The 57671-nt window shown below is 44.5% G+C and carries 54 protein-coding genes (1 of these 54 running past the window's edge); 16 read left to right on the top strand and 38 right to left on the bottom strand.

Annotated features, from left to right (window positions below; all coding sequences use genetic code 11):
* The 3 genes in view from WIG73_RS05695 to WIG73_RS05685 are tightly spaced (at most 23 nt apart) and all read right to left on the bottom strand, a layout consistent with a single transcriptional unit that may run on beyond the window.
* Window positions 1–657, bottom strand: partial view of a heavy metal translocating P-type ATPase gene (locus tag WIG73_RS05695; RefSeq protein ID WP_337399644.1) — the start only. It extends 1182 nt beyond the left edge of the window; 657 of the gene's 1839 nt are visible here — the first part of the coding sequence; the start codon lies at window positions 655–657; its stop codon lies beyond the left edge, outside the window.
* Between the two features lie 23 nt (window positions 658–680).
* A complete protein-coding gene (locus tag WIG73_RS05690; protein WP_177679781.1) occupies window positions 681–902 on the bottom strand; it encodes a cation transporter in 222 nt (73 codons plus the stop codon).
* A 22-nt stretch (window positions 903–924) separates the two neighbouring features.
* Window positions 925–1287, bottom strand: coding sequence for a metalloregulator ArsR/SmtB family transcription factor (locus WIG73_RS05685; RefSeq protein WP_177679780.1), 363 nt, complete (start codon window positions 1285–1287; stop codon window positions 925–927).
* Window positions 1288–1423: 136 nt separating this feature from the next.
* Between WIG73_RS05685 and WIG73_RS05680 the strand changes: the two genes are divergently transcribed.
* Both WIG73_RS05680 and WIG73_RS05675 read left to right on the top strand, forming a co-directional pair.
* Entirely contained in the window at window positions 1424–3100 is a 1677-nt protein-coding gene (locus tag WIG73_RS05680; RefSeq protein ID WP_337399642.1) for a heparinase II/III family protein, read from the top strand.
* 233 nt (window positions 3101–3333) lie between these two features.
* The gene (locus tag WIG73_RS05675) at window positions 3334–4863 is read left to right on the top strand and encodes an ATP-binding cassette domain-containing protein (RefSeq protein ID WP_337399641.1); all 1530 of its coding nucleotides are present in this window, start codon (window positions 3334–3336) and stop codon (window positions 4861–4863) included.
* 43 nt (window positions 4864–4906) lie between these two features.
* Here WIG73_RS05675 and WIG73_RS05670 read toward each other — a convergent pair whose 3' ends face one another.
* Window positions 4907–7285 (bottom strand): SGNH/GDSL hydrolase family protein, encoded by a 2379-nt coding sequence (locus WIG73_RS05670; RefSeq protein ID WP_337399640.1) that lies wholly within the window; start codon window positions 7283–7285, stop codon window positions 4907–4909.
* Between the two features lie 192 nt (window positions 7286–7477).
* Here WIG73_RS05670 and WIG73_RS05665 point away from each other — a divergent pair, with 192 nt between their 5' ends.
* Window positions 7478–7909 carry a copper amine oxidase N-terminal domain-containing protein gene (locus WIG73_RS05665; RefSeq protein WP_337399639.1) on the top strand — a complete coding sequence of 144 codons (432 nt, stop codon included), beginning with the start codon at window positions 7478–7480 and terminating at the stop codon, window positions 7907–7909.
* Between the two features lie 21 nt (window positions 7910–7930).
* The gene (locus tag WIG73_RS05660; protein ID WP_337399638.1) at window positions 7931–9514 is read left to right on the top strand and encodes a hypothetical protein; all 1584 of its coding nucleotides are present in this window, start codon (window positions 7931–7933) and stop codon (window positions 9512–9514) included.
* Window positions 9515–9550: 36 nt separating this feature from the next.
* Here WIG73_RS05660 and WIG73_RS05655 read toward each other — a convergent pair whose 3' ends face one another.
* Window positions 9551–10735: a sn-glycerol-1-phosphate dehydrogenase gene (locus WIG73_RS05655; protein ID WP_337399637.1), complete on the bottom strand. Its 1185-nt coding sequence runs from the start codon at window positions 10733–10735 to the stop codon at window positions 9551–9553.
* Window positions 10736–10864: 129 nt separating this feature from the next.
* Between WIG73_RS05655 and WIG73_RS05650 the strand changes: the two genes are divergently transcribed.
* Window positions 10865–11671 (top strand): AraC family transcriptional regulator, encoded by an 807-nt coding sequence (locus tag WIG73_RS05650; RefSeq protein ID WP_249313749.1) that lies wholly within the window; start codon window positions 10865–10867, stop codon window positions 11669–11671.
* 28 nt (window positions 11672–11699) lie between these two features.
* Here WIG73_RS05650 and WIG73_RS05645 read toward each other — a convergent pair whose 3' ends face one another.
* Window positions 11700–12497: an AraC family transcriptional regulator gene (locus WIG73_RS05645; protein ID WP_249313750.1), complete on the bottom strand. Its 798-nt coding sequence runs from the start codon at window positions 12495–12497 to the stop codon at window positions 11700–11702.
* Window positions 12498–12664: 167 nt separating this feature from the next.
* On the opposite strand from WIG73_RS05645, the gene WIG73_RS05640 reads away from it, so the two are divergent.
* Together WIG73_RS05640 and WIG73_RS05635 are read left to right on the top strand one after the other, a co-directional pair.
* Window positions 12665–14728 (top strand): pyruvate formate lyase family protein, encoded by a 2064-nt coding sequence (locus WIG73_RS05640; RefSeq protein ID WP_337399636.1) that lies wholly within the window; start codon window positions 12665–12667, stop codon window positions 14726–14728.
* On the top strand, window positions 14725–15564 hold the full coding sequence (locus tag WIG73_RS05635; protein WP_337399635.1) for a glycyl-radical enzyme activating protein: 840 nt from the start codon (window positions 14725–14727) through the stop codon (window positions 15562–15564). The genes WIG73_RS05640 and WIG73_RS05635 overlap by 4 nt, the downstream gene beginning before the upstream one ends.
* A gap of 185 nt (window positions 15565–15749) precedes the next feature.
* Here WIG73_RS05635 and WIG73_RS05630 read toward each other — a convergent pair whose 3' ends face one another.
* From WIG73_RS05630 to WIG73_RS05605, 6 genes are all read right to left on the bottom strand, one after another.
* Window positions 15750–16748 (bottom strand): GGGtGRT protein, encoded by a 999-nt coding sequence (locus WIG73_RS05630; RefSeq protein WP_177677612.1) that lies wholly within the window; start codon window positions 16746–16748, stop codon window positions 15750–15752.
* An 18-nt stretch (window positions 16749–16766) separates the two neighbouring features.
* Window positions 16767–17459, bottom strand: coding sequence for an iron-sulfur cluster assembly scaffold protein (locus tag WIG73_RS05625; RefSeq protein WP_249313754.1), 693 nt, complete (start codon window positions 17457–17459; stop codon window positions 16767–16769).
* A gap of 154 nt (window positions 17460–17613) precedes the next feature.
* Window positions 17614–20082, bottom strand: a complete 2469-nt coding sequence (locus WIG73_RS05620) for an S-layer homology domain-containing protein (protein ID WP_337399634.1) — start codon at window positions 20080–20082, stop codon at window positions 17614–17616.
* Window positions 20079–21518 carry an efflux RND transporter periplasmic adaptor subunit gene (locus WIG73_RS05615; RefSeq protein ID WP_337399633.1) on the bottom strand — a complete coding sequence of 480 codons (1440 nt, stop codon included), beginning with the start codon at window positions 21516–21518 and terminating at the stop codon, window positions 20079–20081. The genes WIG73_RS05620 and WIG73_RS05615 overlap by 4 nt, the downstream gene beginning before the upstream one ends.
* A gap of 19 nt (window positions 21519–21537) precedes the next feature.
* A complete protein-coding gene (locus WIG73_RS05610) occupies window positions 21538–23850 on the bottom strand; it encodes an ABC transporter permease (RefSeq protein WP_337399632.1) in 2313 nt (770 codons plus the stop codon).
* Window position 23851: 1 nt separating this feature from the next.
* Window positions 23852–24556 carry an ABC transporter ATP-binding protein gene (locus tag WIG73_RS05605; protein ID WP_177679664.1) on the bottom strand — a complete coding sequence of 235 codons (705 nt, stop codon included), beginning with the start codon at window positions 24554–24556 and terminating at the stop codon, window positions 23852–23854.
* A 218-nt stretch (window positions 24557–24774) separates the two neighbouring features.
* On the opposite strand from WIG73_RS05605, the gene WIG73_RS05600 reads away from it, so the two are divergent.
* The 5 genes from WIG73_RS05600 (at window position 24775) to WIG73_RS05580 (ending at window position 27824) form a co-directional block, all read left to right on the top strand.
* A complete protein-coding gene (locus WIG73_RS05600; RefSeq protein ID WP_249313758.1) occupies window positions 24775–25374 on the top strand; it encodes a TetR/AcrR family transcriptional regulator in 600 nt (199 codons plus the stop codon).
* 102 nt (window positions 25375–25476) lie between these two features.
* Window positions 25477–25845 carry a YlxM family DNA-binding protein gene (gene ylxM / locus WIG73_RS05595; RefSeq protein ID WP_337399631.1) on the top strand — a complete coding sequence of 123 codons (369 nt, stop codon included), beginning with the start codon at window positions 25477–25479 and terminating at the stop codon, window positions 25843–25845.
* Between the two features lie 21 nt (window positions 25846–25866).
* Window positions 25867–27207, top strand: a complete 1341-nt coding sequence (ffh, locus tag WIG73_RS05590; protein ID WP_337399630.1) for a signal recognition particle protein — start codon at window positions 25867–25869, stop codon at window positions 27205–27207.
* 103 nt (window positions 27208–27310) lie between these two features.
* Window positions 27311–27556: a 30S ribosomal protein S16 gene (gene rpsP / locus WIG73_RS05585; RefSeq protein WP_177679656.1), complete on the top strand. Its 246-nt coding sequence runs from the start codon at window positions 27311–27313 to the stop codon at window positions 27554–27556.
* A gap of 37 nt (window positions 27557–27593) precedes the next feature.
* The gene (locus WIG73_RS05580; RefSeq protein ID WP_177679654.1) at window positions 27594–27824 is read left to right on the top strand and encodes a KH domain-containing protein; all 231 of its coding nucleotides are present in this window, start codon (window positions 27594–27596) and stop codon (window positions 27822–27824) included.
* Window positions 27825–27868: 44 nt separating this feature from the next.
* On the opposite strand, the gene WIG73_RS05575 is transcribed toward WIG73_RS05580, so the two are convergent.
* The 17 genes from WIG73_RS05575 to WIG73_RS05495 form a co-directional block, all read right to left on the bottom strand.
* Window positions 27869–28702 (bottom strand): histidinol-phosphatase, encoded by an 834-nt coding sequence (locus WIG73_RS05575; RefSeq protein WP_337399629.1) that lies wholly within the window; start codon window positions 28700–28702, stop codon window positions 27869–27871.
* Complete coding sequence (gene hisIE / locus WIG73_RS05570; RefSeq protein WP_337399694.1) at window positions 28699–29346, bottom strand: bifunctional phosphoribosyl-AMP cyclohydrolase/phosphoribosyl-ATP diphosphatase HisIE; 648 nt, start codon at window positions 29344–29346, stop codon at window positions 28699–28701. Before hisIE ends, WIG73_RS05575 begins: the two co-directional genes overlap by 4 nt.
* A gap of 23 nt (window positions 29347–29369) precedes the next feature.
* Window positions 29370–30128: an imidazole glycerol phosphate synthase subunit HisF gene (gene hisF, locus WIG73_RS05565; RefSeq protein ID WP_337399628.1), complete on the bottom strand. Its 759-nt coding sequence runs from the start codon at window positions 30126–30128 to the stop codon at window positions 29370–29372.
* Window positions 30125–30880, bottom strand: coding sequence for a 1-(5-phosphoribosyl)-5-[(5-phosphoribosylamino)methylideneamino]imidazole-4-carboxamide isomerase (hisA, locus tag WIG73_RS05560; RefSeq protein ID WP_337399627.1), 756 nt, complete (start codon window positions 30878–30880; stop codon window positions 30125–30127). The genes hisF and hisA overlap by 4 nt, the downstream gene beginning before the upstream one ends.
* Window positions 30877–31521, bottom strand: coding sequence for an imidazole glycerol phosphate synthase subunit HisH (gene hisH, locus WIG73_RS05555; protein WP_337399625.1), 645 nt, complete (start codon window positions 31519–31521; stop codon window positions 30877–30879). The genes hisA and hisH overlap by 4 nt, the downstream gene beginning before the upstream one ends.
* Window positions 31522–32112: an imidazoleglycerol-phosphate dehydratase HisB gene (gene hisB / locus WIG73_RS05550; protein WP_337399624.1), complete on the bottom strand. Its 591-nt coding sequence runs from the start codon at window positions 32110–32112 to the stop codon at window positions 31522–31524. It lies immediately after the preceding gene.
* A complete protein-coding gene (hisC, locus tag WIG73_RS05545; RefSeq protein ID WP_337399623.1) occupies window positions 32109–33185 on the bottom strand; it encodes a histidinol-phosphate transaminase in 1077 nt (358 codons plus the stop codon). The genes hisB and hisC overlap by 4 nt, the downstream gene beginning before the upstream one ends.
* Window positions 33186–33197: 12 nt before the next feature.
* Entirely contained in the window at window positions 33198–34487 is a 1290-nt protein-coding gene (gene hisD / locus WIG73_RS05540) for a histidinol dehydrogenase (RefSeq protein WP_337399622.1), read from the bottom strand.
* Between the two features lie 6 nt (window positions 34488–34493).
* On the bottom strand, window positions 34494–35129 hold the full coding sequence (gene hisG / locus WIG73_RS05535) for an ATP phosphoribosyltransferase (protein WP_177679544.1): 636 nt from the start codon (window positions 35127–35129) through the stop codon (window positions 34494–34496).
* Window positions 35116–36237, bottom strand: a complete 1122-nt coding sequence (locus WIG73_RS05530) for an ATP phosphoribosyltransferase regulatory subunit (protein WP_337399621.1) — start codon at window positions 36235–36237, stop codon at window positions 35116–35118. The genes hisG and WIG73_RS05530 overlap by 14 nt, the downstream gene beginning before the upstream one ends.
* A complete protein-coding gene (locus tag WIG73_RS05525; RefSeq protein ID WP_177679540.1) occupies window positions 36218–36517 on the bottom strand; it encodes a YerC/YecD family TrpR-related protein in 300 nt (99 codons plus the stop codon). The genes WIG73_RS05530 and WIG73_RS05525 overlap by 20 nt, the downstream gene beginning before the upstream one ends.
* A gap of 127 nt (window positions 36518–36644) precedes the next feature.
* Window positions 36645–37850: an MBL fold metallo-hydrolase gene (locus WIG73_RS05520; protein ID WP_337399620.1), complete on the bottom strand. Its 1206-nt coding sequence runs from the start codon at window positions 37848–37850 to the stop codon at window positions 36645–36647.
* A gap of 33 nt (window positions 37851–37883) precedes the next feature.
* The gene (locus tag WIG73_RS05515) at window positions 37884–38489 is read right to left on the bottom strand and encodes a flavin reductase (RefSeq protein WP_337399619.1); all 606 of its coding nucleotides are present in this window, start codon (window positions 38487–38489) and stop codon (window positions 37884–37886) included.
* Window positions 38490–38520: 31 nt separating this feature from the next.
* Window positions 38521–38682, bottom strand: coding sequence for a rubredoxin (gene rd, locus WIG73_RS05510; protein WP_177679534.1), 162 nt, complete (start codon window positions 38680–38682; stop codon window positions 38521–38523).
* 46 nt (window positions 38683–38728) lie between these two features.
* Window positions 38729–39931 carry a [FeFe] hydrogenase H-cluster maturation GTPase HydF gene (hydF, locus tag WIG73_RS05505; RefSeq protein WP_337399618.1) on the bottom strand — a complete coding sequence of 401 codons (1203 nt, stop codon included), beginning with the start codon at window positions 39929–39931 and terminating at the stop codon, window positions 38729–38731.
* A gap of 11 nt (window positions 39932–39942) precedes the next feature.
* Window positions 39943–41361, bottom strand: a complete 1419-nt coding sequence (hydG, locus tag WIG73_RS05500; RefSeq protein ID WP_337399617.1) for a [FeFe] hydrogenase H-cluster radical SAM maturase HydG — start codon at window positions 41359–41361, stop codon at window positions 39943–39945.
* Window positions 41362–41441: 80 nt separating this feature from the next.
* A complete protein-coding gene (locus WIG73_RS05495; protein WP_337399616.1) occupies window positions 41442–41693 on the bottom strand; it encodes a TM1266 family iron-only hydrogenase system putative regulator in 252 nt (83 codons plus the stop codon).
* A gap of 129 nt (window positions 41694–41822) precedes the next feature.
* Between WIG73_RS05495 and WIG73_RS05490 the strand changes: the two genes are divergently transcribed.
* Entirely contained in the window at window positions 41823–42506 is a 684-nt protein-coding gene (locus tag WIG73_RS05490) for a TIGR00266 family protein (protein WP_337399615.1), read from the top strand.
* Window positions 42507–42578: 72 nt separating this feature from the next.
* Here the strand turns inward: WIG73_RS05490 and WIG73_RS05485 are convergent, their stop codons facing one another.
* The 4 genes from WIG73_RS05485 to WIG73_RS05470 all read right to left on the bottom strand — a co-directional run bounded on the left by WIG73_RS05485 (window position 42579) and on the right by WIG73_RS05470 (window position 48136).
* On the bottom strand, window positions 42579–44477 hold the full coding sequence (locus tag WIG73_RS05485) for a copper amine oxidase N-terminal domain-containing protein (RefSeq protein ID WP_337399614.1): 1899 nt from the start codon (window positions 44475–44477) through the stop codon (window positions 42579–42581).
* Between the two features lie 23 nt (window positions 44478–44500).
* A complete protein-coding gene (locus WIG73_RS05480; protein WP_337399613.1) occupies window positions 44501–45616 on the bottom strand; it encodes a trypsin-like peptidase domain-containing protein in 1116 nt (371 codons plus the stop codon).
* A gap of 115 nt (window positions 45617–45731) precedes the next feature.
* Window positions 45732–46676, bottom strand: coding sequence for a mannonate dehydratase (locus WIG73_RS05475; protein WP_337399611.1), 945 nt, complete (start codon window positions 46674–46676; stop codon window positions 45732–45734).
* Between the two features lie 62 nt (window positions 46677–46738).
* Complete coding sequence (locus WIG73_RS05470; protein ID WP_337399610.1) at window positions 46739–48136, bottom strand: NCS2 family permease; 1398 nt, start codon at window positions 48134–48136, stop codon at window positions 46739–46741.
* 187 nt (window positions 48137–48323) lie between these two features.
* Between WIG73_RS05470 and WIG73_RS05465 the strand changes: the two genes are divergently transcribed.
* Window positions 48324–49361 (top strand): tyrosine-protein phosphatase, encoded by a 1038-nt coding sequence (locus tag WIG73_RS05465; RefSeq protein WP_337399609.1) that lies wholly within the window; start codon window positions 48324–48326, stop codon window positions 49359–49361.
* Window positions 49362–49397: 36 nt separating this feature from the next.
* On the opposite strand, the gene WIG73_RS05460 is transcribed toward WIG73_RS05465, so the two are convergent.
* The gene (locus WIG73_RS05460; RefSeq protein ID WP_337399608.1) at window positions 49398–51467 is read right to left on the bottom strand and encodes a hypothetical protein; all 2070 of its coding nucleotides are present in this window, start codon (window positions 51465–51467) and stop codon (window positions 49398–49400) included.
* 187 nt (window positions 51468–51654) lie between these two features.
* Between WIG73_RS05460 and WIG73_RS05455 the strand changes: the two genes are divergently transcribed.
* A complete protein-coding gene (locus tag WIG73_RS05455; RefSeq protein WP_337399607.1) occupies window positions 51655–52266 on the top strand; it encodes a sugar O-acetyltransferase in 612 nt (203 codons plus the stop codon).
* A gap of 111 nt (window positions 52267–52377) precedes the next feature.
* Here the strand turns inward: WIG73_RS05455 and WIG73_RS05450 are convergent, their stop codons facing one another.
* From WIG73_RS05450 to WIG73_RS05435, 4 genes are all read right to left on the bottom strand, one after another.
* Window positions 52378–54051, bottom strand: coding sequence for a helix-turn-helix domain-containing protein (locus WIG73_RS05450; protein WP_337399606.1), 1674 nt, complete (start codon window positions 54049–54051; stop codon window positions 52378–52380).
* A gap of 585 nt (window positions 54052–54636) precedes the next feature.
* Complete coding sequence (locus tag WIG73_RS05445; RefSeq protein ID WP_337399605.1) at window positions 54637–55533, bottom strand: protein kinase; 897 nt, start codon at window positions 55531–55533, stop codon at window positions 54637–54639.
* Window positions 55508–55675, bottom strand: coding sequence for a hypothetical protein (locus WIG73_RS05440; RefSeq protein ID WP_337399603.1), 168 nt, complete (start codon window positions 55673–55675; stop codon window positions 55508–55510). The genes WIG73_RS05445 and WIG73_RS05440 overlap by 26 nt, the downstream gene beginning before the upstream one ends.
* A 3-nt stretch (window positions 55676–55678) precedes the next feature.
* On the bottom strand, window positions 55679–56113 hold the full coding sequence (locus WIG73_RS05435) for a hypothetical protein (protein WP_337399602.1): 435 nt from the start codon (window positions 56111–56113) through the stop codon (window positions 55679–55681).
* 165 nt (window positions 56114–56278) lie between these two features.
* On the opposite strand from WIG73_RS05435, the gene WIG73_RS05430 reads away from it, so the two are divergent.
* Entirely contained in the window at window positions 56279–57457 is a 1179-nt protein-coding gene (locus WIG73_RS05430) for an IS3 family transposase (protein ID WP_337399601.1), read from the top strand.
* Window positions 57458–57671 lie beyond the last annotated feature (214 nt).

Here is a 57671-nt window from a genome sequence, read left to right as displayed (position 1 = left end):
CTTCCGTTCACTGGTTGCTTCCACCAGCTCTAAAATCTTGGAAACCGCCGAGTTTTGAAACTCACACAGGGCGCGGGCCTTTAAAACGCCGTTTAAGTTTACACTGCCGCTGATGAGTTTGTCGCCCTCCCCAGCCGGGGCCAAGGCCGTTTCGCCTGTAATGGCCCTGGTGTCGATGTCAGATTGGCCCTCAACCACACAGCAATCCACAGGGATTTTTTCGCCCGGCTTTATTAAAATCATATCTCCTGCCAAAACCTCCGACGGGTCAACACTGACAAATTCGCCCTCCCGCAGCACATTTGCATGCTCAGGACAAATGTCCATTAAATCGGAAATAGACTTGCGGCTTTTGGAAACTGCAAGGCTTTGAAAAAGCTCTCCCACCTGGTAGAACATGATAACCGCGGCGCCCTCAGAAAATTCGCCGATGCAGAACGCGCCAATGGTTGCAATGGACATTAAAAAGTTTTCGTCCAGCATATTGCCGCGGGCAATGTTCTTTGCCGCCCGCAGCACAACCTCGCCGCCGCAAACGAAAAAGGCCAGCGCAGTGAGCGCAAATTTAACCGGTACGTTTTGAACGAACAGCGAGGGAATGAACAGTGCTAATGCTATGATTATTTTTCCCAATAGACGTTTTTGTTTTTTCGTCATGCGCTGCAACCTCTCCTTTCCATTTAAACGCCCTTGATGGTGCAGTCGGGCTCAATTTTAGAAACCGCTTTCGCCGCTTTTTTCATAATGGCAGAAAACGCTTCCTCGGGCGCCTCCACCGTTATGTTAGACTTTAAAAAATTGACTGTGGCTTTTTCCACCCCGTCAATTTTAGACACAGCGTCTTCAATTTTTGCCGCGCAGTGCGCGCAGTCTAAATCCTCTAAAAGAAATGTTTTTTTCACAATTACCACCCTTTCACTTTTTTTATTCTTCAATATGCTCCATACCCATTCCAATAATGGTTCTCACGTGGTCGTCGGCCAGGGAATAAAACACCGTTTTGCCGTCCCGCCGATATTTCACCAGGCTGGAGGTTTTCAGCACCCGAAGCTGGTGCGAAATGGCCGACATGCTCATGTTTAAAAGCTGTGCAATGTCGAACACGCACATTTCCGACTCGAACAGTACATATAATATTTTAATTCTGGTGGTGTCGCCAAAAACCTTGTAAAGCTCCGCCAAATCGTAGAGCAGCTCCTCCTCCGGCATGTTGTTTTTCACCTTTTCCACCGTGTCGTTGTGCGCGTGCATAAAGTCTTGATTTTCCAGTTCCTTTTCGTTTTCCATTTTCATCACCTCAACACTTGCTCATTTGTTCAATTGTTATTATATACGATATTCTATGATTTGTCAAGTATTTTATTTACTTTTTTTAAAATTTGTGATATATTTTTTTTAAATTATTCAGGAGGAGCGGTGAGAAATGGAATTTTCAAACTTAAATAACAACGAATTTTGGAAAAAGGTGCGGGAGTGTGACGACTATCAGTTTTTGCGGGAGGAACTGACTGCGTTATATAAAAAAAACTGCACCGGTGAGCTTTCGCTTTTAACCTATTCAGACTACTGCATTTTTTTTGAAACGGGCAGCAGAAAAGAGTATGAAGAAGGATATTTCCTGCGCCGCAGACGGCTGGACATTTTGGCGGTGCTGTGCAAAATCTATCCTGACAATGAAACATATTTTAAACAGTTAGAAAACACCATTTGGGCGGTTTTGGACGAATATTCCTGGGCACTGCCTGCCCACGTTCCAGACAGAAACAGCTATGTGCCGGAGTTTATTGACCTGTTCGCGGCGGAAACGGGTTATTGCCTAAGTGAAATGAAATCCATGTTCTCCGGCCGGCTTTCTCCGCTAATGGTTAGCCGCATTACCTTTGAGCTTGACCGGCGGATTATAAAATCCTTTTATGCCGGCCGGTATTGGTGGGAGTCGTTTCCAAACAACTGGGCGGCGGTGTGCGCCGGCAGCGTAGGCATTACGTTCCTGTATGAGCGGCCGGAGCTTTTTTACGCGGTTAAGCCGCGGATTGACGGGGCCATGAAGACGTTTCTTTCCAGCTACAAGTCCGACGGGGTGTGCCGCGAAGGGCTTGGTTACTGGAACTATGGGTTTGGATATTTCTGCTACTATGCCGCCCACCTGCGGACATTTTCTGACGGAACAGATAATTTGCTTGCGCTTCCGCAGGTAAAAACCATTGCAAAATTTCAGCAGCAGATGTTTTTAAAGGGCAGTGTGACGGTAAGCTTTGCAGACGGCGCGGATAACAGCAGCTATATTCTGGGGCTGACACACTTTTTAAAAGCGGAATTCGGCAACGATTTTATCATTCCGAAAAAAGTAAACCACAGCATTTTAGACACCTGCGGCAGATGGGGAGCGTTTTCTTTTTCGTTCCTGTTTTACAACAAAAAATTTATTTCAGGCGAAAGCGCAGGTTCGTGTTTATTTGCCGACTCTGCCTGGTTCACAATGCGAAACAAAACTTATGCCTTTGCCGCAAAAGGCGGCACCAACGACGAGCCCCACAACCACAACGACCTGGGCAGCTTTATTCTTGCAGACGAAAGCGGCCAGCTTGTTTGCGACTTGGGCTGCGGGGAATATACCCGGCAATATTTTGAGCCCGATACCCGGTATTCCATTTTGTGCAACTCTTCACTGGGTCACGGCGTTCCCATTATAGGCGGCGAAGCCCAGCGGGAAGGCGCAGAATTTTTCGCCGCGCTTTGCAAAACGGAAAATGGAATTTGCATTGATTTGACACACGCCTATCAAACAGACGCAATCAAACACATAAAACGATGCTTTGGTTTTTCAGAAAACGCGGTTATGCTGAACGACGAATTTTCGTTTTACCGCCCTGTTCCCGTTACGGAACGGTTTGTTTCGAGGATCAAGCCGGAAATAAAGGAAAACACGGTTCAAATCGGGAATTTGCGAATCACTGCTGAAACCGGCACGCCAACAGTTACAACGCAGCGGCATCTTGAGCACGGAGGCGGCGGCAGTGCTACGGTTTATCTCATCGACTTCGCGCTTCCTCCGCAAACCGGCTTTATGTTTCAGGCAGAATTTGCGTTTTCATATTGACAAGCAAAGGGTTATCTTGTATAATGAAACTATCAAAAACAGAAATGGGTGAAACAATGCAGAACTAATCTAATTTTTCTATGTGACAAGGGCTTTGCAACAGGGCAAAGCTTATGTTTGTTGCCGAAAGATTGGATTATGCCTGCGCCTTGCCCAAAAGGGGCTTTTTATCTGTGCATTTATCTGCTTTCGGCAATGCCGAAAGCAGATTTTTTGTTAAAGGAGGATTGACAATGCTGCAGATAAAAAATCTTACCATTACCCATAAAAAAGACCTGCGGGAAATCATAAACGGATTTGCGTTTACCTTAAATCAGGGGGATAAAGCTGTAATTATCGGTGAGGAGGGAAACGGGAAATCAACGCTGTTAAAGCTGATTTACGACGAACGTCTGGTATCCGATTATGCAGAATTTTCGGGAGAAATTATCAAAAATAATCTGGTGCTGGGCTATCTGGCCCAGGAACTGGAGACAGAGGAAAGCAGGAAAACGGTGTATGAATATCTGTGCTCCCTGCCGGCGTTTTTCGATCAAACGCCTAAGGAATTAGCAGACATCGCCTTTTTGCTGGGCTTAAAACCTGCGTTCTTCTATTCAGACCAGAAAATTAACACCCTTTCCGGCGGTGAAACGGTAAAGCTTCAGCTGGCGAAAATTCTTATTTTAAAGCCGGACGTTTTACTGCTGGACGAACCCTCCAACGACATTGACATGGATACGCTGGCATGGCTGGAGCAGTTCATTTTAGAAAGCAAAATTCCGGTTCTGTTTGTGTCGCACGACGAAACGCTCATTGAGCGGACGGCAAACGCAGTCATTCACATTGAGCAAATCCGGAGGAAAACCGTGTCTCGCTGGACTGTTGCAAAAACGTCCTACGCACAGTATATTGAGGAGCGAACGGCAAAGTTTTCTCATCAGGAGCAGGTGGCAAAAAAAGAACAAAGCGACTATGAAAAACAGCAGGAGCGGTTTTTAAAAATCCAGTCTAAGGTGGAGCATCAGCAAAACGCAATATCCCGCGGCGACCCCCACGGCGGCAGGCTTTTAAAAAAGAAAATGAAAGCGGTAAAATCGTTGGAACACCGCTTTTCAAAGGAGTATGAAAACAGAACAAAGCTTCCTGAGTCGGAGGAGGCAATTATGGCAAGCTTCAGCGAGCATGCCTTTGTGCCGGGCGGAAAAACCGTTTTAGATTTTTCGTTAAACGAGCTGACGGCGGAAAAAGCAGTGCTTGCAAAAAATATTCGTCTGTTTGTTTCAGGAAACGAAAAGATTTGCATTACCGGAAAAAACGGCGCGGGAAAAACTACGCTGCTGAAAATAATAGCAGATGAGCTTTTAGAACGCACCGACATTCAGGCCGCCTATATGCCCCAAAACTATGACGAGTTGCTTTGCGGCTCCCTCACTCCCGTTGCATTTTTGTGCAAAACCGGGGACAAAAACGAAATCACAAAGGTGCGGACGTTTCTTGGCAGTGTGAAGTTCACGGCAGACGAAATGAGCCACGCCACATCTGAGCTTTCCGGCGGGCAAAAGGCAAAGCTTTATTTTCTGAAAATGATTTTAGACGAAAATAACGTTTTAATTTTAGACGAGCCCACACGGAACTTTTCCCCCCTGTCAAACCCCGTCATTCGGGATATTTTAAAAGCCTTCCGCGGGGCAATTATCAGCGTCTCCCACGACAGAAAGTTTATCCGCGAGGTTTGCACCAAGGTGTATGAGCTGACGAAAGATGGGTTGGTAAAAAAATAAAAAAAGTCCCGCGCCAATCAAAATGAGGCGCGGGACTTTACAATTATCGCTTGATCTCACCATAGAACAAATTAAACAGGCAAACCTTTGTGCCGCTTGCCGCGTCGTTCCCCTTTTCACCAAGGACTTTTACCGTAACGGTATGTTCTGTGTTTTCGAGAGTGAAAGAAGCGCAGCCAAACCTGCAGTGGTTATAATGAATGTTTGCATAATAGCAGTGGTCTTGATGGAACAGTTCTCCGTCCACATAGACCTCATATTTACCGCCGTCATCGTTTAAACCGCTTTCTAAGCCAAAGAAGTTCCCTGTAAAAGTGAACTCTGCCATATCCCCCGCCTGGCCGGACAGAATGCAGGGACGGTTAAAGTTGCCAGTTGCCGTGCTCCATGTGCCGGTAAGGTGCGCATCTTTTGCGGCAACAGCATTAATTTTGGTTTCACCGCTGGCCGCCACCAATTTGTTTTCCGTAACATGGGGCTTTTTATAATACATTCCGGACTCCATGCACGAAATGATTTTATTTGCATAAACCGCGTGGCCTGCATCCGACGGGTGAACGCTGTCCGGAAGATAATAGGAAACGGGATTTCCTGTTGCCGCAATTTGTTCTTTCAGTTCCTGCTGTAAGTCAATCTGGGGGATACCGTAGTAATCCCCTACCTGCACATGGTAGGGTTTTACATCGGCAAAGCTGCTCCGGGTGGTATATAAATAGACGATATAGGGTGCTTTCTCAAGGCTGCCCAGCGTCCTTACAATGCTTTCCATTTCCAGTCTGCTGTCCCTGCCGTTGTCATTCACTGCGAATTCAATGAACACCAGGTCCGGCGAATAGCTGATAACATCGCGGCTTAAGCGTATCAGCCCGTAATCGGAACCGGTTCCGCCAACGCCCTGATGCACATTGTTTACTTCAATATCCGGATAGGCTTCTTTAAAATATTTTCCTACGAGGGCACGGTAACACGTTTCCTCCCGCTCGCTGGCGCCTACGCCCTCGGTGATGGAACCGCCGAAGTAGACAATGTTGATTTTGTCCTTTCCGGCAAAGGGATTTACAACAACTTCCTGCTCTCTGCAAAGTGGCTGCATGGATGTTAGGTCTTTTCCTCTCCACAAAAACAGTTTCATAACCGCAGTATTGTCTTCCGGCACTGTCGCATGTGTTGCTGTTCCGCTCAATTCCACATTGCTGCACGCAACAGCTACCAGACGGTCTGCTGCGTCGTATGACGCTAATATGGCAGTTCCCATTCCGAACTGTCCGCTTGTGCTTTTTCCTGTGACGCTCCATTCAACGGAATCCCCCTTTTTCAAAAGCGAAGCTGCGGCGCCATATTCCACCGTTCCCAGCACAAGTGTTTCTTTTTGCGATACCGCGCCGTCTTCAGAAATTGCCATTACCTCTGCGCTCAGTTCGCTGCCAAAAGCACAGTCCGGCACAGAAAGCCGCACAGCCTCCCCAGGCAGGCCGTTTAAGGTGCAAACCGCTGCTTTTTTTCCGTCCTTTTCCTGGCAGATTCGGGTAACCACGGTTTTAACGAGGCCGCTCCCGGCCACATCAGAATGAATCGTGATGGTCTGTCCCATAAAAAGCGCGCCTTCTGCGCTGCTGGTCACGTTTTGTATGCCGAAGGGGGGTTTTTCTTCCGGCTCCTTCGGCTCTATTGTTAAATCATCAAAGGATATGTCCATGTAAAGGCTGTTATAATATTCGGGCGTGTCTGCCTCCGCATTAATTGAAGACACATAGTCCTCCGTAAAATTCCTGGGGTCGTTTACCGCATCGGATACCGCACCGAACCGGAACAGAATTTGTGCTTTATATTCTGCCATTTTGCTTTCGTCCATATAAGCGTTCCAAAGCATCTGCGACTGCGGCGTGAATGGAATGGAAACCTTGTGCCAGCCCGGCGTACACGTCCCGTCGGCAGAAACAAGACCCGCATCCTCCGGCGACATATCAATCATTGCCGCAGTTTCAAAGCGGTCTGTATAAATCTCACTCAGTGCAGCATCCTTATAGACCAACATATCCGGGTTGTCCCTTCTGGTATAAAACAGCATAAACCGCAGTTTGGGCGCTTTTATCACTTCGGCGTTGTTAAATTTGATCCATGTGCTCAAAACATATTCCCGGCCCGGCGTAAACATTAAATTTTTCAGCCCGATCGACGGCTGATAGTTTTTCCTGTCTGCCCGAAACTGCATGTTCATTGCGCCTGCAGTATCAGCGACGCCCGGGGTTTCAAAGGTATTTCCCGCTAGGTTGATTTTTGCATCTGATAAATCTGCCGCCGACTCAAAACTATTTGCAAACCAGCCTTGTTCATCATGCGCCTTAGATGACGCCGCAAAGCCGGATATGCACCAGGAAACCAGTATAAAAAACGACAAAAACATCACAGCAATTTTTTTCATTTTGCATCCCTCTCTCTCTTTAAAATTAATTTTAGTATACAATGGCGTTCTTTATACTTCAATACCAATTTCGGACATAAATTTATCTAAATCGGACATTAATCGGACATTTTTAAATAATTACAATTGACACAATGGCTCCCCGCGCTTATAATAAGTAGTATAACAAAGGATAGAAAGGTGACGTTTTTTATGAAAAAAATTATAACTCTTTTATTAACGATTACAGCAGTAGCTTCCCTGTTCGTTTTCACGGCATCTGCAGAGGAAACGCCTATTACACTGACCTTTAACGGCAGCCCGGTGGCGTGTGACGTGCCGCCTCAAATTGTAGATGACCGGACGCTGGTCCCCATGCGCGCCGCTTTGGAGGCTTTAGGCGCCTCCATTTTATGGGACGAAAGCACCAGCACCGTTCACGCTCAAGGGCCGGACGGCACGGTTGTAAGCCTTCAAATCGGCTCGGACAAGCTGTTTGTTCCCGGTGATGTTATCACCTTAGACGTGCCTGCCAGAATCATTGGCGACAGAACCATGGTGCCCATCCGCGCCATTGCGGAAAGCCTGCACTGCGAAGTGTACTGGGTGCCGGAAAATCGGGAAGTGGCAATTTATAAATATTAATCTTTTACGGAGATGGTGAAAATGAAAAAGCTTTTGTCTCTGATTTTGGTATTTCTTTTTCTGAACTCCGTTTCTGCGGTCTCAGCGGCGGAAACTGTTGTTGGTAACATTTATTCTACGGACATTTTAGCCTATGTAAACGGCAAGCAAATTGACTCGTATAACATTGGCGGTAAGACGGCTATTTTTGTTGAGGATTTGTACGACTGGGAACATAACGAGCGCAGTTACGGGTTTATCTGGAGCTATAATGACGAGAAGCGGATTCTCACCGTATCAAGCGACGGAAGAAAAGGCTTTGGCAGTTACGATGCTCCCCGCGGACAGACTGGCACTATACTAGGAAACGTTTATGCCACCGACATTCAGGTGTACTTCAATGGCCATGAGGTTCCCGGCTATAACATCGGCGGAAGAACAGCAGTGTGTATTGAAGATTTAGGAACCGTGGACGAAACAAGCCAGAATTTTCAGTTTGGTTATTCTAATTATTTATGTAATTTTAAATGGGATGAGGCAAACCGCACAGTTTCGCTTGAGACCTACCTACAAGATGACTTTGACTGGTTGAATCATTTCCCCAACTATAAGTTGAAATTTTTCTTGAAAGACGATCAGCTTTCCTGTACGTTCGACCAGCTAAATCCCTACCAGTGCACACTGGAAACGGAGTTTTCAGAAAACTTCTTGCGTGATGCTTATCGAATCAAGCCTGTTTATATGAACGGCGAATACGCCGGAAATCTTGTGTTGGATGGCGAAGGCGGATTTGTTGCTCAGTTCCAGTTCCATACTCTTTACAAGCACACAAAAGACCTGGCTGAAATGCTGACTTATGAAGAAGCCAAACAGTATGTTTCTGATAACTTTGAAGTTTTAGACACCCGTGAGGATGAAAACGCCGTCACTTATCTTGCAAAGCAGGGCGAAGTACGGTATCTGCTGCATGCTATGAAAAGGGGTGGTCTTGTGCAGGACGGAATATTTCACAGCGGCTATACCACTGTTGAACTGGGAGAGGTGACAAACCCGGAAAACTCAGACTTTGGTCAGCCCTATGTGTATCTTTACCCTTTTGGCGGACCGCACGGCGCTACAAGCTGTAAATTGATGTATGCAACCGATCAGTTTGACTTTGCCATTTCCTATAACAGCTTTCAGGATATGGCTCTTTCCCAATACAGTTCCATTTGCTCCACGATAGGCGTTGCGGATTTGGTCATTGACGGAAAGCATTGCAAAATTGATGCGATTGAAGCATATGAGTATAAAAGCAATATTTTTGTAGACGTTGACCAAATTGTTGAAATATTAGGAATTAATTATTGTTTTCAGAACGGCAACTTTGTTTTTGAAACAAATAATGAAAAACATGAAATTAGCATTTCCCTTGATACCGTCAAATATCACGAACCGGTTTACAAGGAAATTTATAACATGATTACAGGAGATATTCTGTTAAATGGGGAAAAAACAGCGTTTACTTATCTTGCCGGCGGATCGTTGCTTACGAATGGAGCCTTCTATGAAAAAGAGGTCCAGCCATATCTATACGATGGGAAAGCATACGTTCCATTTCATTTCTTTGAATTAATTTATTCTTAAAATCAAAAGCATGCCGCCAAAAGGCGGTATGCTTTTTTATTTGTTAAGGCAATACTTTTTCATAACCTCGTCATAGGACTGTTCGGCATAATCCTCAAGTTTTCCGAACCGGTGCAGATATTCTAAAAGGGTGTAACGCTCGCGAAATGCGCGCCCCCGCAGCACGCCTTCTACATACCGTTTTCTGTCTGTTACCGTAAACGGCAGCCTCAGCGTTTTTTGCAGCGTTTCCACTTCATAGAACAGCGGCAAATATTTTTTAATTAATGCTTTCACCGTTTCGTCCTGGGTTTCCCTGTAAAGCCGCTCATACATCACCATAGCAACAAAGGTGGCCTCACCCACCTCAATGCCGTGTAGGTTAGGCGTTTTGCCCTCCTCCAAATCCATAACCTCCCAGGTCTGCCCAATCATGTGCTCGGTGCCGGAGGCCGGCCGCGAACTGCCGGTATATGCAATGCCCAGGCCTGACAAAATCAGTCCGTCCACTGTGTTTTTGATGGTATAAATATCGCGTTCAAACAGCTTTTCAGAGGATTCAATACAAGTTTTTGTGGCCTGAATTACCATATCGGCCACCTTTTCGCAGTAATATTCCCCGGTCATCATACGGGAGAGTTCCCAGTCTAAAATGGCTATATACTTTCCAATCATATCGCCTACGCCGGCCATAAGCAGCTCTTTCGGCGCTGCGGCGGCAATGTTTAAATCAATGATGATGTGGCGTGCAATGGAGCAGGTATAAACAATTTTTTTGTTCCCCACAATTAAAGGTGCAACCACCGACGCAAACCCGTCCATAGACGGAGCGGTGCCCAAAATTCCATATTCAATCCCCAGCCGGTAGCTTACCATTCTGCAAATGTCGTTTACAGAGCCTGAGCCTACGGCCAAAATAAAGTCCGGGTTATTGGAAAAGTGGTTAATGTCGTAGATATCTTCGTCCCACCCTGCTTCAATCAGAACCCGTCCAACGTTCTTGTCGGTGGGGAGCGCCCCTGCCTCTAAAAGAAAGGTGTGGGATAATATCCCTTTTTCTTTTAAAAGCGCCTCTGTCCGCTTCCCCGCGGCCTGATAGGTGTTTTCATCCGCTACTAAAAATATGCTTTTATATTCTGACAGAATTTCGCCTATTTTTTCAACTGCGTGTTCTCCAACCTCTACGGTTTTCACCGGTGCGGTATGTTTTTTTTGTACGCAGCTGCATTCCATTTCGAGCATGCATAACACTCCTTTCCCTTTTATTTTAATTTTATTATTCTGAAAATAATATCTTAATATTGGTACATATTTTAAAAATATTGCTTTTCTATTTGCTTTGTGATAAAATTTTAAGAAGGAGGCGGTTTTGTGGAACATTACGAAAAATTTATTTACCGGCAGTCAGGGCCTAACCAGCTCTCCGGAAAAAAACATGTGCATCCGGACGAATTTGAATTGCTTTTCGTAACGAACGGACGCGGGCGCGTAATGATTGGCGCAAGGTTATTTCCGCTGACGCCCGGCACGTTTTACATAATCAACGGAGAGGACGTGCACAGCGTTACGCCGGACACTGGCACAGAATATGTAAGAACCATTTTAAATCTGCCCAAAGAATATCTCAACAGATTGCTTGCCTCCGCAAAAGAGCCGGAACTGCTGCCCATGCTTTTGCAAAAGGGCGCAGTGCGTCTTGATTCTCTGGCTGCCGAACGGGTTGAAAGAGACTTTGAGTCTGTTTACAACGCAAAGGAACACAAAAACCTTCTGTTTGCCGGCGCACTGCTTGCTCTTTTTTCAGCCTGCACAGCTTCTGCCTCCCAGGTTTCACCTGATTTTGGCGGAATAATTTCCTCGGTGCTGTCTTACATTGACCAGAACATTACGGCGAAAATCACGCTGGACGACATTGAAAAGCACACGTTTGTGAGCAAATATCACATTTGCCACAAGTTTAAAAGGACCGTGGGCATGACGCCGGGGGAATATATTTTAAAGCGGCGGCTGTCGTTAGCAAAAAAGCTTTTGTCCGGCAGTGATTCTGCCCTTTCTGAAATTGCCTTGTCAACCGGGTTTGGCAGTTTTTCTTACTTTAGCTCCAGCTTTAAACGCCTTGAGGGAATTACTCCCACGGAGTACCGCAGGAGGTATCGTAACAGCCCCCTGGCTAAATAAAGAAAACAGTAAGAAAAGCTGAAAAATTTTAATCATTCAGCTTTTCTTTTCTATATTTTCCGGGAGATATGCCCTCCATTTTTTTAAAAACTCGACTGAAATATTGCAGAGAAGAAAAACCGCTTTTAAGAGCACAAGTTTCTAAAGATAAAAAAGAATGTTTCATAAGTCTTTGTGCATTATTTATTCGAATTGCGTTTATATATTTCGATGGAGACATATTATATTGACTTTTGAAAAGCTTTCTAAAGTAGACATCGCTTATGTCAAGATTATCTGCTAACACGGAAATACTCAGTGACAAATCATTAAAATGAGTATCAATATATTCTTTTGCTTCTGTTATTTTTGTTTTTATAGAATTGCTCATATAATTCGTGCTTGCAGTTAGTGCAATAATACCATAGATATCGTATAAAATGGACATACACTCAAAAAAGGAAATACTTGTATGATGTGTGTATATGTATAAAAGTTTCCTAAAGGTATTCTCTGCATAAGATGCGTTACTGGGTGCATAAATATTACTTTTTTTTAAATCATGGTTTTCGAACTCAAAATCACAAAATATAAATTGATATTCGTCTGAATGAATATACATTGTATAGTTGGCGTGGTGAGCAAGATAAAATATATCACCGGCATTTACAGTGAATTCTTGATTGTCATTAAAGTTATATGTACAGCTTCCCGAGATAACATATACAAATGCGTCGCTGTGTCTGTCTTTAACGGTAAGTAATTTGCGAATATGTTCATTCTTTGCTTTTATCACATCTATAATTTGCCTAATACTAAATTTATTTTCGACTATATCAAGTTCCATTACATCGTCTTCTTTTCTTTTATTTGTATAAAATTTTATCATAAGATACTGAGAAAATCAACATAAATTTTATCTAAAGTTTCGAAAAGTATAAATTATTTGATAATTCATATTTACAATATAATTCTGTTACTATACAATTGTATCAAAAGGAGTTGATGAGATTTATGCCATTAGCAAGAAAAGAGTTATTGGATTATGCAGAGCGGCACTCAAGCAAAGAAGATGCATGCGATGTATTGGAGGCAGATTGTAAAATTATTATTTATCTGCTTGATAATTGCAAAATTACAGTTCCAGAAAATAATCGTTTTTTTGTAAATGTGAATTGCAAAGGAATTTTAAATCAGATTGCATGGAAAAGAGCGGTTATATATGATGAGGAGCTAAAAAAAAATAAGCTTTCGGACGGATGCAACGCATTGGCATTTACCGGTACATTTGATATCAGTCACACAACAGCCGAATGGGAAAGGGTTATTTCTCTGGGCGTATATGGAATTAGAACAGAATTGAAAAAGTATTATGAAAGATATGCAACAGATGATAAAAAACGCAGATTTTTCAATAATACGATCAAAGTATATGACGCTGCGCTTAAGTTTATGAAACGTTGTGCCGAAGTTGCTTTGCAGAACGGAAAAACAGAAATGGCAAATGCACTTTTATATCTCTGTAAAAATTCTCCGTCTAGTTTCTATGAGGCGCTTCAGACCACCATTGTCTATTATGTTCTTCAACATATGTTTGAGGGAACATATTTAAGAACACTTGGCAGACTTGATAAACTATATTTTCCTTATTATAAGAACGAGAATATTGATAAATCAAAAAGTTTGATTATGGACTTCATTAAGGAAATAGACAGATTAGAGGCTCCTTCTAATATACCGTTCGCCATTGGTGGAACGGATATTAACGGAAATGATTTAATCAATGAATTGTCGTATTTGTTTTTGGATGCATATAAGCTTGCTCATACAAACAACACTAAATTACATATACTGTGCTCTGATAATACGCCGTCTGATATTATTGAATCGGCTTTTAATGGGATTCGCAGTGGCAACAACAGCATTGTCTTTTTATCAGACAAAAAGGTTATTGACTCCTTAAAAAAATTAGGTATAGAACACAGCGATGCTACAAATTACCACGTTGTAGGTTGTTATGAGTGTGGCGGCTACAATGAACTTACTTGCTCATGTAATGCAAGAGTAAATATTACAAAAGCGTTGGAACTTGCTTTAAACGGCGGAAAAGATATGTTAACATCTAAAACTATAGGACTTGAAACCGATAGCAATTTTAATAATTTTAGCGACTTATATGCTGAATTTGAACGCCAACTTGTTTATTTATGTAATTGTGCAATGAAATGTACTGATTTGTTTGAGAAACATTATAACAGTATTCATTCAGCGCCAATCCTTTCAGCAACCTATACGTCTTCTTTGGAAAAAGGCGGTGATTTGTACTGTGATTATAGCGCAAAATATTGTAATTCTTCCGTTAATGCATTAGGGCTTGCTACGGCAGTCGACTCACTTGCGGCAATCAAAAAGGCGGTTTTTGAGGATAAACTCATGACAATAAAAGAACTTACAGAAATTTTAAAATCAAACTGGACAGATAAAGAACCTATGAGGCTGTTTATAAAAAATCGATATCCTAAATTTGGAAACGGCAATAAAACAATAGATCATATAGCAAAATCAATCGTAGATAAATTATCAGAAACAATAAATGGGAAGCCAAATGTCAAAGGCGGAAAATACAGATTAGGACTTTTTTCAATTGACTGGCGTTGGGATTTTGGTGAGAAAACTGCAGCATCTGCCGACGGCAGACTCTCAGGAGAACCTCTTTCACAAAATACATCTGCAAGTTTTGGTGCGGATAAAATGGGAGCCACTGCACATTTGATGTCACTAAATACAATTGATACCGTAAATACTCCTAATGGTGCAATCGTTGATATTGACCTTCCATTATCTGCAGTACAAGGGAAAAATGGTTTAAAATCGTTAGTTTCAACTCTGAAAACTTATTTCGAATTCGGCGGATTTGCAGTACACTATAATGTGCTTGATACAGAAATTTTAAAAGATGCAAAGCGGAATCCTGAAAAATATCCAAATTTACAGGTAAGGCTTTGTGGCTGGAATGTTTTATTCTCTTCGTTAAGTGATAAAGAAAAAGAAGAGTTTATAGCGAGGTCAATCAAATGAAGGGCGTAATTTCAGGTATTAAAAGAATGGAAATACACGATGGGGATGGTCTGCGTACAACTGTTTTCTTCAAAGGTTGTCCTCTAAAGTGTATTTGGTGCCATAATCCCGAGAGCATATCTTTTAACAAACAAATTGCTTTTTTTGAAAATAAATGTATGAATTGTGGATTATGCAATCACGTCAAAAGCGAAATAACGGCAAAATATTGTCCAACACAGGCAATTATGGTTTTTGGACAGGAATATGAAGTTGATGAACTCGTATATGAATTAATGAAAGAGAAAGAATTTTATAAGAACAGCGGCGGAGGAGTTACTTTATCGGGTGGTGAATGCCTTGCGCAATCGGATTTTGCAACGGCTCTATCAAGAGAGCTTTTTCAAAATGGAATTAGCGTTAATATTGATACCTGCGGATACGTCAACAATGAAGTATTAAAAAGAATCATTCCTTATACAGATAAATTTTTATATGATATAAAAGCCATTGATAATAATGTTCACAAAAAGTGTACAACTCAGGATAATTACATAATTTTAGAAAATTTGAAATTTCTATGTGAAAACAACTGCAAAATTGAAGTTCGATATCCTCTTGTAAAAGGATATAATGACAAAGAGTCCGATAAAATTGGGTCGTTTTTGAAAGATCTGAAAGGAATCATTAAAGTAAAAGTATTACAGTATCATCACTTTTCCGGCTCAAGATATAAAGCACTTAATATGGTAAACACACTTCCTGTTGCAGAAACATTATATCAAGATGTACAGCTCGCGGTGAATATCTTAAAAAGTTATGGTCTGAATGCAATCAATGGAATTGACGAATCATAAATTTGTCCTGTTCTGAAACAAGCAGGAAACTTACGTTGCGCTAATTCCAAAATCTTATATCCGACGGGTGCAACCCCATGCTATGCAAAAAAAAGGATAGAAACGAAATCAAATCGTTTCTATCCTTTTTTTAACTGTCCTTAAAACATCACATATATCAGCGGCTGTTTTGCTATTAATAAAATTTATTTCATCGCTTCTTCAATCGCAACCGCAACTGCAACGGTCATACCAACCATCGGGTTGTTGCCTGCGCCGATCAAGCCCATCATTTCAACGTGAGCCGGAACGGAGGACGAGCCTGCAAACTGTGCGTCAGAATGCATTCTGCCCATGGTGTCTGTCATGCCGTAAGAAGCGGGGCCGGCTGCCATGTTATCCGGATGCAGCGTTCTTCCCGTGCCGCCGCCGGAGGCCACAGAGAAATATTTTTTGCCCTGTTCGATGCATTCTTTTTTATAGGTGCCTGCAACAGGATGCTGGAAGCGTGTGGGGTTCGTGGAGTTGCCGGTGATGGAAACGTCCACACCCTCTAAATGCATGATGGCAACGCCTTCGCGCACGTCGTCTGCGCCGTAGCAGCGAACCTTGGCCCGCTCGCCTTTAGAGTATGCGGTTTCTTTCACAACGGTTACAGCGCCTGTATAATAATCAAACTTTGTCTGCACATAGGTAAAGCCGTTAATTCTGGAAATAATCTGCGCTGCGTCTTTGCCCAAGCCGTTTAAAATAACCTTTAAATCTTCTTTTCTTGCCTTGTTGGCACTTCTTGCCAAACCAATTGCGCCCTCAGCCGCTGCAAAAGACTCGTGTCCAGCCAAAAATGCAAAGCATTTTGTTTCGTCACGAAGGAGCATTGCGCCCAGGTTACCATGGCCAATGCCAACCTTTCTGTCGTCTGCAACAGAGCCGGGGATACAGAAAGACTGAAGCCCAAGCCCAATTTTTTCAGCCGCGTCGGCAGCCTTTGTGCAGCCTTCTTTAATGGCAATAGCCGCACCGGTTATGTAAGCCCAGCAGGCATTTTCAAAGCAGATGGGCTGAATGCTTTTCACGAGATTATAAACGTCAATTCCCTTGTCGTCGCAAATCTGTTTTGCTTCTTCCAAAGACTGAATTCCGTGTTTATTTAATTCTGCATTAATCTGGTCAATTCTTCTTTCATAACTTTCAAATAAAGCCATTTACGATTCCCTCCTTTATTATTCGTGACGCGGGTCAATGAGCTTTGCCGCATCGTCAACCCTGCCATACTGTCCGCTTGCTTTTTCCAAAGCTTCATTGGCGTCCATGCCCTTGGCAATCATTTCCATCATTTTGCCTAAGTGAACAAATTTATAGCCGATTATTTCATCGTTTTCGTCCACAGCAATTTTGGTAATATACCCTTCGGCAAGCTCTAAATATCTGGGGCCCTTTTCCAGTGTGGCATAGGTGGTGCCAACCTGGGAACGAAGACCCTTGCCCAGGTCTTCAAGGCCTGCGCCGATGGGAAGCCCGTCTTCAGAAAACGCGGTCTGTGTGCGGCCGTACACGATTTGGAGGAACAGTTCTCTCATTGCTGTATTAATTGCATCACATACCAAGTCGGTATTGAGTGCCTCTAAAATGGTTTTCCCAATTAAAATTTCCGAAGCCATTGCTGCGGAGTGGGTCATACCCGAACAGCCAACGGTTTCAACCAGGGCCTCCTGAATGATTCCCTCTTTTACGTTAAGCGTCAGCTTACAGGTTCCCTGCTGGGGTGCACACCAGCCAATTCCGTGTGTCAGGCCGGAAATGTCTTTAATTTCTTTTGCCTGGGTCCATTTTCCCTCCTGGGGAATGGGTGCCGGGCCATGATATGCGCCTTTTGCCAAAGGGCACATGCTCTCTACTTCAGCGGAATATTTCATGACAAATTTGCTCCTTTCAATAACATTTTTTACAGTTGTCATACCTTATAAATTATACCACAGTGCGAAAAATTTGTCAATTTTCTTCGGCTGTGAAATAGACGAAAAAACAGATGTGTTTTTTCTCCTTTTTGGGCAAAAAGCAAAATTGAATTTATTTACGCACGACAACAACGCGAATGCGCCCGCCGTCGGCTTCTTTTTTGTCGTAATAAGCAGTTACATTTTTCGTAAAATCGACATTCTCTTTTGAAATAACTTCAAACCTAACGCCTGTAGACAATTCTGAGTTTGCAATCTCCCGGTAAATCACCGCATTGTCCGCCAGGCGGTGCGCACCGGAGGCTGTATATACAAACGAATTGTCAATGGACTTCACCGCTTCTTCGAGACGATTCAGCGCCTTCAACGACACCACGCCGTTTTTTTCGTCGGTATCTATGCTGATGCTTTGCCCCGTGGATACGTTAAATTTTTTCTGGCTGCTGCCAAGCTCGGTTTCCGCCCCGCCGATGTTCACCTTGTAGCTTCCGGCGGCATTGGTGCCGAAAGACAAACCTTGAGCCTTTAAAACCACTCCATATTGCAGAAGGTCGCCTGTATAATCATTTAAAATAAGGCCGGTCACGGCGCCGTCTTTCACTTCTGCAAGCAAAATGTCATTTTCGCTGAAGTGCGCCCCGTCAATTCTTTGGGGATAAATTTTTTTTGCCTTCGCTTTGGAATAGTCCGTTTTCATTGCGGCGTCAATCATTTTAAGGTCGTTTGACAACACATAGTTACCCAGTTTTTTTGCCTGCCAATGAAACGTTCCCGAAACCTCGTTTTTTTTGTTTACAGCAGACAAGGCCGCCTTTCCGTTTGAAAATGATATGGTGACAGGAGATCCGTTCAGCAACGTTTCGTCCTTATCCACAGCAAACTCCTGCGTTTCGCCGGCTAGTGTAAAAATTTTTGCCCGGTATTCCGACACAGTGTTTCCCGCCGCGTCAACCCGAACAGACGGCGCGCAGGAGAGAAGCACGCCCGATAAGGTATCACTTTCATTCAGCGAAACTGCATCCGCCACGCCTCCGTCTTTGCCGAACCGCAGGGTAACGGTGTCGCCAAAGGCGATGTTCCCGTCTGACGACAGCTTGGATTTAGCGCTCCGCTCCGTAACGTCGTAGATTTTGCCGGAAACCTGCACCTGTGCAATGCTGTCCTTTGTGGGATATGCGTTTTCATATACGCCGGTAATGCTTTTAGAATATGCTAATAACACATCTGCGCCGTCTACATAATAACAAATGTCCGTTGACAGAACGTCACCTTTTTTCGCGCTCAGTCCGTCCCGGATAACCCTCGTTTCGGAATTTACGGTAAAGGCTTCCACATATCCCGGCCCTGATATGGCGTTTCGTTCCAAGGTGATATATTTTAAAACTCCGCTTTCATTTTCATGAAAAGTGAGTTTGTCGCCCAATGAGAGCGTTCCTGCCGCCTGTGCATAAGCCGAGGCAAGCGTTCCTTCATACACAACCGTGTCGTTGTCAATTTTCACATATTCGTCCCCGCTGTGTCCAAAAGCAGTAATGCCGTCGTCCAATACAGATTTAATGACAAACGTTTTCTGGCTTGCCGCTGTGCTCTCCTCTGCAAAAATATATTCTAACGTGCCATATTCATCGTAGTAAAGCCATACGTCAGCGCCCTTCGGCACAGAGGAAAAGCCTTTGCCAAAGGTCAGCGCACTGCCGCCTAAATAGATGCAGGTATCTGCATTTACATAAAACTCCTGCGTAATTTGCTCGCTGTTTACAAGCACCATTTTGTCCGGATAAATTTCTTTCAGTGCATCATGCCGGCAGGTCTGATTTGCAGGAAAAAATGCAATTACCTCGTTAGCCTTTCCCACAACAAGATCTCCCCGCAGGCGCAAATCCTCCTGGTCAACCGCTCCTGCCTTTTTAAACACGCCGGCAGTGGTTGTAACATAGCCCGACTGTGTATTTTTGTCGCTGATTAACACCACGTCCTCTAAATAGGAGCACTCCATTTTTTCAATCAGATAAACTTTTGAGTCCTTCATTTGAGTAAATAAGGCATTTTGAATGATTTTTGCCGTGTCAATTCTGGAAATGGGCTGTCCGATCACATAGGTTACGCCCTCAAGCAGGCCCAGCCGGCCTGCCGCAGCCACCTTAGACTGCGCCCAGTTTCCCCCGGCGTTGCTTTCGTCGCGCCCCAGCATTTTCAGCACCACATTGCACACCTGCTCCGGCAGCACCTCTGTTTCCGGCTGAAAAGAGCCATCCGGAAAACCGTTAAAATAACCCAATGTTACGCCCCTGTCGATAAACGGCGCCGACCAGCGGGTGTGCGGCACGTCAAAAAAGGGCGCAATGCCGCCTGCGGGAATAAAATCTTTATCCGCTATTTTCACAACGATTTTGGCAAACTGCTCCCGCGTAAGCGCCCCGCCGTCGTTAAAATTGCCGGTGTCGTCCCCCTGCATAATGCCCAATGCACCCAGCAGCGCTTTTGTGTCCGCCGCGGTGCTTTCCTGTGCCGAAACAAAGGAAACCGTTCCCGCCAAAACAGCCACAGACAGAAGACATGCGGCTATTCTTTTCCTGTTCATTTGCTACCGCCTCCAGCCAAAACTTCCATATCTTCATCAATCCCGCTTAAAACCTCAATGTATAAATCGGTTTTTATCCCTGTTTGAACCTCTTTCTCAACAAATTTGTTCCCATCTTTTACACGAACCTTGCCCCCGGCTACCGCACCGATTGGGAGGTATTGTGTATCCTTTTCTCCGGTGTTGATGCACACGTCCATGCTCATGCCGGAAATCAGTCCTGTAAAATCGTCCAGTTCTATCCGAACGGTGTAATACGTCACGCCGTTTTCCTCCGTGCCGGCGTCGTCAATCCGTTTTACGCGGCCTGTGTACTGCATTTGCCCATTGTCCGAAACCGTGACGCCGGCGCTTTGCCCCTCTTTTATTTCATGAATAAACAGTTCGTCAATTTCGGCGTCCACATAGAGCCTGCCGTTGTCGGCCAGCGTTACCAGAGCCAGACCGGGCTGGGCAATGTCGCCCTCCTTCATCTTTTTTTCAATAACAATGCCGTCAATCGGCGAGGTAAGCGTATAGTCGGCAAGCTTTTCCTGCAGCTGCCGAATGTTGGTTTGAATTTCTTTCACACTGAGCTGTGCGTTGTTCACAGCGTTTGTCACAGCGTCGTTTTTAATGGTCATAACCGCTGTGCCGGCGCTTATGCGGGCGCCCTCCCTAAGAGACAGGGTTTTCACCTCGCCCTGTTGGGTGGAATAAACCGACTGTTCCGTTAAGCTGAAAAGCGTTGCGGCGGACAAAGACGCATAACCGCCGACGGCGGCAACCACCGAGTCGCCCTTTTTCAGCGCGCCGGGGTTATTTAGCGTAATTTCAACATTCACACCCCTTGTGGTGCCGGAAAACCCCTGGCCGGACTCATACACCTTTTCCACCGTGCCGTAAACAACAGACCCGTCGCTCTGCAGCGTAAGCATGGCGCTTTCCCCCTCGGAAATGGCTCCCTCCGGCACAGAAAACGGAAGCGTAACCTTCAGCGTGTTGTTTTCCACAATGTCGGCAATTTTTGTTCCCGGCGTAACATAGTCCCCAACATGGACATATACCGCGGTAACCAAGCCCGAAGCCTTTGCTTTAACGGTTAAATCCGCTGCCGCCCGCCGGCTTTGCTTTAGGGCTTCGTTTGCCTTGTCGAGATTGACCTTCGCCTGTTCGATCGAGTTGGACAGATCCACCGAATCCACCGTATATAACACCTGGCCTTTTGTGACAGTGTCGCCCTCCTCAAAGTCAGCCGAAAGGATTTTCCCAGCTGACAGGGGCGTTATGGTGTAGCTGTCGTCAAATACAACTGTGCCCGTTTCCCTTACAGTTGTTTGGAGCGTACCCTTTGTAAGCTTCACCGTTTCTGTGTCTTTTTCCTTGCCGCAGCCCGTTGCCGCCAGCAGGAAAGACAGCCCAACCGCAATCGCCGCCATATATTTTTTCTGTTTCATAAACAACCTTCCTTTCCCATTACTCTATGCTTTTTAATGCCCCCAGCATGTCGATGCTTTTGATTTTGCTGCCCAAAACCCTGTTGACCAACACCGCAAAAACAAGTGTTAAGGCGCCCGCGGCAAAATAGGACAAAACGGCAATTGCCACGTCCAGCTTTACCATTTCAATGGAGCCCAAAATGGCACCCACAAGGGCTTTTCCTAAGGGAACGCCTAAAATTACGCCTACCGCAGTGAAAATAATGTTTTCTGTTAACAGCAGCCGTTTGGTTTCCTTGTCGTAAAAGCCCAGCACCTGCAAGGTCGCCAAAGAGCGGATTTGTTCAAAAAAGCTCATAATTCCTAAATTATAAAGCACCACAAAGGCCAAAATGCCGCCGAACAGGATCAACAGATACACAATGGAGGTGATTGCTTTCACCTGGTTGCGCAAAGATGTCATCACTGCCGCCTTGTCCTCCGTGCCCGCCACAAAATCAAAATCCTCCACCCTGTTGCGAACCGCTTCCAAATCATTCGTTTTCAGATATGCGGTGTTGGGGGTATAGGGTTTTCCCAAGGTATTCCAATAGGTCTTTGAAACATAGGCCCCGTCGGCGCCCCGAATAATTTTGCTGACGCGCATGGGATAATAGCGGTTGTCCCCGGTAAATTTAATTTGAACCTCGTCGCCGGGCATAACAGCAAGGTCTTTGGCGGTGTCGTCGCCTAGAATAACGCCGTCTACTGGCATGTCGTAGGTTTCCGGCCCGTTTAAGTCCAGCAGTTTTAAATGGAGCTGGTCGTCCGTCACTCTGAAATAAACCGTTTCTAAGTTGTTCCGCGAGTAAATTTTTGTCCCCATTGTCATTTCATACTGGGAGTCCTCCACCTGGGGCAAATACCCCAAATGCTTATACTGCGCCTCTGTCACTGTACCGTTTAATGTTACCATCAGGTCATATTTCTGAAGCTTGGTTTCCGTCCGGTCGATAAAGCTGCTGACAGAGTCGTTAATCCCCAAAGCTGTAAGCACAAGGGTCATACAGCCGGTGATACCCACAATGCAGATTGCCATTTTCGATTTATTCCGCATGATGTTGCGGAAGATGTATTTTGTGTTAAACCCCAGTCTGTTCCACACCGGGGGAATTTGTTCCAGCAAGGTTTTTCTTGTTTTTTTCGGCGGTTTTGGCCGCATACATTCCGCCGGCGTTTCCGAAAGCGCACCTTTTGCCGCAAAATAGGCGGTGCCGATGCAGACCAAAAAGGTAATTACAAAAGAGATAACCAGCGCGCTGGGGGAATATAAAATTTCGTGCGGCGGCATATCTACACTGCCAAACAGGGCGGAAAGCACCACCCCGGACAGTGCCCGGGCGGGCAGCACCCCAATGATATATCCTAAAATTACCACCAATACCGCATAAAAAAGGTAGTAACACATAATTTGAACGTCACCGTATCCCAGGGCCTTAAAGGTTCCAATGGTTTGCCGTGCATTTTCAATCAGGCGGCTCATGGTGGAAAACATAATCAGCGCCGCTACCGCAAAAAATATTAAGGGAAACACCATCACAATGGTTTTAATGCTGTTTGTCAGCTCCAAAAGCTCATAGGCGTTGATGTTGTCCTCCAATGCCAGAATGTTTACCAGCTTTGTGCCTAAACAATCGCTTAATTCAGCCTTTATATTTTCTAAATCTGCACCGTCAGTTGCAGTTACGCAAATCTGGTTATAGCTGTTTCTGCCTGTTAAATGTGCAAGCGCGTCTTCGCTGATGTAACCAAACCCGTAAGACGCCAAATCCGGCGTCAGATTGGTGCCGCTGACATGGTGCATGCACTCCGGACTTTTCACCAGAGCGCACACATAAAGCTTTAAAACATCGCCGGTGGCAGTTAGCTTCACCTCATAAAAATCGCCCACGGAAAGCCCGTTCGCCCGGGCAAACTCATCGCTTATCATAATGTCCCGGCTTCTGCTTAAGGTTTCGCCTTCCACTATGTAGGGAATATTCATATTCATCTCGTCCGGCACCGCGTAAAGTGCAAGGGTAATGTTTGCAAAATCGCGGCTTTCCGCGTCAATGGCGGTGCGCGGCTGAACGTCTTTTATCCCGTCGATTTTCGAAACGTTTCTGAAATCGGCGCGGTCAAACCCCACCCCCGTCACCCAAAGGTCCGCGACGTTTTGTTCCTTAAAATATTGCTGTGCAATCCGCTCCGCATTATAGGTGTTGCCGGACAGCGCAACAAACATTAAAACTGCAACAGCCGCAATCACAACAACGGACACAAGCCGCGAGGTTGTAAAGATGAGCTCCCGCCTGAAATTTTTCCAAAACATATTACCACTCCAGCTCCTGAACAGGGATTGGGTTGTCGTTTTTCTCAAAAGCCTCAATCTGTCCGCTTTTCATATGGATTAAAACGTCTGCCGTGGGCGCTAACGCGCCGTTGTGCGTAACGACAATAACAGTTTTTCCGCTGGTTTTGCAAATGTTATAAAGCAGGGCCAAAACAGATTTTCCTGTTTTATAATCCAGCGCGCCTGTGGGCTCGTCACAGAGGAGCACCTGGGGATTTTTCGCCAGGGCGCGGGCAATTGCCACCCGCTGCTGTTCCCCGCCGGATAGCTGGGAGGGAAAATTTGAAAGCCGCTGGGATAGCCCCACCATGGAAAGTACCTCTTTTGCGTCCAGCGGATTTTTGCAAATTTGGCTTGCCAGCTCAACATTTTCTAAAACAGACAGGTTGGGCATTAAATTATAAAACTGAAACACAAACCCAATCATGTTCCGGCGATATTGCGTCAGCTCTTTTTTTCCATAACCCGAAATTTCGCTGCCCAAAACCGAAACGCTTCCGCTGGTGGGGGAATCCATTCCGCCTAAAATGTTTAACACCGTGGACTTTCCCGCCCCTGATGTTCCCAAAATAATGGTATAGGCTCCCTTTGGGATTTCAAAGCTGATATGGTCCACCGCCGTAATTTTCGTTTCGCCCATGGTATATTCTCTGACCATGTCAGAAATTTTAATTGCCGTTTCCATGCGTCCGCCCCCTTTAGTTTTAGTTTAAAGTGGACGGGACAATTTTTCAATCAACAGTTTTTATCGTATTGTATGTTATGAAACAATTTGTTTGATTTTATATAGCTATTAACACAATATTAATGATTAAATCGTTGCGTTTGATACAAACAGTTGCATATTTTTCCGGAATATAGTATGATATACAGAAAGAAAACAATAGAAAGGGACGGAACAATATGAATGAAAAGATTGACCTGAGGGTAGTTAAAACAAAACGGAATATCAAATCCGCAATGGTTTCCCTTTTAAATGAGAAAGATTTTCACGACATTACCGTGCAAGATATTTTAGATCGCGCCCTGATCAACCGTTCTACCTTTTACCGGTATTACGATGACAAATATGATTTGGCCAAACAGCTTTGCAAATCGTGTTTAAACGGGGCTCGGAACATTTTGGAAGAACCGTTTCAAATGGATAATCACGATGAGTTAGTCCGCATTACGAAAAAGATGTATGACTACATTTTAGACGAAAAAGACACCTTTGAGGCGCTGCTTAAAGTCAAAACAGACAGCATCAGCCTATACAAAGATTTTGGCGTATTGCTGAAAAAAAGCTGTGTGGAGTTTTTAAAAGCCCTTCATCCCGAACTGCCCCATGAATTCGCCGACTATTCCGGCACGCTTTATGCCTCGGCGGTGATGGCAACCATCAATTGGCTGTCGGAAAACAATTATACAAATTATTTAACAGACAGCAGTAAGGAAGAAAAAATTACAAGAATTTTGCTGCGCCTGTCCCACGTGTTAGACGGCATTTTTGAAACAGCATAAGTTTTTTGTGTTAGCCTATTGACAAACAGATGAAATTGATGTAAAATAGAACAGGTGTTTAGGTTTAGAGCTTTACACCAAACCGTTTTGAGGTGAAGTTTTATGGAAAAAGATTTGTCTATTGCTGTTTTGCTTGACTTTTACGGCGATTTGCTGACGGAAAAGCAGGTACGGGCTATAGACCTCTATTATAACGAGGATTTGTCTTTGGCCGAAATTGCAGAGCCGCTGGGAATCAGCCGCCAGGGCGTGCGCGATTCCATCAAGCGGGGCGAAAAGCAGCTTCACGATTTTGAGGACTCTTTGGGGCTGGCAAAACGGTTTAAAGATGTAAAAGGCGACATTGTTGTTATTCAGGAAATGTTTCATGATTTGCAGACCTACATTCAAACATACATTCATTCCGATAAATTGTTAAAAGCGGTAAACCAGATTGGGGAAAAACTTTCCTCCATTACCGATAAGCTATGACCATGAAAGGAGCGGTTGATTTTGGCATTTGAAAACCTGTCGGAAAAGCTGGGTGCGGCGCTTAAAAAGCTAAAAGGCAAGGGCGTTGTAACGGAAAAAGATATTAAGGAATCGATGCGCGAAATTAAGCTGGCACTCCTTGAGGCAGACGTAAACTATAAAGTTGTGAAAGACTTTATTGGCAATGTGTCTGAGCGCGCTGTGGGGGCCGACGTGTTAGAGAGCCTCACCCCAGGACAGCAGATTATAAAAATTGTGAACGACGAGCTTGCAAAGCTGATGGGCAGCGACAGCGCCCGGATTGAGTTTGCAAAGAAACCGCCTACCATTGTTTTAATGGCGGGGCTTCAGGGTGCCGGTAAAACCACCTTCTGCGCTAAGCTTGCCGGATTTATGCGAAAAAAACACAATAAACGCCCGCTTTTGGTTGCCTGCGATATTTACCGTCCTGCGGCTGTGAAACAGCTGGAGGTTGTGGGTAAGCAGATTGACGTTCCTGTGTTTCAAATGGGCACACAGGTTTCTGCCGTTTCTATTGCTACTGCGGCATTGGAGCACGCAAAACACCATGGCAACGATTTTGTAATTATTGATACCGCCGGCCGCCTGCACATTGACGACGATTTGATGCAGGAGCTGGAAGACATTAAGGCCGCGGTGAACCCCGATGAGATTTTGCTTGTAATTGATGCCATGACTGGGCAGGACGCCGTGAACATTGCCGAAAGCTTTAACGCGCGTTTAGAAATCAGCGGCGTGGTAATGACAAAGCTTGACGGCGACACAAGAGGCGGTGCGGCGCTGTCGGTTAAGGCGGTTACGGGCAAGCCCATTAAGTTTGCCGGCGTTGGCGAAAAGCTTTCCGATATTGAGGAGTTCCACCCAGACAGAATGGCCTCCAGAATTTTAGGCAGCGGCGATGTGCTGTCTTTAATTGAAAAGGCACAGGCCGCCTTTGACGAAAAAGACGCGGCCAAACTGGAGGACAAAATCCGCCATAACAGCTTTAATTTAGACGACTTTTTGGCCCAGATGCAGCAGATGAAAAAAATGGGGCCGCTGACCCAGATTATGAAGATGATTCCCGGCGTGAACGCCAAGGCCATTGACAATGCCGATATTGATGAGCGAAAGCTGGACAGGGTGGAAGCCATTATTAAATCCATGACCATGCGCGAGCGGGAAAACCCGTCTATCATCAATGCCAGCCGCAAGCGCCGCATCGCCGCGGGCAGCGGGAACAACGTTTCAGACGTAAACCTTTTGCTGAAGCAGTTTGAACAGATGCAGCAGATGATGAAACAGTTTTCCGGCGGCGGTTTGGGAATGCGCAAATTAAAAAAGAAGAAAAAGCGCAAATAAAAAATGATTGAAGTAAAACAGGGAATTATCAAGTGGTGTTCCCCAATTGAGTATGCTTGTTATTTTTTAACATACACAACAAATTGCAGGAGGTGAAACAAACATGGCAGTTAAAATCAGACTGAGAAGAATGGGTGCGAAAAAAGCTCCTTTTTACAGAGTGGTTGTTGCTGACTCCCGGTATCCCAGAGACGGCAGATTTATCGAAGAAATCGGCACATACAATCCTTTAACAGAGCCTGCCGACATTAAAATTGATGCGGAAAAAGCACAGAAATGGCTCGGTAACGGTGCACAGCCGACAGATACTGTGAAAGTTCTTTTGAAAAAAAGCGGAATTACAAAGTAATTGTAGGTTCTGCGGGAAACACTAAAAGGAGAAAAAAATGAAAGAATTATTGGCAGTGATTGCGAAAGCATTGGTGGATGAGCCCGACGGCGTTTCCGTTAACCAGATCGACGGCGAACAGTCGGTTGTTCTGGAACTTAAGGTCGCTGACTCTGACATGGGAAAAGTCATCGGCAAACAGGGACGAATTGCTAAGTCCATCAGAACTGTGATGAAAGCCGCTGCAAACCGTGAAAACAAACACGTTGTAGTGGAAATTGTTCAATAAAAAACAGCCCGGCAGGCAAAACCGCTTGCCGGGCTGTTTGTTTTTTATAACCGTGCCAACGAAAATTCAGAAAGCGAAAGGGGCGCTTTGGGTGCACCCGCCAACGTATAGGCCGATTGAAATCCGCTTTTTTTCGCAAACTCTATGGCCGTGTCAAATGCAAAGTCCACCGCGTCCGCCTGGTGGCAATCGCTTGAAATTATAATTTTTCCGCCATATTCCTGAATTTTTTTCAAAATCGGCACTGCTGGGTAGGGCGCGCTGCGGTATCCCCGCTGCATGGCCCCGGTGTTGATTTCAAAGGGTTTGCCAGATGGAATCAGCGCGCGAAGCGCCGCATCCCACGCCTTTTCGTAACGGGGATTGCTTTCTGAAAACAGTTTTTCCCCCTCGTTAAATTTGGTGATTAAATCAAAGTGGCCGATAATGTCCGCCTTCGTTTTTTCCGCCACACGGGAAACCAGGGCGAAATAATCCTCTGCAAAAGCGTAATATTCGCCGTGATAACCGCAGTGCACGTTTTCTTGAAATGCACAACCGTCCACAGAAAGAAATGCTCCGTTTTTCTTCACATAGTGCACCGAACCAATTAAAAAGTCGAACCCGTTCGTATCGGCTTCCGAAAAATAGTCCATTTCCAAACCGCAGTAAATGTCAATCTGCCCGGCATATTTTTGTTTTAAGCGGTTGATTTCCGCCCGATACTTTGCTGTGTCCTCCAAACTCATGCAATAGCTTGCGTCAAAGGGCGTATAGGCGTGGCCAGAAAAGCCCAACGCCGTCATGCCCTTCTCAATTGCGGCCAGAACCGTTTCTTCTGCCGTGCTTTTTCCGTCGCAGTATGTTGTGTGTGTATGAAAATTAGATGTTACCATCATTTCGTCATTTTCTCCTGCTTCACCTTTTTGTCAATCACATGGCGGGAGGCCAGCTCAGTGTGAATGTCTTCTAAGCTGATTCCCATTTCAATCATTAAGACCATAACGTGGTAACAAAGGTCTGCAATTTCATAAACTGTTTCCTTTTTGTCATTTGCCTTGCCGGCAATGATAACCTCTGTGCACTCCTCTCCCACCTTTTTCAGAATTTTATCAATTCCCTTTTCAAACAGATAGGTGGTGTAGGAGCCTTCTTTTTTGTCTGTTTTGCGGCCTGCAATCAGCTGCATTAATCCTTCCAGCGAAAATGCCGGCGGAATTTCACCCTCATACACCAAATCGTTAAAACAGGAGTCTGTTCCCATATGGCAAGCCGGGCCGTCTTTCTTCACCAAAACGGTCAGCGCGTCGCGGTCGCAGTCCGCCGTGATGGAGACAATGTGCTGGTAATTTCCTGAGGTTTCCCCTTTCAGCCACAATTCTTTCCGCGAACGGCTCCAAAAACAGGCGAGCCCCTTTTCCATTGAAATTTTTAAGCTCTCCTTGTTCATATATGCCAGGGTTAAAACCTTGTTTGTTTCCGCGTCCACCACGACTGCCGGAATTAACCCCTTTTCGTCAAACTTTAATTCGTCAATCTGAATCAACACAAAATCCTCCTTTTATTTTACAGCCTTACGGCAATTCCGTTATCCCGCAGGGTTTCCTTCAGCTTTGGAATTGTAACCTCCCCGAAGTGGAAAATAGAAGCCGCAAGCCCCGCGTCGATTTCGGGAAGCTTTTGAAAAAGCTGCACAAAATCGCCAATTCCGCCGGCACCGCCGGAAGCGATTACCGGAACGTTTACAATGTCTAACACGGCTTTTAGCATGGGGATGTCAAATCCCTTTTTCACGCCGTCGGTATCAATGGAATTGACCACGATTTCCCCTGCGCCCATGTCCACGCCATGCCGAATCCAGTCAAGGGCGTCTAAACCGGTGTTTTTCCGCCCGCCGTTTTGAAACACGCGAAACACGCCGTCTACACGCTTTATGTCCACGCTTAAAACCACGCACTGGTCGCCGTACCGCTTGGCCGCCTCCTCAATGAGCGACGGGTTTTTAATTGCACCCGAGTTAACGCTGACCTTGTCGGCCCCGCATTTTAGCACGCGGTCGAAATCCGCCAGGGTATTGATTCCGCCCCCTACGGTGAGAGGAATGAAAATGGTGGAGGCAACCTGCTTTAAAATGTCGGTAAATAAAGCCCTGCCCTCAACCGACGCGGTGATGTCATAAAACACCAGCTCATCGGCCCCGCTGTCGCTGTAATGTTTGCCCAGCTCCACCGGGGAAGACACGTCGGACAGGCCCTGAAAATTTACGCCCTTCACCACCCTGCCGTCTTTTACGTCCAGGCAGGGAATAATGCGTTTTGTAATCATAGCGCACCGCCTTTCTGATCTGCTCCTCTGTTTGCAGCAGACGCGGCCAGCGCCACGGCCTCGCGGATGGAAACAGCTCCGGTGTAATAGGCCTTGCCGATAATGGCTCCGTAAACGCCGGTTTTCGTTAAATTCTTAATATCTTCTAAGCTGGAAACGCCGCCGGAGGCAATAATGTTCATTTGATACTTTTCCGTTAACGCTTTGTAAAGCGCCAAATTTGTGCCCTGCATGGCCCCGTCTTTGGAAACATCGGTGCAGATTAAGGTTTTTACTCCGGCGTTCTGCATTTTTTCACAGAAGCTCCCGCAGGTGAATTTGGAGTTTTCCGTCCAGCCGCGAATCGCCACAAACCCGTCTTTTATGTCTGCGCCAACAACAATTTTATCGCCGAAGTTCTGAACGGCGGTTTCTACAAAGCCTTCCTCCGTTACCGCCGCAGTGCCTAAAATCACCCGGTCTACCCCGGCGTTTAAATATTGCTCAATGACAGAAAAATTCCGAATTCCGCCGCCGATTTCCGCCGACAGCGACGTGGAATTTACAATCCGCTTCACAGTTTCTAAGTTCGGTGTGCCGCCTGTTTTTGCGCCCTCTAAATCCACAATGTGAATATGGGTCGCCCCCTCGGCCTCAAACCTTTGGGCAACCGTTTCCGGCTGTTTTTCATAAACCGTCATTTTGTTGTAGTCCCCGCGCAGAAGCCGCACGGCGGCGCCTTCAAATAAATCAATCGCCGGAAGAATAATCATTTGTGCCTCTCCTTTCCCGGTGCGCCAAGCTCGTGAAACGCCCTTAAAATTTTCATGCCCACATCCCCGCTTTTTTCTGGGTGGAACTGGCAGCCAAACACGTTTTTGTCCGCCGCCGCCGCAGTTAAAGGCGCGCCGTATTCCGCCGCGGCAATTACGCTTTGTTCGCAGTCGGCGCAGTAATAAGAGTGGACGAAATAAACAAACTCGCCCTCATTCACATAACGGAAGAGCAGACTTTTTTCTTTGTGTTTCGGAAAATGCAGGGCGTTCCAGCCAATGTGGGGAATTTTAAGCCCCTTTGGAATTACGTCGGCAATGGGGCGCACAGTTCCCGAAATCAGCCCTAAGCCTTCATGCTCGCCATATTCATAGCTTTTGTCAAACAAAAGCTGCATGCCCAAACAAATTCCCAAAATGGGTTTTCCTTTTTGTGCTTCTTCTATTAAAACCTTGTCAAGCCCGCATTGCTTTAAGCTCTCCGCCGCGTCGGCAAACGCACCCACGCCGGGCAGAATAATTTTTTCGCATTGCTTGATAACTGCTTTGTCGCCTGTCACAACCGAATCAATCTTTTGCGAATCCAACGAGCTTTTCAGCGAAAACAAATTCCCAACGCCGTAATCAATAATTGCAATCATCTAAATCAAAACCCCTTTGGTGGACGGAATTTCATCTCTGTTTTTTTCGTCTATTGCCACGGCCATGCGAAGGGCACGGGCAAAGGCTTTAAAACTGCCTTCAATGATGTGGTGAGAATTTTTTCCGCTAAGCTGCTTTACGTGCAGCGTAATGTTGGATTTTCGGATAAAGCCCAGGAAAAATTCCTCTGTCAGCTCTGTGTCGAAGTCTCCCACCTTGCTTGCGGGAATATCTAAGTCAAAGCACAGAACGCCCCGGCCGGATACGTCCGCTGCGCACAAAATCAGCGCCTCGTCCATGGGCAGCAGCATGTGGCCGTAACGGCAAATGCCGCGCATGTCGCCAATGGCCGCAGAAAACGCCTCTCCCAGGCAGATGCCCACGTCTTCCACCGTGTGGTGAAAGTCAACATAAGTGTCTCCCTTGCAGGCAAGCGTTACATCAAATCCGCTGTGTTTTGCAAACAGCGTTAAACAGTGGTCTAAAAATCCGCAGCCGGACTGAATTTCACATTTTCCCGTTCCGTCTAAATTCAGCGAAAGCGAAATGTCCGTTTCCGCGGTCGTTCGTTCGATTTTTGCTGTTCTCATGGTTCCACCTGACTTTCTTTTTCTATTGTTTTTAAAGCTTCAATCAGCGCATTCATCTGTTCTTTTGTTCCCACGGTAATCCGGTTAAAATCCGCGATTTCCGGCGTATTAAAATGGCGCACCAAAATGCCCTTTTCCCGCAGCTTTCTGTAAATATATTCTCCGCTTACGCCCTCTTTTTTCACAAACAAAAAGTTTGCAAAGGAATCGGTTACGAAAAAGCCTTGTTTTTTTAACTCTGCTTTGGCAAATTCCCTTACTTTTACAATTTCGCCGCATTTTTCTTTGTAATATGCCGGGGAATTTACCGCCGCGGCACCTGCCAAGAGCGACAGACGGTTAATGCTGTAGGGATTGGTAGAATATTTTATTTTTTCTAAATCCGCAATTAAATCCTTGTTCCCCACGGCAAAGCCCAGCCGTGCCCCGGCTAAGCTGCGGGATTTTGAAAAGGTCTGAACCACCAGCAAATTGTCATACTTGCTCATCAGCGGCGCGCAGGATGTTCCGCCAAAATCAATGTATGCCTCGTCAATTAAGACCACGCTGCCGGGGTTGTTTTTTACAATTGCTTCTACCTGCTCTGTGGATAATATCAGCCCCGTCGGCGCATTGGGGTTTGCAATTACCACAAGGGCGTTTTTATGATAATAGTCCTCCGGACTGATGGTAAAATCTTTATTTAACGAAATCGTTTCATAGTCTATGCCGTGGAGCTGGGAAAAAACCTTGTAAAAACCATATGTAATGCTGGGAAAAACCGCTTTTCCACCCAAACCTGCAAAGGCCATGAACGCAAAGTTTAAAATATCGTCCGACCCGTTGGAAACAAATATGTTTTCCCTGCTTGTGTGAAAGCTTTCGGCCAGCGCATCACGCAGCGCGCCGCACTCCGGGTCGGGATAAAGCCGCAGTTTTTCCGTTTCCTCTTTCGTTACTGCCGCAATTACCGCATCTGATGGGGGATAAGGCGACTCGTTGGTGTTTAATTTAATATACGCCATATCGGTAGGCTGTTCGCCGGGAACATAGGCCTCAAGCCCCCGATAGCACGCATTTAAAAATCTGCTCATCAAAACGCCCCCTTAACGCTTGCTTTTTCTCACGGTTGCGCTTCTTGCATGAGCCGAAAGCCCCTCTTTTTCTGCAAAATATGCCACCTTGTCGGCAATTTTAGAAAACGCTTCATCCGTATAATAGGTATATTGAGATTTTTTCACAAAATCGTCCACCGAAAGCGGGCTTGAAAACCGTGCCGTGCCGCTGGTGGGCAGGGTGTGGTTGGGGCCTGCAAAATAGTCCCCCAGCGCTTCGGGGCAAAACCGGCCCATAAAAATAGAGCCTGCGTTTTTAATTTTATCTAAATAATCAAAGGGGTTATCCATGCACAGCTCCAGGTGCTCCGGAGCAATTTCGTTGGCTACGGAAATTGCATCTGTAATGGAGCCTGTCACAATAATTTTCCCATTGCTTTCAATAGACGCCCGGGCGATTTCCTCCCTCGGAAGCGAAGACAGCTGAATTTCAATTTCCTGCTGCACAGCAACAGCCAATTCTTGACTCGTGCAAATCAGCACGGCGCTGGCGTTTTTGTCGTGCTCCGCCTGGGATAAAAGGTCTGCCGCCACATATTTTGGATTGCTTTTTTCATCCGCGACAACTAAAATCTCGCTGGGACCGGCAATCATATCAATTGCCACCCTGCCGAACACCTGGCGTTTTGCCTCGGCAACATAGGCGTTGCCGGGACCGACGATTTTATCCACCTTCGGAACAGACTCCGTTCCGTAGGCAAGCGCCGCCACGGCCTGGGCGCCGCCGATTCTAAAAATGCGGTCTACCCCGGCAATTTTTGCCGCCGCTAAAATGGCGGGATTCACGCTTCCGCCGGTGGGCGGCGTGACCATAACAATTTCTTTTACTCCGGCGATTTTTGCCGGAATTGCGTTCATCAGCACCGACGAGGGATAGGCCGCCGTGCCGCCGGGCACATAAAGCCCGACCTTTTCGATTGGAATTACCTTCTGGCCCGTTACCACGCCGTCTGTTTCGTTGATAATAAAGCTGCTGCGCACCTGGCGGGAGTGGAACTGTGTGATGTTTTCCTTCGCTTCGGAAAGCACCTTGATAAAGGTTTCGTCCATTTGCGCAAAGGCTTCATCTATTTCGCTTTGCGGCACCTCAAGGCTGTCTAAAACGGCTTTGTCGAACTTTTCGCAGTAGGCAAAAAGTGCGCTGTCGCCCTCTTCCCTTACGGTTTTGATAATTTCCGAAACCACATCTGCCACGTTCGTCTGTTCTTCTGCCTGCGCAAAAATTTCGTCGCGGGTAATTTTGTCACAGCGAATTTTATCATAATTTAAAATCTGTATCATTATTTTTTACCTCGTTTCCTCACACTGAACCTTTAACGCGTTCATAACCTTTTTTATCTGACTGTTTTTAAACTTAAAGCTCGCCTTGTTGCAAACCAGCCTTGCGGAAACCGGCACCACCGTTTCTGTGGGCTCTAAATCGTTTTCTTTTAACGTCGTTCCCGTTTCAACAATGTCCACAATTACGTCGGAAAGGTCTAAAATCGGCGCCAGTTCAATGGAGCCGTTGAGTTTGATAATGTCAATGTCGCGTCCCTTTTTCTCATAAAATTCCCTTGCGATGTTGGGAAATTTTGTTGCCACGCGAAGGGTTCTGTCTGTGTGGTCGCGAAAACCCTTTTTTGCCGCCACAGCCATGCGGCAAACGCCGATGTTCAAATCCAGAAGTTCATATACATCGGGTTTATATTCCAGCAAAATGTCTTTTCCCGCTATGCCGATATCCGCCGCACCGCGCTCAACATAAATAGCCACGTCGGAGGGCTTCACCCAAAAATATCGAATGCCGGCCTGTTCGCTTTCAAAAATCAGGCGCCGGTCGTTTTCCTTTGTTTCGGGGCACGAAAAGCCTGCCTGGTCTAACATGTTTAAAACCTTTTCCCCCAGCCTGCCTTTGGGCAGGGCGATGTTAACCGTTTTCAACCTGAGCGCCCCCTTTTTTTAATACGATTTTCTTCCTGCACCGGATTTTGTCAGGTGCGTTTTTCTGCACCAAAACGGTTTCGCCTGCTTTCGTAATTTCCCGGGCTTTTTTCAGCACCGCCGCAGGGGTGCAGGTGTCGTCATACGTTAACAGAACGTCTGCATCGAACCCGTCTTCGCCTCCCGCCAGGCGTTCTAATTGGTCTAAATACACGGCAAATCCAATGGCTTCGGCATGTTTTCCCATTTTGTGCATCAGCTTGTCATATTGTCCGCCGCTTAAAACCCCTGCCGGAATTCCTTCTATATATCCGCGGAACACAATGCCGTTATAGTAGTTCATGTCGTTCACCACGGAAAAATCCAGCTGCACGTTATCGTCCAGCCCACATTCCGTCAGCGCGTCGCAAACGGCAGAAAGTGTATCCACCGCCGCTTTCATTTCGTCATTGATGCAAAGCTGGTCCAGTTTTTTTATCACGTCTTTCACCGGCCCATAAACTGAAACAAGTCCGGTAATTTTTTCTGTCAGTTCCTTTGAAAGGCCCTTTCTCTCGCAGACATTGACAAGCTCCGGCACGTTCTTTTCGCTCACCGCGTTTAAAGCTGCCGCTGTTTCTTCCGCGGTAAAGCCCGCCGCAGACAAAAAGCCCGATACAAACCCCATGTGGGAAATGTCCAGCACAAAGTTCGGGCTGATAAATTCCAGGCTTTTCACCGCAAGCATAATGACCTCGCAAATATTATAGATATCAATGCTGCCAATGCACTCCAGTCCCGCCTGCATAATTTCTTTAAACGCGTGGGCGCCGCCGGATACGCGGTACACGTTTTCGTTATAATAAACCTTTTGCACAAAGGTTTGTGCGTCGTCTGAATTTTTTATGATAGACACCGTAACGTCCGGCTTCATTGCCAGCAGTTTTCCGTTGGTATCGGTAAACGTGATGACTTTGTCGCTGATTAAAAAGTCTTTAATCTGCACATAGGTGTCATACTCTTCAAACTTGCTCATTTTAAACTGGGTATAGCCAAATTCGCGGTAAAGCTCTTTTAGCCCCTGCAAGGCTGCCGGGCCGCTTTTTGCACTATTTGCTGTCTGCTTCATTGCTTAATCTCTCCAATACAATTGTATATCCGCCGCTGCCGTAGGAAATGCACTTGTTCACGCGGCTGATGGTAGCCGTGCTGGCTCCTGTTTCCTTTGCCACGTCGTTATAGGCCCTTCCCTCTTTTAAAAGCCGTGCGACCTCCAGCCGCTGGGCAATTTCCTGAATTTCTTTAATCGTACAGACATCTTCAAAAAATTTATAACATTCCTCCACAGATTTAAGGCTTAACACTGCGTGAAACAAATTATCCGTCAGTTTTGTCTGAAACTTTTCCATTTTTCCGCCTCCTTTATCACTTTAGCACACTAATATGATAGCACAGTTAATCGCTAAAGTCAACCCGGTTTTCATAAATTTAACAAAAAAGGCGGAAACAAATTTGTTTCCGCCAAATAAATATAGATTATTTTGCCAGCAGTTCCTCTGCCAGTTGTTCCATTTCGTTTACGGTGTTTTCTTTCATGGTGGTTTTCATTGTCACCGCGTTATCGCAAATTGAAATGTTTTTCATGCCCTCCAGCATGGTGCGCATTACTTTGCCTGCCGACGGCGCCCATGAGCCGTTTTCCACAATGGCGGCTTTTCTGTTTTGGAAGTTTTTTGCCTTTAAGTGGTGAAGAAACTCCTCCATGCAGGGAAATACGCCGGCGTCGTAGCTTGCTGCCGCAAACACAATTTTGTCGTAGCGGAATGCATCTTCAACGGCCTCGGCCATGTCGTCCCGGGCTAAATCTGTTACCACAACCTTTTTTGCGCCTTTTTCCGTTAAAATTTCGGAAAGCTTTCTGCAGGCGTTCATGGTGTTTCCGTGAATCGACGCGCAGGCAATGAAAACGCCGTCGTCCTCCGGTTCGTAACGGCTCCACAGGTCATATTTTCCGATGTAATATTCTAAGTCCTCCGTTAAAACAGGGCCGTGAAGGGGGCAAATTGTTTCAATTTCCAGTGTTTTTGCCTTTTTTAACAATGTTTGAACCTGAGCGCCATATTTCCCCACAATATTAAAATAATACCGCCGGGCTTCGCACGTCCAGTCTTCCTGGGTGTCCAGCGTGCCGAATTTGCCGAATGCGTCGGCTGAGAAAAGCACCTTCTCGCTTGCTTCATAGGCAACCATGACCTCAGGCCAGTGCACCATTGGAGCCATAATAAATTTTAAGGTGTGGCGGCCTAAGGAGAGCTCGTCTCCCTCGCTTACAGCAATGCAACGGTCTGTTAAATCCTCATCAAAAAACTGCGGCAGCATGGCCTTAGCCTTTGCGCTGAGTATGAGCTTCATGTCCGGGTAATGCTCGCATATGTTTTGAATGTTTGCAGAATGGTCCGGCTCTAAGTGCAGAACCACTAAGTAATCCGGCTTCCTGCCGCCAAGTATTTCTGTTATGTTTTGTTTCCATTCCGTTGACGCACGCTTGTCCGCCGTGTCCATAATGGCGCACTTGTCGTCTAATATCACGTATGAATTATATGTCACGCCGTTTGGCACGACATATTGGCTTTCAAACAAATCAAGAGTTTTGTCGTTTACTCCTGCATAAAAAATAGAATCGGTTATTTGTCTGTTTGTCACTGTATGAATCCTCCTGACTGTTATCACGATAGCGCCCATGCAAAGTAACGCAGTTGCATGGGCGCAGATGGGTTAAATTCTTTCAAAATCTGATGCAGGGTGCTTGCAAATGGGGCAAACAAAGTCCTCAGGCAGGTCCTCGCCCTCATAGACATAGCCGCAGATTTTACACCGCCAGCCCTTTGCCGCCTTTTTCTCTTCCGGTTTTGGTTTTATGTGGTCTTGGTAATAGGTATAGGTTACCGTTTCCCTTTCTGAAAGCACTTCGGCCTCTAAAACATCTGCAGTGAAAAGCAGATGTGTTCCCATGTCAATCTCGTTGGTAACGTTTCCGCTGAAATATGCATTGGTGGTCTTCGTGACATAATAAACGCCGTTTTCACTTCGTTTCACGTCGTTGAAGCCCTCAAATTTATTCGTGTCTTTCCCACTTTGAAACCCAAACCGTTTGAACATGTTAAAGTCTGTTCCCTCACAGAGCACAGAAATGTTGAATTGCTTTGTATGTGAAATCATTTCACAGGTGTAGTTTTGCTTGTTTACAGCAAGCGCCAGCCGGTTCGGCGTGTTCGTCGCCTGAATGACGGTGTTCACAATGCAGCCGTTGTCCTTGCCGTTTTCTGCCGCTGTGAGCACATACAGGCCATATCCGATTTTAAAAAATGCACTGTTGTCCATTTGCGTCCCCCTTTCGATGTTGGTAATTGTGTTACTCCGCTTTTGAAAACTGGTCTTTGCCTACGCCGCAAAGAGGACAAACCCAATCCTCCGGCAAGTTTTCAAATGATGTTCCCGGCGCAATTCCGTTGTCCGGGTCGCCAGCCTCCGGGTCGTAAACATAACCGCATACGTCGCATACAAATTTTTCCATTAGAAAAACCTCCTGTTATAATTAATAAATTTAAAATAAGCTTTGGTTATTTGGTTAAAACCTTTGCAATGTCCGGCAAAATTTCTAAGCTGCGGGTCAGAATTCCTTTCATGTAGGCAATCACCACGCCGTAGTTGGTCATGGGGATGCCGGCGTCTTCTGCGCACTTCATGCGAAAGCGCACCTCCCGCTCATTGAGCATGCATCCGCCGCAATGAATGATGAGGGATGTCCCGGATAAATCCTCCGGAAATTCTGTTCCCGAAACGGTTTTTATCGTAAGTTCTTTGCCTGTGTAGGACTTCAGCCACCCCGGGATTTTCACCGTGCCAATGTCGTCGCACTGGCGGTGGTGGGTGCAGCCCTCTGCAATTAAAACTGTATCGCCGTCCTTTAAGCTTTCTATGGCTGCCACGCCATGTACCGCACCTTTTAGGTATCCTTTATATCTTGCCATTAAAATCGAAAAAGATGTAAGAGGAATATTCTGCGGCACAATTTTTGACACAAAACCAAAGGCCTGGCTGTCAGTAATCACTAAAGACGGCGGTGTTTTTAAATTTTCCAGCGTTTCTTTTAGCTGTGTTTCCTTGACCACTGCCGCTGCAGCGTCTGCGTCTAAAATGTCGCGAAGGGTTTGCTGCTGAGGCAAAATCAGTCTGCCCTTGGGGGCGGCAGAGTCGATTGGCGTTACCAAAACCACAGTGTCCCCCGGGGAAATCAGGTCGCCCACAATCCGTTTTGCGTCTGCATCTGTTTTAATCAGACGGGCAATTGTTTCTTTCAGCTCAAAAATTCCTTCGCCTGTTTTTGCGCTGACGCTTACCTCATTCTCCGCAAGGTCTTGTTTTTTTGCAAGATCTTGTTTATTATATGCAATCACATAAGGAATATTTTTTTCTTTAAAAATGGCAAGCAACTGGCTGTCGCAGCTGGATCGTCCTATTGTGCCGTCAATTACCAGCACTGCCGCGTCGCACTTGTTCAGCACCTGCTTTGTCTTTTTCACACGCAGGGCGCCTAAATCGCCGCTGTCGTCAAACCCCGGGGTATCAATTATCATCACCGGCCCCATGGGAAGCAACTCCATGGATTTATAAACTGGGTCTGTTGTGGTGCCCAAGGTGTCTGAAACCACGGACAGCTCCTGCCCCGTCACTGCATTCACCACGCTGGATTTGCCTGCGTTCCTGCGGCCGAAAAAGCCAATGTGAACCCGCTCGCCGGAGGGGGTGTTATTCAGTCCCACAGCGCTCCCTCCTAAAACCTGAAATCACGGATTCCGTGTTCAATTTTTTCTAAATGGTCGCGGCAAATTTCCCGCACCTTTTCTTTCGGTATATTGTTTACCTCAGCCGCTATCAGCGCTTCGCCAATTTTTCGGGTTTCGGTTGATGCATAGTCCATTAAAAATTCTTTCAGCGTCATCAGCGCGTTGGGGTGGCAGCAGTTTGCGATCTGGCCGGATTTACAAAGGCTCATAAACCGGTCTCCCGTTCTGCCCTCGCGGTAGCAGGCTGTGCAGAACGACGGAATATAGCCCAGCTCCATCAGCCATTTCACAACCTCGTCTAACGTTCTTTGGTCGCTTACGTCGAACTGGGCGGAGTTTTCCTCCTCCGGTTCCGGCTCGCTGTATCCGCCCACAGAGGTTTTGGAAGCGCCGCTGATTTGGGAAACGCCCAGGCGAATCACCTTTTCGCGCACGGCCTTGCTCTCCCTGGTGGAAATTATCATGCCCGTGTAGGGAACAGAAATGCGGATCAGGGCACAAATTTTTGCAAACGTTTCGTCGTCAATGCCGTTGTCGAACATGTCCGGGTCGATGTCGTCCGCCCGTTTTATCCTGGGAACGCTGATGGTATGGGGTCCAACGCCGTGAACTGCCTCTAAATGCTCTGCATGCATCAAAAGCGCTGCAAATTCATATTTATAAAGCTCTAATCCAAACAAAACGCCCAGGCCAACATCGTCAATACCGCCTTCCATGGCCCTGTCCATTGCCTCGGTGTGGTAGGCATAGTCGTGCTTGGGGCCTGTGGGGTGAAGCTTCAAGTAGCTTTCCTTGTGGTAGGTTTCCTGAAACAAAATATACGTTCCAATTCCCGCGTCTTTTAGCTTTCTGTAGTTTTCCACGGTGGTGGCCGCGATATTCACGTTCACCCGCCGGATTGCGCCGTTTTTATGCTTGATGGAATAAATGGTGTTGATGCTTTCTAAAATATACTCGATTGGGTTGATTTCCGGGTGTTCCCCCGCTTCAATCGCCAGGCGCTTGTGCCCCATGTCCTGCAGGGCCGTCACCTCGCGGACGATTTCCTCCTGTGTCAGCTTTTTGCGGGCAATGTGTTTGTTTTTCATGTGATAGGGACAATACACACACCCATTTACACAATAATTAGAAAGGTAAAGGGGCGCAAACATTACAATTCGGTTCCCATAAAAATCTTTTTTAATCTGCTCTGCCAAGTCGTAGCACTCCGCAATCTTTTCCGGAAGGTCACAGGCCATGAGCACAGACGCCTCCCGGTGGGAAAGGCCCTTGCGCAGCTTTGCTTTTTCAATAATTTCATCAATCAATTTTACATTGTTTTTGTTTTGTTCGGCGTAGTTTAAAGTGTCCTCTACCTCGTTGTGGTCGATGAACTCCTCCGCCTTTAACGATTTTGGGTTATACATGATAAAAAACATCCTTTCTTCCGGGTCAGAACCCTCTTTCCCGTCAGTTAAATTTTATATAATTCCGGCATTGGCCGGGGTTAAGACCTTAAATTGGAATATGCGGTTTTTGCACTGACGCCGGGAAGCTTTCCGATTTTACCCGATAACGCACAAATAACCTCCTCCGGCGCGTCGATCGCAATGCTGATAATATTTACGCCCCGCTCCCTGTAAGGAATGCCCATTCTTCCGATTATATATATTCCATAGGCGTGCAGCACGGTGTTTAGTTCCTGTACGGAGTTTTCATTTTCCACTACAATTCCGATGACCGCCACTCTCGTATCCATGTGCACTGCTCCCTCAACTCATATTGACAATCTATTTCATTTATATTATACTATATAAAACATGTTTTGTCTATTTTTTCACGAAAGAAACATAAAAATTTAAAAAATTTTAACAGGGAGGTTGAAACAATGGAATATGAAATCTGGGGCGGTAATCTGCCCGCTGTAACCATGAAGCTTTCCCGCGGGGAAAGCATTTGCACCCAGTCTGGAGGCATGTGCTGGATGACGGACCAAATTGACATGATGACCAACGCCAAAGGCGGTGTGTTAAAGGGTTTAGGTCGCCTGCTAACGGGGGATTCGCTGTTTATTGCCACCTACACCGCGAGAACCGACGGACAAGAGATTACGTTTTCCGCCACCATTCCGGGAGAAATTAAAATGTTTGAAATCGGCAACGGGTATGAAATTGTGGCGCAGAAAGGTGCGTTCCTTTGCTCAGAGCCAGACGTTGAAATAACCACCGACTTTACCGTTGGGCTTAAGGGCGGCCTTTTTGGCGGCGAGGGATTTTTGCTTCAGCGGTATAAAGGCAACGGCAAGGTGTTTTGCGAGCTGGACGGCTCCATCCGCGAAATTGACTTGGCCCCCGGCCAAACCTATAAGGTGGACACGGGCAACGTTGCGGCCTTTGAAGGCACGGTTACCTATTCGGTAGAATTTGTAAAAGGGTTTAAAAACCTGCTATTCGGCGGCGAGGGCCTGGCGCTCACCACACTAACCGGACCGGGCAAAATTTGGCTGCAGACCATGGCCATTGACGAGCTTGCATCGCGGATTATTCCCTTTGTACCGCAAAAATCGAACTGATTTAAAACAAAATTCAGTAAAAAACCTCATATACTCCTTATCGGAGTATATGAGGTTACATTTATTTTAACGCTATTTTACTGTCATATTGGTCAGTACTTCAGATACTTTTAATCCTGTTTTGCCGCTATAAAAAAGTTCCGGCTCCAATAACGTTATCTGGATTACTTTTCCCTTGGAAACACCGATATAAATTGTAGCATAAAGGATTTCTCCGTCGTCGCTTACCGATTTAAGCTGCATTTTCTGAAACGTTACGCCGTTTAAAGTAACTCCTTCCACTTTGTCTATCAGTGTGTTTTTAAATGCTGAGTCTTTCAGCATAGAATCTTTCACATAGTTCATAACCGTTGCTGCTGACACAGCAGTTTCATTAGCATAAATTTCGAACATAATGAGCGAAGCGGTATTTCTGTCAAATGCCGAATACCGTCCGGATTTATCAGAGATATCCTGATTGGTTTCTTCTTGCCATGAACCCGGAAGTTCAAAAGAAACTGATTTTAAATCCACTCTGAGCGGCCTTGAAAAGTCGGGGTCATTGCGCATCATGTCGCCGATTTCATCTCGGCTTAATTTTTCCACTTTAAAAGTGGGAAGAATTTGCTCAATGATTGCCGTATCCTTTTCGCTGGTTTCCACCGCAATGTTGTACACATAATTGCCCAGTTCAAAGAAAATATCGGCAAACGATTTGTCATCATTCACAGAGTTTTTAACGGTATATCCATACCGCAGCCCGCTGATACCGGAAATAGTATAATTTTGCAGTTGTTCAAATGTGGTTAAATTCGGGTTCAGCCGGCCGCAATTCGAGGTTTTGTCTAAATCCGCAAGTTTTTTTGCCGTGCAGTTTTCTGTTTTGGAAAAAATCGCAATACTACATCTGCTGTTCTGATGTTCATAGCTTTTGCTTTTAAATTCCAAAACATTTTCCTCCTGGCTGTTCTCGTTTAGGCAAAGATAGGCAGGAACACGCACCGAGAGTTTAAATTTGTTGTTTTCATATAAGTAATAGCCATCGGGATCTACTGTAGACAAATTATAAACGTCTTCGCCTGAGCCGTCCCACGTACTGAAGCTGTGAAACAACTCGTCAATTTTTGCAACATCCTCTTTCGGCGTGTCTAATGACACAACAGATGAAACGATATAATCAAACTTTTTGGTATAAATCATCTTAAGTTCAACGTTTTCTTCCTTGGATTTGCATTTTACATGGGCAAATTCGTTACCCTGACTGTCCTTGCCTGTTTCCGCTTTCATTAAAGTGGTTCCCGCCGCCAAATCCTTTAAGTTACTTAATGCTTCCTGAATATCCCCCTTTTCTGGGTTGCTATAATTTGCCGTAACGCTGAACCGGTTTTCATATCCGTCCATATAAAAAACCGAATCGCCGTTGGACGTTCTATAGTCAATAGACATATTTTTTGGGGTATCAATGCTCCATTTAAAATAGCTGTCTCCGGTTTTGGCCAGTTCTGTTTTTCCCTGTACCGTATCGTTATGTATGGCTTCTTTCGTAACGGTTACACGGCTGGTTGCCCCGTCGAACCCAACGGTTGCGCCAAAGGTTTCAGAAATAAACCTCAGCGGAACCATGGTAATGCCGTTTGCACTCAAGGCCGGCGGCTCGGGCAAAGTTTCATTGTGGTCATTCACCTGGGCGACTTTGCTGTTAATGTGCAAAACAATGTTTACGTCAGGATAGGTTAACGTAATTTTTTGCGTTGTACCGTCCCAATCCACCTGGGCGCCAAACGCTTCTGTAATTACGCGCAGCGGCACCAGCGTGGTGCCTTCACCGGCGATATAGGGCGTTTCAACCTCTATGTTCTGGCCGTTGATGGATAATACACTGTCGCCGACAGCAAATTGAATTTCCACTTTTTCCGCGCCGTCTGCAAACGCTGTAAAGCACGAAAGGCACAGGATGCACCCAACAATTACGCTTAAAAACTTCCTTTTCATACAAACCCCTCATTTCTTATAATTTAATTTTTCAGTGACGGCGTCACTTGAACAACTTCTTCAGCATCTCCGCGAATTCTTGTTACGGAAATGTCCCCAGCGGTATAGGTGTCTTTTAATGCTTCGTGCAGCTCAGTGAACGAATGCACCAAAATGCCGTTTATTTGCGTCACCACGTCCCCCTGCGCCAAACCGCCGTTTGCGCCGGACTTCACGCTGAGCCCCTTCGTTGTGGGCAGTCCGATGTTCGCCTCCCACGACTGCTCAAAGGTAACGCCCAAATCGGGATAATTCACCTTGCCATTGGTTTCAAACTGTTTTAAAACATACTGCACCGTGTCGGAGGGAATAGCCCAGGAAACGCCGTCGGCATTTTGCACACCCATAGAATTAATCCCCACCAGCTCTCCTTTTAGGTTAATCAGCGGACCGCCGGAATTTCCCTGATTGGTTGCCGCATCTGACTGCAAAAATGCAAAGTGCTCGCCGGGAACAGAAACATCTTTTCCGCTGACAATGCCCTTTGTTGCGGTGTTCCGCATGGTAAGCGACAGCGGCGTTCCAATTGCAATGACGGTTTCGCCTACGCGCAGATCGTCGTAAGAACCTATGGCAATGGGCGTTAAGCCCAGCTTGTCAATTTTCACCACCGCAATATCGGAAACGTCGTCTCGATACTGCACGATGCCCGAATAGCTTTCACCGTTTTTAAAAATTACCGTAAGATTTTCCATGTCCCGCACCACGTGGGCGTTTGTTAAAATTACGCCGCCGCTTTTGATGATTACACCGGTGCCAAACGAGTAATATTCACTGTAGGACGCCGCTCCTGCCCCCACATAATTTCCTACAACGGCAACTACGCTGCTGCTGACCTGTTCAATTATGTTGGGAACAACAGTTTCCTCCGACGTTTCTATATAAACGCTGCGGGTGCTCCCGTCCCATTCTACCTTTGCGCCCAGCGCCTCACTCACGGCACGCAGCGGAACGTATGTGCTGTCGTCTTGAATGAATGCGTCCGCAGATATTGGCCGGTCATTTACAAAAACCGAAACACCGTCTGCCGCCAAAACAACCACGGAACATGTCACGCAAATTGTCACGGCCAAAAGCGCTTTTAATGCTGTTTTCACCATTAAATCCCCCTTTTCAATAAAATTGGTTACATTATATCACATCATTGTCACAGTGTAAAGCCTTTTTGTCACAGATATACAAAAAACAACCGCGTTTGCGGTTGTTTTTTGTTTTTTATATTGCCTCTAACATTCCTTTTAAATATCCAATGGCAAACAGCCTGCCCAATGCTGTGTAGCCTGTAGTATCTGTTTCGCCAGCCATGGTAGGCACGTGATCCACACGTATAGGAACGTCAACTCTCAAGGCTTTATAAAGCCGCAGAACCTTTGCCATGTCAATTTCGCCGTTGTCGTGAAATGTTTCCTGAAATTGAAATTTATTGCCGCGGGCATTTCTAAAATGGATAAAAAATATCTTTTCCGCGAGCTTTGGTATAATATCAAATAAATTTTCACCCATCATAAGGTAGGTTGCCTGGCACATTGTAATGCCCAAGCTGTTTGATTTTACCACCTCCATTGCCCGGCAAATGTTTTTATAACTTATCATAATGCGTTCAACCCCGCCCAAAGCAGGAACCGGCGGGTCGTCTGGGTGAAGCGCCAGCCTTATTCCATATTTTTCTGCTGCGGGAATTACTGCTTTTATAAAGTATTCATAATTTTCCCACAGGGTATTTGCTGTAATGATTTCGCCTTTTGACTTAAAATCCTTGATATCAAATCCTGTGACCAATGCACCGCCGCGCTCTAAAACACTGTGATTTGTTCTCAGCCAGCCGATGTGCGCCATGAAATTAAAACAAATTGTTCTAATGTTCAGCCGATCCATAATAGGAAACATTTTTATTACTTTTTCAATGCATTCGTCCCGGAAGACATCCCCAGTTTTAATATGATCGTGCAGGCAGTTTGGCATTGGCTCAAGAACAATTGGCGTAATGCCAAAATCCGAAAACTTTTTGTAAACGCCGTCCCAATGTCTGCCGTCTGTTACATCAAACTGTTCCGTTTCCGGCAGACGGATGACGCCATGGTAAATACCGCATTGTTTTGCATAATCCCATGTTATGTCATGTTCTGACTGAAAATAGTCTGTTATTGTCAGTTTTATCACCCTTTCCTATTTTAGCACAAGCCCAAAAAAAAGGACAGCCTTTCGGCTGTCCTAAAAAATGATTAATGCGTTAAGAAGAACATCATTGCAAACAAAACAGAAATAACCCAAGTTCCGGCATTGATTTCTTTTGTCTTTCCTGTGAACAGTTTGATGAAGACATAGGAAATAAGGCCGAATGCAATACCATAACTGATGTTATAGGCAAAGGGCATAATTGCCAGTGTTAAAAATGCAGGAACAGCAAAATCTGCTTCTTTCCAGTCGATTTTCGACACACCGCTTGCCATTAAAACGCCAACATAAATCAGTGCAGCAGCAATTGCGTTGCCGGGAATGAGCGCTGCAATGGGGCTTAAGAACATGGCAATGAAAAACGCAATGGCAGTAACAATGGAAGAAAGGCCTGTCCGTCCGCCCTCAGCAATGCCTGCAGAGGATTCCACAAATGTGGTTACTGTAGACGTTCCGCAGATTGCGCCAGTTGTGGTTGCAATGGCGTCTGCCAGCATTGCACGGTTCATGTTGGGAACATTGCCGTCTTCATCCAGCATATTTCCCTGTGAACATGCGCCGAACAGTGTGCCCAGCGTGTCGAACATGTCCACCATGCAAAATGCCAAAGCGGTTGTAATAATCAAAATAACAAGGCTTTCCATGGAATGGCCGGCAAGATAGGCGCTGAAATCAAATCCTTCTGTAAACACCTTGCCGAATGCCTGGCTGCCGAAATCGCCGAATGCGGTCAGCGGGTTAAACGAAAGGCTTTGAACAAATCCGTCATAAAAGCCAGGAATGGTAAAACCTAAAACGTAGTATAAAACAGAGCCGCCGATAATGCCCCACAGCACCGCACCTTTTACCTTTTTAGATGCTAGTACAGCAATCAAAATAACAGCAAACACTGTTACCAGCAAGGGCATAACCGTTGCCCATGTTGCAGTTCCGTTTAAAAGATTAAAGGAGGCTAAAGATACTGCTGTGGACGGGTTTGATACAATCAGGCCAGCGTTTTGAAGGCCTAAGAATGCAATGAACAGACCAATACCTACCGGAATGGCTGTTTTCACACATTTGGGGATTGCGTCGAAAATAAGCTTTCTTAATCCTGTAACGGTTAAAAGAATGAAGACAATACCGTCAAGCAGGACCAAGGTCAGTGCGTTGGCATAGGTAAGGCCCATGCCCATACAAACTGTGTAGACAAAAAATGCGTTTAGTCCCATGCCGGAAGCCTGCGCTAAGGGCAGGTTTGACAAAAGGCCAATGAGCAGGGTTCCGATTACGGCTGAAATCGCGGTTGCAATGTAAATTGCATTGTACGACACAACACCCAGCTCAGAGAACATGCCGGCGTTCACCATTAAGATGTAGGCCATGGCCATGAAAGTGGTGATTCCAGCGGCAATTTCTGTTTTTACCGTTGTGTTGTGTTCCTTCAGCTTAAAAAACTTTTCCATTTTCTCAACTCCATTTGTAAATTTTTTATGACATGGAAAAGTATAACATATTTTACGACGGATTTCAACAGCTTTGTAATAGAAAATATTGCTGGAATTTTGTGAAAAATTAACAATTTTAATTGTTTGTTGACAGGAAAATAAAATTGCGGTATAATAAAATAACTTTGAGGGAGGTTTCATTGGTATGAAGATTGTGTTAAAAAAACCGGCAAACTTCCAGGTGGTAAGCCAGACGACAGAAGCACAGCAGACGTTTATGGAAACTGCCGGCAAACGAGACGCCGGTCAAAATTTAAAAATTGACTGGCTGAACCTTGTAAAGCAGGGGGACGACAACACGAATCCTGCGCCTGTATCATTTTGCTGGACGGCTGACTTTAATGAAGCCAACGGTTTTGAAACCTGGCTTGAGCTTTCTGTGGATCAGAACTTTCAAACTAAAAAAACCTTCCGCGGATGCAACGGCACGGCTGATGTTGACAGTCTTTTATTGGGGCAGACCTATTATTGGAGGGTTTTTGCTTTGAAAAACGGAGAAACCGTCTGCGTATCCGATACATACTGCTTTACCACCGCGCTTACGCCGCCCCGCTGGATTGGCGCCGGAGGCTTGAGCAATGTGAGGGACATTGGCGGCTGGCCATTGCCCGGCGGAAAACGAATTCGGCAAGGGCTTGTGTTTCGCGGCTGTGAAATGGAGTTTCACCACATCATCACAGCTTCCGGCAAAAACACCTTGCTGCATGACCTGAACATGAAAACCGATTTGGATTTGCGGGGTGAGGCAGTTGGGAAGGTCACCTGTTCCGCGCTTGGGCCGGATATTCATTTTTGCCTCATTCCCGTGAAAGCCTATGACGAATTTATGTCAGACAGCGAAAAGGACGTTTGCCGCAAGGTTTTCCGGCTGTTTACTGATAAAAAGAACTATCCGTTTTACATTCACTGCTGGGGTGGCGCCGACAGAACCGGAACGCTGATTTTTCTGCTCTGTGCGATTTTGGGCATGGCGGAAAACGATTTATATTTGGACTATGAGCTGACGTCCCTTTCCATATGGGGAGAGCGCAGCCGGAATTCCGAGCTGTTTCAGGCATTTTTAAAGGCTTTGGAAGCCTATCCGGGAGACACCGTGAACCAGAAAAGTGAAAATTTTCTCCTTTCCGCTGGAATTACGGAGCAAGAGCTAAAAACCATACGGAGCATATTGACGGAAGACTGAAACACCCGGGCTGCAAATAAAAGCAGCCCGGGTGTTTTAAACAATAATATTCGGCGTTATTTTCTCTCCGTCCACAAAAACAGTGCAATTTGCAGGCGCGGCAATGGTTACGGCACCGCTATCATATACCTTAATCCCCACAAAATCTGCCTTATCTACTTGAAATTCATGGCCTTTAAAGGGGAACGTGCCCGTTATTTTTTTGCTCCAAATGCCGCATAGGCAGAAAATCTCAAATCCATCTCCATATGCCAGCTTTGACAGAACACCGTCTTTCACAAACGGGTTTTGATTTATTTTCAGCATACCGAGGATACTGTCAAACGTTTCTGTCAGCGCCGCCTCAAAGGAATAAAACGAAACGCTGCCCTTTTTTACTCCGCACACAGTGCCGTTTATTTCCGCAACTGTTTCCGCCGATTTCGGCGCAAGCGGAAACATCTGCATGGGAATTTTATGCTTTGTAAACCACAAATCATTTGCAGCATATTCATAATCCTGGGCATACGCAATCCGTTCCCCGGCTTTGCACCCGGTGAGGGTTTCAAATCGTTTTGACAAGTCGTTTCCTGCGGTGTCACAAAACACAGGCGTTCCAAGGAAAATGATTTGTTTCCCCATTTCTGCCAATTGCTCCACTTTTTCCATCATACCCTGGGGAAGCATGGCGGGCCAGGACAGGAACAGCACGTCATAGCCTGCTGTGTCCTCGTCTAACCTGCAAATTACGTCAAGCTCAATTCCCGCAAGCTGCACCTTTTCAAGCAGCGCTTTCATACCCAGCCGGTGAAAGTGAATGGAGCTGTCATTAAAATAGGAAAGCCCTTCCCAAAGATATAAAAACGCCGCCTTTGGTTTTGACACCGCGCCATTGTAAAACGCCTGCATTTTTCGTTCCCGCATAGTGCATATTTTTGTGTCCTCCCAAGTGCTGTGATGGGGATAGCCCGGTCCAAAAATTCCTGTTCTGCCATAACCGTGGCCAATCCAGCGGACGTTGCGCATGGCAAGGTAGCGGTGGTAATAGTCCATTTTTTCGTGGGTGGGAAACCTGTCCCAGCACATGTTATAGGCGATTCCCGTATCGGAATATTTTGCTAAGGATTCGCTGAGCAGCGTCATAGACAGCATGGTTCTCTGTGCGTCATACTGCGCGTCCACAAAACCGCCGCTTAACGCTTTTGTCAGGCCGAAATAGCCAATATTTCCGGCCCACAAATCGCCGGAGTTTCCCTCGCCCCACCAGGTGTTGTGAAATCCAATGAAAATCTCTTTTCCAAACTGCCTTTCAAAGCTGTCCCGCACTGTTTTTTGAAATTCATATGTAAGGAGATATGTTAAGTAATAATAGTCATGCCGCACCTTTGCCGCGCCGGGTGCTGGTGCGTCCATTTTATAAATCACATCTTGAAAGCTGTAGCCAAATTCCTTATAAAAACGATTTAAAAACCATTCCCCTGTGTGGTATACGTGCTCCAGCTTTGTCCCCGCGCCAAATTCATCCAAGGCAAAGCCCGAAAGGGTCAGCCCGTCGTAAAGGGAAATATGGCGTTCTACACAAGTTTTTATGCCCTCATAGGCATAATCAATTTCGTCAGTTTCAAACTCCACATAGATAAGAAGCGTTCCGTCTTCTTGATACAATCCTTGCATATACGGCTGTGCGTCAAGCTCAAAGCGGCAATTTATCTGATTTGTTACGTCCTTAACCGCGCCGTCTGTAAAAAATGCCTTTATAATTTTTACAGCCTTACCTTTTGCTGCCGGAAGGTCAGCGCGAAAATACCCGTCTGTCACACGGGCATGACATGCCTTTGAAATTCGGCGCCTTATAGTCGGATCCTTGCGCATACAATCTGTCATCTGTGCGGGAATTGTTTTTACAGCGTCTATCCCGTTTGCCTCTGCGGCGGCGCACACACGTTCCATGGCGTTTCTGCCTAAGGGGTCTGACTCCGACAAAATGCAGTTTCGAAATTCCATACAAACGGCATCGAACCCGTGCTCTGCAATGTCTTTTACTGCTGCTTCAAGCGCGCCCTCTTCCGTAATCATACCGGTGTCCATCATAAGCATCATAGGGGCACGAAATCGGTTTTTATGCATTTTTACACAGCCTTTCTGTTTGTCGTCTACATTTAAAGGCATTATATCACATAGAAGCAGGGATTGCAATGTTATAGTTGCTATCTCCATATGCAAGCTTGCATTTTAATGGTATCTGTGTTAAGATAATTAAAACATGAAAAGACGGAATATGATTTATAACCCTATATTTGGAGGAAACTGAGCTATGAGTATGAAAGATAAGATGCACACGGGAGAGCTTTATTTGCCCGGAAACGATGAAATTTTGAAGCGGCAGACAAAATGCCTTGATTGGCTTTACGACTTTAACATGACACGTCCAACTGAGTTTGAAAAACGGCAGAAATTGATGAAAGAAATGTTTGCCGAAATCGGCGACGGTTGTTATATTGAGCCACCGTTCCATGCAAATTTTGGCGGTGCGCATTGCCATTGGGGAGATCATATTTATGCAAACTTTAATCTAACTATGGTAGACGATACGCATATCTACGTGGGGGACTATACCATGTTTGGGCCGAATGTTACCATTGCAACGGCGGGACACCCGATTTTGCCTGAACTGAGAGAAAAGGCATATCAATATAATGCACCGGTACATATCGGAAAAAACTGCTGGCTTGGCGCAGGTGTAATAGTTTTACCGGGAATTACTATCGGAGATAATGTTGTTATCGGCGCGGGGAGTATTGTAACAAAGGATTTGCCGCCCAACGTTGTTGCCGTTGGAAATCCTTGCAGGATACTGCGTAAAATTAATGAACACGACAAAGAATATTACTTTAAAAGCAGAAAAATTGATTTAGCAAATTTGTGAAAATTAAAGCCGATGCGTTTAATCCGCGTCGGCTTGATTGTATAACGAAAAAGAGTACATCGTATGACGTGCTCTTTTGAGAGAGCCGAATGGTTTAGATGCAACTGAATTTTAGATTTTGTCTATATCAATTACTGACACAACTGCCCCTCTGGTATTCCAATTCATATTCACTGTATATATAACATATAATTTATTATTATATTCACAAGCAGCCGGATAATGCCACATTTTTCCAAATCGAAAGTGTTGTGAAAAACCATCTTGTAAAACTATTTTTTTATCAAAATTTATTTCATTTGGTTTACTAAAAAATATTTCTAACTTATTTCTTCCAGGATAGACATTTCCAACGACATAATTTACCCCATTTTTTAATGTTCCGGAATAGATTTTTGAACTTGAAAATGGGATATTGTGAGATAATACATCAGACCAAGTTTCTCCAAAATCGTTAGATATATATACAAGAGGAACATTTCTTTCATCATTTCTCGAAAAAACATATATTCTTTCATCTAAAACAATTGCTGATATTTCTGGATGTACAAAATTAGCGCCATCTGGAAGTTTGCCATCTGCTTGTATTTTAATCAATCGCCATTCATCTTCAATTTTACCAGAGTCAGAAATTAAAACTGCTGGCGTATTTGGAAATCCATCTAATTTTCCAATTCTTCCGGGAAGCATAAGCTTTCCGTTTTTTAATTTATAAACATTCGTGTTCAACTTAAACGGAATAGGTCTTGACCAAACAAGTTGAAACTCTTTAGTGTCATTATTATATTTAAGCAAATCAAATGAATGAATTAAATCAGGACCAACCATCTCATTCATAAACATATATAGTGTTTCATTTTCAACGGCAAAAACAGGAGGGCAATATAAAATTTCAGCACTTATATCATCTCTAACGATTTTAGCTTCACTCCAAGTTTTTCCATCATCATTTGATGTAGAAAACCTAATCGTTGTTCTGCCTGTCAACTCTAATTTCTTATTATTATACCACGCCGCAAACAATACACCTTTATACTCAATGATAGCCGTTTCATGCAAAAACCCGTACTCTTCATTCGGCAAAGAAACAATATAATCCAAAACACAGTCTTCTTTTAATATTTCCTTTACATCTCCACATATATCTATGCTTTTAATCTTATTATACAAGATTTTATCTTGATAATTAAAATGTTTAAGTTTGTATGCATTTTTTTCCTCTTTGATAATTTTTCTAAATTCAGTTGGAGTTACAGTAGTATATTTTTTGAATACCTCAGAAAAATAACTAGGACTGCAAAATCCTGTTTTTATAGAAATTTCAGATATGCTCTCATTAGTTCCTTCCAAATATTCAATTGCTTTATGAACTCTTTCCTTATCACGGTATTCAAGCACTGTCATTCCTGTTGTTTTCTTAAATAGATGGACTAAATAGTATACACTAATATTCTTCTGCTTAGCATAACTTTCAACAGAAAAATTATCAGCTAAATCACCCTTTATAACTGACTTAATTTCACCTGTCAACTCGTCAATAATTGGGGATTGTATACTACACCCGTCTGATGCCTTTTTTACAATGTTAATTATGTCCTCTATTATAATCTTTTTAATTATAGGATTCTTTTGTAATTGTGATACAAGTTTGTCAAAGTTTTTATTATCAATATATCTTATATTTTCGCATTTAATTGGATAATAACTAAAAACCTCATCTAAAAACACATCAACTTCATTTTTATCAAATTGCCTATTTATATATTTATCAAATAACTTTTCCATTTTAATCTCCTAATCATCCTTTTTTTATATTGTAATTAAAAACAAACAAAAAAGCAATAACAAAATTGCTTTTAAATACATATTTTACAACTCTAATCTTCACAAAAAAGAACGACTTAAAATGCATATAAATCGTTTTTTGTGATTTTCATATTATTATCAGTGTAAGCAGTTCAATTCTAGTTCAAAACTGCTTGGCATCTACCTTTTTTCTTCAAAAGTGATTTTTGCAAAAATCCCTCAAACCATTGAAAAAAGCGAACAATTTAGATATCTTTTGTGCCGCAGGCGCATACTCGCAAAAGGTTGATAGCGCAACGGAGGCGTGATGCCCGCGTTTACAAGGGCATAGCCGCAGCAAGCGTGACCTTTTGCGAAAGAGGAGCAGCAACGGAGCATATGAGAAAATCCCACTCATTTGAGTGGGATTTTTGAATGCAGCGTAGTTTGCTGCGACGTGGGAAGAGTGAACGATTTAGATATCTGAACCCCAACTTGTTTTTTGCAATATCAAAGTGCTCACTTCACATCCAATAAAATTAAAACTTTTAACTAAAATCTCTTCATTACACATCAGTCTGCACATCAAAGTAATGTTGTTTTTTTAATATATTGATACATATAGTTTTGTGCTTCAACTAAATCTAAAAATTTTTGGCTTTCCGAAGACTGTTTTCTATTATTGTTTTTTATGACAACTTCTATAAATTGCCGTCGTACATCAACCAATGCCTCTTTATTTGGATAGCCCTCTGCTTTACCTTTCCAATGTCTTTCGTTAATAGGATTCCAATTATACATAAGTTGAAGTTTTTCAATAGCATTTCTCATTTCAGAAGCTGTGTGATACCGTTTTGCTGGATCGGCTTTACACGCTTTTTTAATGATTCTTTGCACTTTTTCAGGAACATAATCTGCCATTGGCAATTTATCAATCAGTTTTCCTGACCGAATACTTTTATCAGCATTTGAAATACTGTTCAAAAACAATCTCCATTCTGAAATATTGTTAACCATTCTATATAACGTAATTCCAATTGCATAAATATCAGTTTCAATAGTAGCCACCGAATCACTAACAAAAGTTTCTGGCGCAGCATGTGAACGATACCATTTCCAAGGAACAATTACACTACCCAAAGCCGTCGACAATCCAAAATCCGATAACTTGGGTATACCATTATCCATTAATATATTCGCTGGCTTTATATCTCTATGTATACTTCCACTAAGATGCGAATATTCAACAGCAAATAAAATATCCTTTATTATATTTAAACTATCTATTACCGAAATATATCTTTTCTTCAATATGGTTTCTATAGACTCGCCATTTGCCAAGTCCATATCTACTACAAACAGAAGTTCTTTATTAAAATTAAATAGCTCCCCACTATTAATTTTTATAATATGATTATGTTTACACTTATATGGTATAGCAGCTTCATTAAAAAGTTTAAACGCCCTCTCTTGGATTTTCAACTTCTAATATTTTTATAGCCTTATCTGTTTTTAAAATCCTATCATGAGCTCTATATACTGCACCAAAACTCTCATTTCCTAACTTTTCAATTAAATAATACTTGCCGATTTCTTGACCTGAATAATCACTACTTAAATCCACTTCCTAATCCCCCAATTCAAACCAAGCAATCAAAGTTGCTGCCAGTTCTTCATTTTTATAACTATGATCTTTAAAATACTCATTGAACTTATTAATCTTTGATTTTTTTCCTGCAGTTATCCATTTGTTTGTTCTTTCAGTAGTCTCTATACCATTTTGTTTAGATACTAAATTTAAAACACCTAAAGAATAATGCATATAGGGTATTTGATTCATGACAGCTTCTAAAAACAGCTTATATGCTATTCTTTCTGGTTTAAATTTTAGTATTAATTCCGCATATATATTACTAAAATCCATCATTAATGTTTGTACCGATGATTCAGCTCTAAAAACATGTTTTCCTGTATCCACAACAACAGCATTATTCATCTCTGTACCAGAAACTACTGAATACCAAATTTCATTTTTCTTTATAACTATACCTAATACTTTCATAAAACTTAATCACCCCTTTTTATTAATTATACCATAATTCTCCAAAAAATTCAACCATATGCCCTTTATTTACTGTGTATTATGTTAGCCTTTCACCTAATGATTCGAATGAACTCCAAATTCATGATATAATAGAAATCATTTTAATTAAAGGAGGTTTCAATCATGAACCAAATCTACACGCAAAAACAAAAGGATAGCATTCTCCAATGTTATTTATCCGGCGAGGGTGTTATGTCCATTCATAAGCGGACAGGCATTTCTCGATCCACTATCTATAGTTGGATTAACGAACATAATTGCAACCACAAATTTAAAGACCATCCTATCAATTTAAAAGACTACAACGACCTAAGCCGAAAGTATGAACGCAGTCAAACTATTATTAAAATATTGCAGTCTTCTTCTTGCTTGGCTACCGATTCTGTTGACGACAAGTATACCGCCATCGAGGATATGCTCTTAGAAGGATACAATATCAATGTACTTTGTGATGCGTTGTGCCTTTCAAAAGGAACCTATTACAACCGCAAGCTCCGTAATAAAAACGGCAACACACAAACCAAGCAAAGGCGCGATGAATTAACCCCTATCATAGAAGAAATTTATCATGAGAGCAATCAGATTTATGGTCCCGGCAAAGTCGCTGCAGTTATGCATAACCGAGGTTATCATGTTTCCTCAAATACAATAGCGAAAATCATGCACGAAAATGGTTGGTTTAGTATTCGCGGCGGTGCAAAGGCATTATATGAACTCAACCAAAGGCGAAAACAGAATATTTTGAACCAGCAATTCACTGCAACTTGTCCAAATGAGGTCTGGGTTAGTGACGTGACGTACTACACTTACAATCAAATGAGGTACTACATATGTGTGATTATTGATTTGTTCGCTCGCAAGGCAGTTGCTTGGAAAATTTCAAAAAAGAACAGCACACAGCTCATAAGGAAGACTTTGATGCAAGCTTACAGTTCAAGAGAAATCACCGGCAATCTGCTCTTTCATTCAGACCAAGGCAGTAACTTCACATCTAAAACCTTTATGAATCAATTAAAAGAGTTGAATGTTGAACAATCATTTTCTAAACCCGGCAGACCATACGATAATTCTGTATGCGAATCATTTTTCAGCAGTTTAAAACAAGAAGAGCTCTATCGCCACGAATATAAAACTGTTGAAGATATGAAACGCAGCATCAACAATTATATGGTCTTCTATAATGAAAAACGGCCTCACTCTGTTCTGCGATACCAAACACCGAATAAGTTTGAGGCCAAGTTTTACGATAAATTAAGGCTTTCACAAGAATTAGTTGCGGACATTAATGGTTCAAATGTATAAAAGTATCCGTTTCATCTTCAAAACCAACTTTTTTTGAAAAAAGTGTATAGTTTCAGATTCGTATATAAAAATACCCAAAAACCACATAAATAGGTCTTTGGGTAAAAAAACAGAACATGTAATCGGACATCAATAGTTCGAATTACATGTTCTGTTCAATTGGCTCCTCAAGTTGGGCTCGAACCAACGACCCTGCGGTTAACAGCCGCATGCT

The organism is Congzhengia sp. (assembly GCF_037235575.1).
GTDB classification, from domain to species: domain Bacteria; phylum Bacillota; class Clostridia; order UBA1381; family UBA9506; genus Congzhengia; species Congzhengia minquanensis.
This window is presented reverse-complemented; position numbering and strand designations above follow the sequence as displayed.

What these genes read in the sequence shown, in the direction of transcription:
- WIG73_RS05685 (WP_177679780.1), bottom strand. Translation starts at nt 1,287, where the DNA reads ATGGAAAACGAAAAGGAACTGGAAAATCAAGACTTTATGCACGCGCAC.
- WIG73_RS05680 (WP_337399642.1), top strand. Translation starts at nt 1,424, where the DNA reads ATGGAATTTTCAAACTTAAATAACAACGAATTTTGGAAAAAGGTGCGG.
- WIG73_RS05675 (WP_337399641.1), top strand. Translation starts at nt 3,334, where the DNA reads ATGCTGCAGATAAAAAATCTTACCATTACCCATAAAAAAGACCTGCGG.
- WIG73_RS05670 (WP_337399640.1), bottom strand. Translation starts at nt 7,285, where the DNA reads ATGAAAAAAATTGCTGTGATGTTTTTGTCGTTTTTTATACTGGTTTCC.
- WIG73_RS05665 (WP_337399639.1), top strand. Translation starts at nt 7,478, where the DNA reads ATGAAAAAAATTATAACTCTTTTATTAACGATTACAGCAGTAGCTTCC.
- WIG73_RS05660 (WP_337399638.1), top strand. Translation starts at nt 7,931, where the DNA reads ATGAAAAAGCTTTTGTCTCTGATTTTGGTATTTCTTTTTCTGAACTCC.
- WIG73_RS05655 (WP_337399637.1), bottom strand. Translation starts at nt 10,735, where the DNA reads ATGCTCGAAATGGAATGCAGCTGCGTACAAAAAAAACATACCGCACCG.
- WIG73_RS05645 (WP_249313750.1), bottom strand. Translation starts at nt 12,497, where the DNA reads ATGGAACTTGATATAGTCGAAAATAAATTTAGTATTAGGCAAATTATA.
- WIG73_RS05640 (WP_337399636.1), top strand. Translation starts at nt 12,665, where the DNA reads ATGCCATTAGCAAGAAAAGAGTTATTGGATTATGCAGAGCGGCACTCA.
- WIG73_RS05635 (WP_337399635.1), top strand. Translation starts at nt 14,725, where the DNA reads ATGAAGGGCGTAATTTCAGGTATTAAAAGAATGGAAATACACGATGGG.
- WIG73_RS05630 (WP_177677612.1), bottom strand. Translation starts at nt 16,748, where the DNA reads ATGGCTTTATTTGAAAGTTATGAAAGAAGAATTGACCAGATTAATGCA.
- WIG73_RS05625 (WP_249313754.1), bottom strand. Translation starts at nt 17,459, where the DNA reads ATGAAATATTCCGCTGAAGTAGAGAGCATGTGCCCTTTGGCAAAAGGC.
- WIG73_RS05620 (WP_337399634.1), bottom strand. Translation starts at nt 20,082, where the DNA reads ATGAACAGGAAAAGAATAGCCGCATGTCTTCTGTCTGTGGCTGTTTTG.
- WIG73_RS05615 (WP_337399633.1), bottom strand. Translation starts at nt 21,518, where the DNA reads ATGAAACAGAAAAAATATATGGCGGCGATTGCGGTTGGGCTGTCTTTC.
- WIG73_RS05610 (WP_337399632.1), bottom strand. Translation starts at nt 23,850, where the DNA reads ATGTTTTGGAAAAATTTCAGGCGGGAGCTCATCTTTACAACCTCGCGG.
- WIG73_RS05605 (WP_177679664.1), bottom strand. Translation starts at nt 24,556, where the DNA reads ATGGAAACGGCAATTAAAATTTCTGACATGGTCAGAGAATATACCATG.
- WIG73_RS05600 (WP_249313758.1), top strand. Translation starts at nt 24,775, where the DNA reads ATGAATGAAAAGATTGACCTGAGGGTAGTTAAAACAAAACGGAATATC.
- ylxM (WP_337399631.1), top strand. Translation starts at nt 25,477, where the DNA reads ATGGAAAAAGATTTGTCTATTGCTGTTTTGCTTGACTTTTACGGCGAT.
- rpsP (WP_177679656.1), top strand. Translation starts at nt 27,311, where the DNA reads ATGGCAGTTAAAATCAGACTGAGAAGAATGGGTGCGAAAAAAGCTCCT.
- WIG73_RS05580 (WP_177679654.1), top strand. Translation starts at nt 27,594, where the DNA reads ATGAAAGAATTATTGGCAGTGATTGCGAAAGCATTGGTGGATGAGCCC.
- WIG73_RS05575 (WP_337399629.1), bottom strand. Translation starts at nt 28,702, where the DNA reads ATGATGGTAACATCTAATTTTCATACACACACAACATACTGCGACGGA.
- hisF (WP_337399628.1), bottom strand. Translation starts at nt 30,128, where the DNA reads ATGATTACAAAACGCATTATTCCCTGCCTGGACGTAAAAGACGGCAGG.
- hisA (WP_337399627.1), bottom strand. Translation starts at nt 30,880, where the DNA reads ATGATTATTCTTCCGGCGATTGATTTATTTGAAGGCGCCGCCGTGCGG.
- hisH (WP_337399625.1), bottom strand. Translation starts at nt 31,521, where the DNA reads ATGATTGCAATTATTGATTACGGCGTTGGGAATTTGTTTTCGCTGAAA.
- hisB (WP_337399624.1), bottom strand. Translation starts at nt 32,112, where the DNA reads ATGAGAACAGCAAAAATCGAACGAACGACCGCGGAAACGGACATTTCG.
- hisC (WP_337399623.1), bottom strand. Translation starts at nt 33,185, where the DNA reads ATGAGCAGATTTTTAAATGCGTGCTATCGGGGGCTTGAGGCCTATGTT.
- hisD (WP_337399622.1), bottom strand. Translation starts at nt 34,487, where the DNA reads ATGATACAGATTTTAAATTATGATAAAATTCGCTGTGACAAAATTACC.
- WIG73_RS05530 (WP_337399621.1), bottom strand. Translation starts at nt 36,237, where the DNA reads ATGAAGCAGACAGCAAATAGTGCAAAAAGCGGCCCGGCAGCCTTGCAG.
- WIG73_RS05525 (WP_177679540.1), bottom strand. Translation starts at nt 36,517, where the DNA reads ATGGAAAAGTTTCAGACAAAACTGACGGATAATTTGTTTCACGCAGTG.
- WIG73_RS05520 (WP_337399620.1), bottom strand. Translation starts at nt 37,850, where the DNA reads ATGGGCGCTATCGTGATAACAGTCAGGAGGATTCATACAGTGACAAAC.
- WIG73_RS05515 (WP_337399619.1), bottom strand. Translation starts at nt 38,489, where the DNA reads ATGGACAACAGTGCATTTTTTAAAATCGGATATGGCCTGTATGTGCTC.
- rd (WP_177679534.1), bottom strand. Translation starts at nt 38,682, where the DNA reads ATGGAAAAATTTGTATGCGACGTATGCGGTTATGTTTACGACCCGGAG.
- hydG (WP_337399617.1), bottom strand. Translation starts at nt 41,361, where the DNA reads ATGTATAACCCAAAATCGTTAAAGGCGGAGGAGTTCATCGACCACAAC.
- WIG73_RS05495 (WP_337399616.1), bottom strand. Translation starts at nt 41,693, where the DNA reads ATGGATACGAGAGTGGCGGTCATCGGAATTGTAGTGGAAAATGAAAAC.
- WIG73_RS05490 (WP_337399615.1), top strand. Translation starts at nt 41,823, where the DNA reads ATGGAATATGAAATCTGGGGCGGTAATCTGCCCGCTGTAACCATGAAG.
- WIG73_RS05485 (WP_337399614.1), bottom strand. Translation starts at nt 44,477, where the DNA reads ATGAAAAGGAAGTTTTTAAGCGTAATTGTTGGGTGCATCCTGTGCCTT.
- WIG73_RS05480 (WP_337399613.1), bottom strand. Translation starts at nt 45,616, where the DNA reads ATGGTGAAAACAGCATTAAAAGCGCTTTTGGCCGTGACAATTTGCGTG.
- WIG73_RS05470 (WP_337399610.1), bottom strand. Translation starts at nt 48,136, where the DNA reads ATGGAAAAGTTTTTTAAGCTGAAGGAACACAACACAACGGTAAAAACA.
- WIG73_RS05465 (WP_337399609.1), top strand. Translation starts at nt 48,324, where the DNA reads ATGAAGATTGTGTTAAAAAAACCGGCAAACTTCCAGGTGGTAAGCCAG.
- WIG73_RS05460 (WP_337399608.1), bottom strand. Translation starts at nt 51,467, where the DNA reads ATGCATAAAAACCGATTTCGTGCCCCTATGATGCTTATGATGGACACC.
- WIG73_RS05455 (WP_337399607.1), top strand. Translation starts at nt 51,655, where the DNA reads ATGAGTATGAAAGATAAGATGCACACGGGAGAGCTTTATTTGCCCGGA.
- WIG73_RS05450 (WP_337399606.1), bottom strand. Translation starts at nt 54,051, where the DNA reads ATGGAAAAGTTATTTGATAAATATATAAATAGGCAATTTGATAAAAAT.
- WIG73_RS05435 (WP_337399602.1), bottom strand. Translation starts at nt 56,113, where the DNA reads ATGAAAGTATTAGGTATAGTTATAAAGAAAAATGAAATTTGGTATTCA.
- WIG73_RS05430 (WP_337399601.1), top strand. Translation starts at nt 56,279, where the DNA reads ATGAACCAAATCTACACGCAAAAACAAAAGGATAGCATTCTCCAATGT.